This window comes from Cedecea selenatireducens (genome assembly GCF_042138895.1).
Taxonomy (GTDB): domain Bacteria; phylum Pseudomonadota; class Gammaproteobacteria; order Enterobacterales; family Enterobacteriaceae; genus Cedecea; species Cedecea selenatireducens.
The window spans coordinates 1-57,539 of sequence record NZ_JBHIKW010000005.1; the positions used below are offsets into that span (position 1 = coordinate 1).

The 57,539-nt window shown below is 54.9% G+C and carries 51 protein-coding genes, 1 tRNA gene and 1 rRNA gene (1 of these 53 running past the window's edge); 28 read left to right on the forward strand and 25 right to left on the reverse strand.

Features of this window, described 5'->3' with window-relative positions:
* Positions 1 to 112: 112 nt before the first annotated feature.
* A tRNA-Thr gene (locus tag ACE38U_RS09625) sits at positions 113 to 188 on the forward strand.
* Between the two features lie 38 nt (positions 189 to 226).
* Positions 227 to 342 (forward strand): 5S ribosomal RNA (rrf, locus tag ACE38U_RS09630).
* A 100-nt stretch (positions 343 to 442) separates the two neighbouring features.
* Here the strand turns inward: rrf and ACE38U_RS09635 are convergent.
* The 5 genes from ACE38U_RS09635 to ACE38U_RS09655 all read right to left on the reverse strand — a co-directional run bounded on the left by ACE38U_RS09635 (position 443) and on the right by ACE38U_RS09655 (position 5,119).
* The gene (locus tag ACE38U_RS09635; RefSeq protein ID WP_038478283.1) at positions 443 to 1,201 is read right to left on the reverse strand and encodes an amino acid ABC transporter ATP-binding protein; all 759 of its coding nucleotides are present in this window, start codon (positions 1,199 to 1,201) and stop codon (positions 443 to 445) included.
* A gap of 8 nt (positions 1,202 to 1,209) precedes the next feature.
* Positions 1,210 to 2,313, reverse strand: coding sequence for an amino acid ABC transporter permease (locus ACE38U_RS09640; RefSeq protein ID WP_375529652.1), 1,104 nt, complete (start codon positions 2,311 to 2,313; stop codon positions 1,210 to 1,212).
* A gap of 9 nt (positions 2,314 to 2,322) precedes the next feature.
* The gene (locus ACE38U_RS09645) at positions 2,323 to 3,504 is read right to left on the reverse strand and encodes an amino acid ABC transporter permease (protein WP_375529653.1); all 1,182 of its coding nucleotides are present in this window, start codon (positions 3,502 to 3,504) and stop codon (positions 2,323 to 2,325) included.
* A gap of 71 nt (positions 3,505 to 3,575) precedes the next feature.
* Positions 3,576 to 4,601 (reverse strand): amino acid ABC transporter substrate-binding protein, encoded by a 1,026-nt coding sequence (locus tag ACE38U_RS09650; RefSeq protein ID WP_038478292.1) that lies wholly within the window; start codon positions 4,599 to 4,601, stop codon positions 3,576 to 3,578.
* Positions 4,602 to 4,897: 296 nt separating this feature from the next.
* Positions 4,898 to 5,119, reverse strand: coding sequence for a putative periplasmic lipoprotein (locus tag ACE38U_RS09655; RefSeq protein WP_038478295.1), 222 nt, complete (start codon positions 5,117 to 5,119; stop codon positions 4,898 to 4,900).
* Between the two features lie 96 nt (positions 5,120 to 5,215).
* Between ACE38U_RS09655 and ACE38U_RS09660 the strand changes: the two genes are divergently transcribed.
* A complete protein-coding gene (locus ACE38U_RS09660) occupies positions 5,216 to 5,350 on the forward strand; it encodes a hypothetical protein (RefSeq protein WP_255483344.1) in 135 nt (44 codons plus the stop codon).
* Positions 5,351 to 5,410: 60 nt separating this feature from the next.
* On the opposite strand, the gene fis is transcribed toward ACE38U_RS09660, so the two are convergent.
* From fis to acuI, 11 genes are all read right to left on the reverse strand, one after another.
* Entirely contained in the window at positions 5,411 to 5,707 is a 297-nt protein-coding gene (fis, locus tag ACE38U_RS09665; RefSeq protein ID WP_000462905.1) for a DNA-binding transcriptional regulator Fis, read from the reverse strand.
* Between the two features lie 25 nt (positions 5,708 to 5,732).
* On the reverse strand, positions 5,733 to 6,698 hold the full coding sequence (dusB, locus tag ACE38U_RS09670; protein WP_038478305.1) for a tRNA dihydrouridine synthase DusB: 966 nt from the start codon (positions 6,696 to 6,698) through the stop codon (positions 5,733 to 5,735).
* A 371-nt stretch (positions 6,699 to 7,069) separates the two neighbouring features.
* A complete protein-coding gene (gene prmA / locus ACE38U_RS09675) occupies positions 7,070 to 7,954 on the reverse strand; it encodes a 50S ribosomal protein L11 methyltransferase (RefSeq protein WP_375529654.1) in 885 nt (294 codons plus the stop codon).
* An 11-nt stretch (positions 7,955 to 7,965) separates the two neighbouring features.
* Complete coding sequence (gene panF, locus ACE38U_RS09680) at positions 7,966 to 9,420, reverse strand: sodium/pantothenate symporter (protein WP_176981489.1); 1,455 nt, start codon at positions 9,418 to 9,420, stop codon at positions 7,966 to 7,968.
* Positions 9,410 to 9,652 (reverse strand): YhdT family protein, encoded by a 243-nt coding sequence (locus tag ACE38U_RS09685; RefSeq protein WP_038478314.1) that lies wholly within the window; start codon positions 9,650 to 9,652, stop codon positions 9,410 to 9,412. Before ACE38U_RS09685 ends, panF begins: the two co-directional genes overlap by 11 nt.
* A gap of 112 nt (positions 9,653 to 9,764) precedes the next feature.
* On the reverse strand, positions 9,765 to 11,111 hold the full coding sequence (accC, locus tag ACE38U_RS09690) for an acetyl-CoA carboxylase biotin carboxylase subunit (RefSeq protein ID WP_038478317.1): 1,347 nt from the start codon (positions 11,109 to 11,111) through the stop codon (positions 9,765 to 9,767).
* Positions 11,112 to 11,121: 10 nt separating this feature from the next.
* Entirely contained in the window at positions 11,122 to 11,601 is a 480-nt protein-coding gene (accB, locus tag ACE38U_RS09695; RefSeq protein WP_008454913.1) for an acetyl-CoA carboxylase biotin carboxyl carrier protein, read from the reverse strand.
* Positions 11,602 to 11,623: 22 nt separating this feature from the next.
* On the reverse strand, positions 11,624 to 12,076 hold the full coding sequence (gene aroQ, locus ACE38U_RS09700) for a type II 3-dehydroquinate dehydratase (protein ID WP_038478320.1): 453 nt from the start codon (positions 12,074 to 12,076) through the stop codon (positions 11,624 to 11,626).
* Positions 12,077 to 12,307: 231 nt separating this feature from the next.
* Entirely contained in the window at positions 12,308 to 12,907 is a 600-nt protein-coding gene (gene msrQ / locus ACE38U_RS09705) for a protein-methionine-sulfoxide reductase heme-binding subunit MsrQ (protein WP_375529655.1), read from the reverse strand.
* On the reverse strand, positions 12,908 to 13,912 hold the full coding sequence (msrP, locus tag ACE38U_RS09710) for a protein-methionine-sulfoxide reductase catalytic subunit MsrP (protein ID WP_375529656.1): 1,005 nt from the start codon (positions 13,910 to 13,912) through the stop codon (positions 12,908 to 12,910).
* Positions 13,913 to 14,024: 112 nt separating this feature from the next.
* Complete coding sequence (gene acuI / locus ACE38U_RS09715; RefSeq protein WP_375529657.1) at positions 14,025 to 14,999, reverse strand: acrylyl-CoA reductase (NADPH); 975 nt, start codon at positions 14,997 to 14,999, stop codon at positions 14,025 to 14,027.
* A 207-nt stretch (positions 15,000 to 15,206) separates the two neighbouring features.
* Here acuI and csrD point away from each other — a divergent pair, with 207 nt between their 5' ends.
* From csrD to tldD, 8 genes are all read left to right on the forward strand, one after another.
* Entirely contained in the window at positions 15,207 to 17,147 is a 1,941-nt protein-coding gene (gene csrD / locus ACE38U_RS09720) for an RNase E specificity factor CsrD (protein WP_176981493.1), read from the forward strand.
* 306 nt (positions 17,148 to 17,453) lie between these two features.
* Positions 17,454 to 18,497 (forward strand): rod shape-determining protein MreB, encoded by a 1,044-nt coding sequence (gene mreB / locus ACE38U_RS09725; protein WP_000913396.1) that lies wholly within the window; start codon positions 17,454 to 17,456, stop codon positions 18,495 to 18,497.
* 64 nt (positions 18,498 to 18,561) lie between these two features.
* Positions 18,562 to 19,548: a rod shape-determining protein MreC gene (gene mreC, locus ACE38U_RS09730; protein ID WP_008454901.1), complete on the forward strand. Its 987-nt coding sequence runs from the start codon at positions 18,562 to 18,564 to the stop codon at positions 19,546 to 19,548.
* Positions 19,548 to 20,036, forward strand: coding sequence for a rod shape-determining protein MreD (gene mreD / locus ACE38U_RS09735; protein ID WP_016538424.1), 489 nt, complete (start codon positions 19,548 to 19,550; stop codon positions 20,034 to 20,036). Before mreC ends, mreD begins: the two co-directional genes overlap by 1 nt.
* A 9-nt stretch (positions 20,037 to 20,045) precedes the next feature.
* Entirely contained in the window at positions 20,046 to 20,639 is a 594-nt protein-coding gene (locus ACE38U_RS09740) for a Maf family protein (RefSeq protein ID WP_375529658.1), read from the forward strand.
* A complete protein-coding gene (gene rng, locus ACE38U_RS09745) occupies positions 20,629 to 22,098 on the forward strand; it encodes a ribonuclease G (protein ID WP_038478340.1) in 1,470 nt (489 codons plus the stop codon). Before ACE38U_RS09740 ends, rng begins: the two co-directional genes overlap by 11 nt.
* 46 nt (positions 22,099 to 22,144) lie before the next feature.
* Positions 22,145 to 25,957 carry an AsmA2 domain-containing protein YhdP gene (gene yhdP / locus ACE38U_RS09750; RefSeq protein ID WP_375529659.1) on the forward strand — a complete coding sequence of 1,271 codons (3,813 nt, stop codon included), beginning with the start codon at positions 22,145 to 22,147 and terminating at the stop codon, positions 25,955 to 25,957.
* A gap of 86 nt (positions 25,958 to 26,043) precedes the next feature.
* Positions 26,044 to 27,489 (forward strand): metalloprotease TldD, encoded by a 1,446-nt coding sequence (tldD, locus tag ACE38U_RS09755; protein ID WP_038478346.1) that lies wholly within the window; start codon positions 26,044 to 26,046, stop codon positions 27,487 to 27,489.
* Positions 27,490 to 27,507: 18 nt separating this feature from the next.
* Here tldD and aaeR read toward each other — a convergent pair whose 3' ends face one another.
* Complete coding sequence (aaeR, locus tag ACE38U_RS09760; RefSeq protein WP_038478349.1) at positions 27,508 to 28,443, reverse strand: HTH-type transcriptional activator AaeR; 936 nt, start codon at positions 28,441 to 28,443, stop codon at positions 27,508 to 27,510.
* Positions 28,444 to 28,620: 177 nt separating this feature from the next.
* Here aaeR and aaeX point away from each other — a divergent pair, with 177 nt between their 5' ends.
* The 5 genes from aaeX (at position 28,621) to ACE38U_RS09785 (ending at position 33,598) form a co-directional block, all read left to right on the forward strand.
* A complete protein-coding gene (gene aaeX, locus ACE38U_RS09765; protein ID WP_008454892.1) occupies positions 28,621 to 28,824 on the forward strand; it encodes a p-hydroxybenzoic acid efflux pump operon protein AaeX in 204 nt (67 codons plus the stop codon).
* 7 nt (positions 28,825 to 28,831) lie between these two features.
* Positions 28,832 to 29,764: a p-hydroxybenzoic acid efflux pump subunit AaeA gene (aaeA, locus tag ACE38U_RS09770; RefSeq protein WP_038478352.1), complete on the forward strand. Its 933-nt coding sequence runs from the start codon at positions 28,832 to 28,834 to the stop codon at positions 29,762 to 29,764.
* Positions 29,765 to 29,774: 10 nt separating this feature from the next.
* Complete coding sequence (gene aaeB, locus ACE38U_RS09775; RefSeq protein WP_176981495.1) at positions 29,775 to 31,736, forward strand: p-hydroxybenzoic acid efflux pump subunit AaeB; 1,962 nt, start codon at positions 29,775 to 29,777, stop codon at positions 31,734 to 31,736.
* Positions 31,737 to 31,834: 98 nt separating this feature from the next.
* A complete protein-coding gene (locus ACE38U_RS09780; protein WP_375529660.1) occupies positions 31,835 to 33,289 on the forward strand; it encodes an NAD-dependent succinate-semialdehyde dehydrogenase in 1,455 nt (484 codons plus the stop codon).
* Positions 33,290 to 33,325: 36 nt separating this feature from the next.
* Positions 33,326 to 33,598, forward strand: coding sequence for a barstar family protein (locus ACE38U_RS09785; protein ID WP_038478361.1), 273 nt, complete (start codon positions 33,326 to 33,328; stop codon positions 33,596 to 33,598).
* A 71-nt stretch (positions 33,599 to 33,669) separates the two neighbouring features.
* On the opposite strand, the gene yhcN (ACE38U_RS09790) is transcribed toward ACE38U_RS09785, so the two are convergent.
* The 3 genes from yhcN (ACE38U_RS09790) to argR all read right to left on the reverse strand — a co-directional run bounded on the left by yhcN (ACE38U_RS09790) (position 33,670) and on the right by argR (position 35,169).
* The gene (gene yhcN / locus ACE38U_RS09790) at positions 33,670 to 33,936 is read right to left on the reverse strand and encodes a peroxide/acid stress response protein YhcN (RefSeq protein WP_038478364.1); all 267 of its coding nucleotides are present in this window, start codon (positions 33,934 to 33,936) and stop codon (positions 33,670 to 33,672) included.
* Between the two features lie 124 nt (positions 33,937 to 34,060).
* Positions 34,061 to 34,324, reverse strand: coding sequence for a peroxide/acid stress response protein YhcN (yhcN, locus tag ACE38U_RS09795; RefSeq protein WP_176981497.1), 264 nt, complete (start codon positions 34,322 to 34,324; stop codon positions 34,061 to 34,063).
* Positions 34,325 to 34,698: 374 nt separating this feature from the next.
* Entirely contained in the window at positions 34,699 to 35,169 is a 471-nt protein-coding gene (gene argR / locus ACE38U_RS09800) for a transcriptional regulator ArgR (RefSeq protein ID WP_038478370.1), read from the reverse strand.
* A gap of 484 nt (positions 35,170 to 35,653) precedes the next feature.
* Here argR and mdh point away from each other — a divergent pair, with 484 nt between their 5' ends.
* Positions 35,654 to 36,589, forward strand: a complete 936-nt coding sequence (gene mdh, locus ACE38U_RS09805; RefSeq protein ID WP_008454883.1) for a malate dehydrogenase — start codon at positions 35,654 to 35,656, stop codon at positions 36,587 to 36,589.
* Positions 36,590 to 36,645: 56 nt separating this feature from the next.
* On the opposite strand, the gene degS is transcribed toward mdh, so the two are convergent.
* The 3 genes from degS to zapG all read right to left on the reverse strand — a co-directional run bounded on the left by degS (position 36,646) and on the right by zapG (position 39,749).
* Positions 36,646 to 37,713, reverse strand: coding sequence for an outer membrane-stress sensor serine endopeptidase DegS (gene degS, locus ACE38U_RS09810; RefSeq protein WP_038478373.1), 1,068 nt, complete (start codon positions 37,711 to 37,713; stop codon positions 36,646 to 36,648).
* An 88-nt stretch (positions 37,714 to 37,801) separates the two neighbouring features.
* Positions 37,802 to 39,172: a serine endoprotease DegQ gene (degQ, locus tag ACE38U_RS09815; protein WP_375529661.1), complete on the reverse strand. Its 1,371-nt coding sequence runs from the start codon at positions 39,170 to 39,172 to the stop codon at positions 37,802 to 37,804.
* Positions 39,173 to 39,350: 178 nt separating this feature from the next.
* On the reverse strand, positions 39,351 to 39,749 hold the full coding sequence (gene zapG / locus ACE38U_RS09820) for a Z-ring associated protein ZapG (protein WP_008454880.1): 399 nt from the start codon (positions 39,747 to 39,749) through the stop codon (positions 39,351 to 39,353).
* 175 nt (positions 39,750 to 39,924) lie between these two features.
* Here zapG and zapE point away from each other — a divergent pair, with 175 nt between their 5' ends.
* From zapE to sspB, 5 genes are all read left to right on the forward strand, one after another.
* The gene (gene zapE, locus ACE38U_RS09825) at positions 39,925 to 41,049 is read left to right on the forward strand and encodes a cell division protein ZapE (protein WP_375529662.1); all 1,125 of its coding nucleotides are present in this window, start codon (positions 39,925 to 39,927) and stop codon (positions 41,047 to 41,049) included.
* Between the two features lie 227 nt (positions 41,050 to 41,276).
* Complete coding sequence (rplM, locus tag ACE38U_RS09830) at positions 41,277 to 41,705, forward strand: 50S ribosomal protein L13 (RefSeq protein WP_038478381.1); 429 nt, start codon at positions 41,277 to 41,279, stop codon at positions 41,703 to 41,705.
* Positions 41,706 to 41,720: 15 nt separating this feature from the next.
* Positions 41,721 to 42,113, forward strand: a complete 393-nt coding sequence (gene rpsI, locus ACE38U_RS09835; RefSeq protein WP_000829818.1) for a 30S ribosomal protein S9 — start codon at positions 41,721 to 41,723, stop codon at positions 42,111 to 42,113.
* A gap of 321 nt (positions 42,114 to 42,434) precedes the next feature.
* On the forward strand, positions 42,435 to 43,076 hold the full coding sequence (gene sspA / locus ACE38U_RS09840; RefSeq protein ID WP_038478394.1) for a stringent starvation protein SspA: 642 nt from the start codon (positions 42,435 to 42,437) through the stop codon (positions 43,074 to 43,076).
* A gap of 3 nt (positions 43,077 to 43,079) precedes the next feature.
* Positions 43,080 to 43,583 carry a ClpXP protease specificity-enhancing factor gene (sspB, locus tag ACE38U_RS09845; RefSeq protein ID WP_038478396.1) on the forward strand — a complete coding sequence of 168 codons (504 nt, stop codon included), beginning with the start codon at positions 43,080 to 43,082 and terminating at the stop codon, positions 43,581 to 43,583.
* An 82-nt stretch (positions 43,584 to 43,665) separates the two neighbouring features.
* Here sspB and ACE38U_RS09850 read toward each other — a convergent pair whose 3' ends face one another.
* Together ACE38U_RS09850 and gltB are read right to left on the reverse strand one after the other, a co-directional pair.
* Entirely contained in the window at positions 43,666 to 45,084 is a 1,419-nt protein-coding gene (locus ACE38U_RS09850; protein ID WP_038478399.1) for a glutamate synthase small subunit, read from the reverse strand.
* Between the two features lie 9 nt (positions 45,085 to 45,093).
* Positions 45,094 to 49,554, reverse strand: coding sequence for a glutamate synthase large subunit (gene gltB / locus ACE38U_RS09855; RefSeq protein WP_176981501.1), 4,461 nt, complete (start codon positions 49,552 to 49,554; stop codon positions 45,094 to 45,096).
* 679 nt (positions 49,555 to 50,233) lie between these two features.
* Here gltB and mnmL point away from each other — a divergent pair.
* The 6 genes from mnmL to ACE38U_RS09885 form a co-directional block, all read left to right on the forward strand.
* Positions 50,234 to 51,166 (forward strand): tRNA modification radical SAM protein MnmL/YtqA, encoded by a 933-nt coding sequence (gene mnmL / locus ACE38U_RS09860; protein WP_176981502.1) that lies wholly within the window; start codon positions 50,234 to 50,236, stop codon positions 51,164 to 51,166.
* 61 nt (positions 51,167 to 51,227) lie between these two features.
* Positions 51,228 to 53,570 (forward strand): aerobic respiration two-component sensor histidine kinase ArcB, encoded by a 2,343-nt coding sequence (arcB, locus tag ACE38U_RS09865; RefSeq protein ID WP_038478407.1) that lies wholly within the window; start codon positions 51,228 to 51,230, stop codon positions 53,568 to 53,570.
* Between the two features lie 232 nt (positions 53,571 to 53,802).
* On the forward strand, positions 53,803 to 54,456 hold the full coding sequence (gene elbB, locus ACE38U_RS09870) for an isoprenoid biosynthesis glyoxalase ElbB (protein WP_038478410.1): 654 nt from the start codon (positions 53,803 to 53,805) through the stop codon (positions 54,454 to 54,456).
* Positions 54,453 to 55,181 carry a monofunctional biosynthetic peptidoglycan transglycosylase gene (mtgA, locus tag ACE38U_RS09875; RefSeq protein WP_038478413.1) on the forward strand — a complete coding sequence of 243 codons (729 nt, stop codon included), beginning with the start codon at positions 54,453 to 54,455 and terminating at the stop codon, positions 55,179 to 55,181. Before elbB ends, mtgA begins: the two co-directional genes overlap by 4 nt.
* Before the next feature lie 73 nt (positions 55,182 to 55,254).
* A complete protein-coding gene (locus tag ACE38U_RS09880) occupies positions 55,255 to 56,382 on the forward strand; it encodes a sugar diacid recognition domain-containing protein (protein WP_038483137.1) in 1,128 nt (375 codons plus the stop codon).
* 139 nt (positions 56,383 to 56,521) lie between these two features.
* Positions 56,522 to 57,539, forward strand: partial view of a GntP family permease gene (locus ACE38U_RS09885; protein WP_038478416.1) — the 5' portion only. Its footprint extends 251 nt past the window's final position; 1,018 of the gene's 1,269 nt are visible here — the first part of the coding sequence; its start codon is at positions 56,522 to 56,524; its stop codon lies off the right edge, out of view.

Below are 57,539 nucleotides of genomic sequence, written 5' to 3' on the forward strand. Positions count from 1 at the left end.
ACTACTCTCAGAGAGTAGGACTGACGAACCGAAAGGTGAGTCTGAACGCTGCGAAGCAGCGGCCCGTAGGGTGAACGCAAGTTCATCAACTGCCAGGCATCAAATTAAGCGTGCTGATATGGCTCAGTTGGTAGAGCGCACCCTTGGTAAGGGTGAGGTCCCCAGTTCGACTCTGGGTATCAGCACCAGTTTTTAGGTTTAAGTTCGGCACGTAGAAAAGAATTTGCCTGACGGCCGTAGCGCGGTGGTCCCACCTGACCCCATGCCGAACTCAGAAGTGAAACGCCGTAGCGCCGATGGTAGTGTGGGGTCTCCCCATGCGAGAGTAGGGAACTGTCAGGCATCAAATAAAACAAAAAACCTCAGCTTATTAGCTGGGGTTTTTTGTTTTCTGAATTCGGGAAAACACCATAAAAAAGGCCGCATCAGCGGCCTTTGTCGTTTAATGGATAACCTGAGACAAGAAAGCTCGCGTTCTTTCTGATTTCGGATGGGCAAAAAACTCTTCAGGCGGGGCCTGTTCTACGATCTCTCCGCGATCCATAAAGATAACCCGGTCAGCGACGGTGCGGGCAAAACCCATTTCGTGCGTGACGCAGAGCATTGTCATGCCGGATTCTGCCAGCCCTATCATGGTGTCCAACACTTCTTTCACCATTTCCGGGTCGAGTGCCGAAGTTGGCTCGTCAAAAAGCATGATTTTGGGTTTCATACACAGCGAGCGGGCAATGGCCACACGTTGCTGCTGGCCTCCCGATATCTGCCCTGGGAATTTATGCGCGTGTTCGGCGATTCTCACTCGCTCGAGATAATGCATCGCCAGCGCCTCGGCCTCTTTCTTAGGCATCTTACGAACCCAGACAGGGGCCAGAGTGCAGTTCTGCAGGACGGTTAAATGCGGGAACAGGTTAAAGTGCTGGAAGACCATGCCGACTTCGGTACGGACTTTTTCTATATTCCGCAGATCGTCATTCAGCTCTGTTCCATCGACGACAATACGCCCCTGCTGATGCTCTTCAAGATGGTTGATGCAGCGAATCGTGGTGGATTTTCCGGAGCCCGATGGCCCGCACAATACGATACGCTCACCCTGCTTCACATTGAGATTAATGTCTTTTAAAACATGGAATTGACCATACCACTTATTCACGTTTTCCAGCGTGATCATCGTGTCGGCAGCCTGCGGTGTCATTTTACTCATGATAATCCTTAGTGCGGCGTACGGCCGGTGTGGAAGCGCTTTTCCAGATGCTGGCTATAGCGCGACATGCTGAAACAGAAAATCCAATAGACGATGGCGGCAAAGACGTAGCCTTCTGTCGACATCCCCAGCCAGGCCGGATCAACCGTTGCCTGCTGGACGCTACTGAACAGATCGAACAGGCCGATGATGATCACCAGACTGGTATCTTTGAACAGCGCAATAATCGTGTTTACCAGACCCGGGATCACCAGCTTTAGCGCCTGCGGTAATATCACTAATCCTTGCGTCTTCCAGTAGCCGAGAGCCAGTGACTCCGCTGCCTCATATTGCCCTTTCGGCAAAGCCTGCAGCCCGCCGCGAACCACCTCTGCGACATAGGCAGACTGGAACAAAATCACCCCGACCAGCGCCCGAATCAGTTTATCGATGGTGGTGCCTTCCGGGAGAAATAGCGGCAGCATCACCGAAGACATAAAGAGCACCGTAATCAGCGGTACACCACGCCAAAATTCGATAAACATTATCGAGAGCACTCTCACTACCGGCATGCGTGAACGCCTGCCCAGCGCCAGCAAAATACCCAGAGGTAATGCTCCGGCAATGCCGACCGATGCCACGATCAGGGTGAGCGTTAAGCCGCCCCAGAGACGTGTTTCAACACGTTCCAGACCTAAAAAGCCACCGTACATCAGCCACCAGACGACGACCGGATAAGCTACTGCCCAGCAGGCAATATAGCGGCCGCGATGAGGGAGCGATTTCCAGAACATGACTGCAACGGAAAGCAGCCCAATAATAAGCGCAAGGTTGATTCGCCAGCGCAACTCGTGAGGGTAAAGCCCGTACATGAACTGGCCGAAACGTTCGTGGATAAACACCCAGCATGCCCCGCCTTTAGTGCAGTCGGCTCTGGTCTCGCCTACCCAGTTCGCCTGGAAAACTGCCCAGTTCAGCAGCGGAGGGATAAGCACCCACATCAAGCTGAAACACAGCAGCGTAAGCAGGGTATTCAACCAGCTGGAGAAGAGGTTTTTACGCATCCATCGCCAGACTCGCTCTGCAGAGTTGCCTGTCGGGCGGGCACTGTGCGCCTTCAGAACTTTAATCATCGACATTCCTTAGCGCTCAACCAGGGCAATACGGCGGTTATAGACGTTCATCAGCAGTGAGATAACGAGGCTGATAACCAGATAAACGGACATTGTGATAGCGATGGTTTCGATTGCCTGTCCCGTCTGGTTCAGTACGCTACCGGCAAACAGAGAGACCATATCCGGATAACCAATCGCCGCCGCCAGAGAGGAGTTTTTGACGATGTTCAGATACTGGCTGGTCAATGGCGGGATAATGACTCTCAGCGCCTGAGGCACGATCACCTGCCGCAGCGTCACCTGCTTAGGTAAACCGAGGGACAGGGCGGCTTCATGCTGGCCATAAGGGACCGATTGAATACCCGAGCGAATGATTTCGGCAATAAAGACCGAGGTATAGACCGAAAGCGCCAGCGTTAAAGCCGCGAGTTCAGGGATAAGCACAATCCCGCCGCGGAAGTTAAAGCCGTGCAGAGCGGGAATATCCCAATGTAACGCCGCGCCGAAGATCAAATGTGCAATGAGGGGCAGGGCAACGATCAGCGCGATCGTCACGGGCCAGGTACGACGAATTTGCCCGGTCTTCATCTGATGCATTTTGTTATAGCGATACAGTCCCGCAGAGACGAGAAGCGCAAGCAGCACGGCAGCAGAAAATGCCAGCAGGCCTTCCCCCATAACCGGGGCCGGAAGAGACAGCCCGCGATTGCTCAAATACATCAGGCTGAAAGCATCCAAAGCCTGGCGTGGGCCCGGCAGATTACGCAGAACGGCAAAGTACCAGAAGAAAATTTGCAGCAGCGGGGGGATGTTGCGAAACGTCTCTATATAAAAGGTAGAAAGCTTACGCACCAGCCAGTTATCAGAGAGCCGTGCCAGGCCCACAAAGAAGCCAATAAACGTGGCAAACACGATACAGAGTACGGAGACCAGCAGGGTATTCAGGAGCCCCACAACGAAGACTTTTCCGTAGGTGTCCCCCTGATCGTAGTCAATCAGATGCTGGACGATGCCAAATCCGGCGGCGCGATCGAGAAAGGCAAAGCCGGAGGTAATACCGCGGCTATCCAGGTTGGTGATAGTGTTGTGAATCAGATAAACGGCCACGCCAATCACAAAACTAATGGCGACTATCTGATACAGCCAGGCGCGAACCGAAGGGTTAGAAAAAGATAAGTCGGCCTTCACGGCTGGGCGGTGATGACGCATAAGCAAGCCTCAGTAACAGGAACATAGATCCTGGGCACCGCACCGAGCAGTGCCCTGTTCTGGTATTTCGCTTAGCGAACCGGCGGGGCGTACTGAATACCGCCGTTGTTCCACAGGTTGTTCTGGCCACGTTTGATTTTCAGCGGACTTTGGGCCCCGACGTTGCTCTCGAAGATCTCTGCGTAGTTACCTACCTGCTTCACGATGTTGTAGGCCCACTTGTTATCCAGCTTCAGGTCTTTGCCGAAATCGCCTTCTTTCCCTAGCAGGTGAGCCATATCGGGCGTGGTTGGGTTAGCGGCCATCTGGTCAACGTTTTTAGAGCTGATGCCCATCTCTTCGGCATTCAACATGGCAAACAGCGTCCAGCGCACAATAGAGAACCAGTCATCGTCGCCGCGGCGGACAACAGGCCCGAGAGGCTCTTTAGAGATAACTTCTGGCAGGACGAGCCATTCGGCCGGGTTGCTGAGCTTGATGCGCAGGGCATACAGCTGGGACTGATCTGAGGCCAGGGTATCGCAGCGCCCGGACTCCAGTGCTTTTGCCGACTCATCTGAGCGGTCAAATGTCACCGGCGTGTACTTCATGTTATTGGCTTTGAAGTAGTCGGCGACGTTCAGCTCGGTATCCGTTCCTGCCTGAATGCATACGGTTGCGCCGTCGAGCTCTTTAGCACTCTTCAGGCCGGCTTTATTGTGGGTCAGGAAGCCGATGCCGTCGTAATATGTGACGCCGGTAAAGACCATCCCCATGCCTGCGTCACGAGAGGAAGTCCAGGTGGTGTTACGGGAAAGAATATCGACCTCGCCGGACTGCAGCGCAGTAAAACGTTCTTTCGCCGTCAGCGGGGTGTATTTGACTTTAGAAGCATCGCCGAACACGGCCGCCGCCACGCCGCGGCAAACATCTACGTCGATACCGGTAAATTTGCCGCTGCCGTCAGCGTAAGAAAAGCCCGGCAGGCCGTCACTGATCCCGCATTGCACGAAGCCCTTCTTTTTTACGGCATCCAGCGTGGTGCCTGCATGAGCCTGATTAGCCATCGCGAACAGCGTACCGGTAGCGACCAGAGTGGCGATCATCATCTTCTTCATAAATGCATCCTGTGTGGCGAAATTATCGTTATTGGCGTAATGGCGTCCGGGAGACGCCGTATCCCTGTTCGTAGCAAATGCCCGAGTCATATTCGGTAAAGCAAAGGGGATGCCAGGTTTACGCGGAGTGTCGGATGCAGGAGACGGCTGAAATAAATGAAGAGAGCGAACGGTGAACGCTCCGAAAGAGTGCAATACTGCAACTAACGGCGCATTTCAGAGCAAAATGATTCAGATGTTGCAGGAAGAATAAACAAAAAAGCGCGAGAGGCTCGCGCTTTGATATGAAGAAAGGCTTATTTGGTTAACGCCACGATACCCAGGGCAACGCCTGCCACGGCGGCAGTGCCGGCGGCAATTGCGCCTGCGGTTTCCCAGTTATCCTGGGTGGTGCCTTTCATACAGGTATTGGTGTGCACCAGGCGTCCCTGGTCATCATAGACCGGTACGCAAGGAGACTCGGTCGCGCAGCCTGCCAGAAACGTGGTGAGCAACGCAGCGGCGATGAATTTAGTCATTTTGAACCTCGTTTGAACCAAACGCCGGAACAGGGATCGCTCTCGTAGGTGCCCATAAAGGTACGAAGCTTTCTCGGATGCTGTGCCGGAGTGAATGTGGCTATTTTACCACTGCGTATCAGACCACAGGATTGGGGAATAATTGCAAAGCGTGTGCAGTGTAAACAAAGTGAAGGAAATAGCTCAGCAGCGGCAAATGATGATGAAAAACGTCAGGTCTCAGGTGAATAAAAGAAAAAAGGCGCTTCCCCATGCCGGTTCGCGCCTTTTCACAACACTCGCTGATTAGTATCAGTTCATGCCGTATTTTTTCAATTTCTTACGCAGCGTACCGCGGTTGATGCCCATCATCAGGGCAGCACGGGTCTGGTTGCCACGGGTGTATTGCATCACCATGTCCAACAATGGCTGTTCTACTTCAGCCAGTACCAGCTCATACAGGTCGTTCACATCCTGACCGTTCAGTTGAGCAAAATAGTTCTTCAGTGCCTGTTTCACGGAATCACGCAGGGGTTTTTGGGTTACCTGATCCTGAGAGTTAACGGTAGAAACGGTCAGTACGTCAGAATTTACGCGTTGTTCGAACATAGTTCTGTCAGCTCTTTATTTCTGTTTACGCAAAATTTTCGAAGTATGCCTCCAACGCCTCCAGCTGTACGCTGGCATCCTCAATGGCGTTGAATGTGCGCCGAAACTGGTCATTTGGAGCGTGCTCCTGGAGATACCAGGAGACGTGTTTACGTGCAATTCGGTAACCTTTTACATCGCCATAAAAGCTATGCAGTTCCCGAATGTGCGAGCAAAGTAAGCGCTTCACCTCTGCCAGAGGCAAGGGCGGTAGCAGCTCTCCAGTGTCCAGATAATGCTGGATTTCCCGAAAGATCCAGGGTCTTCCCTGAGCCGCACGGCCTATCATCAGGGCATCAGCCCCCGTATAGTCAAGTACAGCTCTGGCTTTAAGCGGGTCAGTAATGTCACCATTCGCGATAATCGGAATGGAAACTTTCTGCTTAACTGCCCGAATGCTGTCGTATTCAGCATCGCCCTGGAATAAACAGGCGCGTGTGCGTCCATGAATTGTCAGAGCCTGAATCCCACAGTCTTCAGCCAGTTGGGCAATCTCTACACAGTTACGGTGCGCGGGCTCCCAGCCGGTACGAATTTTCAACGTCACAGGAACATCCACTGCCTTCACTACCGTCGTCACGATGTCCTTTACCAGACTCGGGTACTGCAGAAGGGCTGAACCTGCCAGCTTACGATTCACCTTTTTTGCCGGACAACCCATATTGATATCAATAATCTGGGCGCCATTAGCCACGTTTATACGCGCGGCTTCTGCCATCTCTTCAGGTACGCTACCGGCAATTTGCACGGTGCGAATACCCGGTTCATCCACATGTACCATCCGTAAACGGGACTTATCGCTCGCCCAAACTTCTGGGTTAGAGGACATCATCTCGGAAACGGTTAACCCTGCTCCCATCTCGTAGCACAGCGTCCTGAATGGTCTGTCAGTAATGCCAGCCATAGGTGCTGCGATCAGGCGATTTCTGAGCTGGTGGTGTCCGATGCGCATGAGTTAAGAAATGACCATACTGTGCCTGCAAGGCGGCGTATATTACGCATTTTTTGCACGAGATGAAAGGCCAAACTTTGAACAATCCTCTGTCACAGATCAATGAAGCGGCAACAAGCGCGGCCTGAATCAGTAATTAATTCAATTAATCAGTGGGTTAGGATTTTTCGTTTATTTCGTGTTGTTTTAAATTTTCCTGAAAGTTAGCAGAAATATGCTGTCTGACAGAGTGTTTTTACCATATAAACCGCTGTTTTTATGGTCGGTTTTGGGTTTTTTATGCGAACAAGCTCTCATTTTTGGATGCTGATTGCCCACTAAAACTGGCTAAAAACGACACACGGCAGCAGCGCCGTATGTCGTTATTTTCATCAGCTGTGCTTACGACCGGTGATGCGGCACCACTCTTCTTTTTCCGCGACAGGGTCGAGGGTGAATTTATCAGCGTAAGCTTCGCAAACGCCTTCGGCCTGGCTGGCCAGTACGCCAGAAAGGCCCAGGAAACCGCCCTCAACCGGCAGCACGCTGATTAACGGCGCTAACTCACGTAAAGGGCCTGCGAGAATGTTGGCGACCACCACGTCGGCGCTCATGGCTTCTGGCTGGTCTTTTGGCAGGTAAAGCTCAAGACGCTCTGAAACGCCGTTGCGTTCGGCGTTGTCACGGCTGGCCTGAATCGCCTGTGGGTCGATATCAATGCCGATGGCTTTTGCGGCACCCAATTTCAGGGCGGCAATGGCCAGGATCCCGGAGCCGCAGCCGAAGTCGATAATGGTTTTGCCGGCCAGGTCCAGGCCGTCGAGCCACTCGAGGCACAGCGAGGTCGTTGGGTGAGTTCCGGTGCCAAACGCCAGGCCCGGGTCGAGCATCACGTTGACGGCGTTTTCGTCCGGCACATCACGCCAGCTTGGGCAAATCCACAGACGGTCGCCAAAGCGCATCGGGTGGAAGTTGTCCATCCATTCGCGCTCCCAGTCTTTGTCTTCCAGCTGCTCCACTTTGTGGTGGAAGCCCTGGCCCAGCAAAGGACAGTTCTCCAGCATAGCCACGACTTCTTTCATGTCGGTTTCTGCGTCATACAGGCCGATAACGTCGGTGTCGCCCCAAAGGCGGGTTTCGCCAGGCAGCGGCTCAAAGACCGGCGTGTCGTGGGTGTCCTGGAAGGTGACGGAAACCGCTCCGCTTTCAATCAGCGCATCGCCCAGGCTTTCAGCGTTGCCGCCGGTGGTGTTAATTTTCAGTTGGATCCATGGCATGGCGAAACTCTTTATTTATCAGTAGTGGAAACAAGAAGGGGTTCCGGAACGGTATGACCAAATCGGTTACCTATCAGGAACGCCAGCAAGCTTAATAGCAGCGACGGCACAATCGGGTGGAAGCCGAAGAGCTGGAGGCTGAAGCTGGCGAGCACCGCGTACAGCACGCCGCCGACAATCATGCCGCTTAGCGCGCCTGCGGCGTTGGCTTTCTCCCAGTAGAGGCCCAGCACCAGCGGCCACAGGAAAACGGCCTCAAGGCCGCCGAAGGCCAGCAGGTTGAGCCAGATAATCATCTCCGGCGGGCGCCAGGCTGCCAGCATCATCAGCAGGCCCAGCACCAGCGTCGTGGTAGTGGAGATGCGCTTCAGGCGGCTTTCATGACGAATTTTAGCCGGACTTGCACTGAGCCACAGATCTTTCACGATTGTTGCCGACGCCTGCAGCAGGTGCGCGTTAACGTTGGACATAATGGCGGCCATTGGGGCGGCCAGGAATAACCCAGCAGCCCACGGCGGAAGAACCTGCATCATCAGGGTTGGGATCACCAGGTCTGGCACCGTCAGCCCCGGAATAACCGCTCTGCCCAGCGCGCCGGCAAGGTGCATGCCCAGCATCAGAATGGCGACCACAATGGTGCCGATAATAATTCCGCGGTGTACGGCCTTACTGTCCTTATAGGAGATACAGCGCACCGCCGTGTGCGGCAGGCCGATAACGCCGAAACAGACCAGCACCCAGAAGGACGTCATAAAGGTTGGCGTCAGAATATCGCCCGCGCCCTGCGGGCTCACCAGTTTCGGATCGATATGCTCTAACGTCTGTACCGCGTTCCCTAATCCGCCCGCGGCGTGAACAACGCCAACCAGCAGAACGATGGTGCCTATCAGCATCACCATGCCCTGCATGGTGTCGTTGAGTACGCTGGCGCGGAAGCCGCCGAAGGCGGTATACAGGGCGATGGTTATCCCGAAAATCAGCAGGCCGGTTTCGTATTTTATGCCCGCTGCCGTTTCCAGCAGCCTTGCGCCACCGATGAACTGCACGGCAATTGCGCCCACAAAGGCGACCAGCAGGCTGACGCTGGCAATCCAGACGACGGCCCGATTCTGATAGCGAGCCTGCAGCATGTCGTTGAGGGTAATGGCGTTATAGCGGCGCGCCAGGATGGCGAACTTTTTCCCCAGGATCCCCAGAGAAAGCCAGATCGTCGGGATCTGAATCATCGCCAGTAGCACCCAGCCGAGGCCGTATTTATAGGCGGCGCCAGGCCCGCCAATAAACGAACTGGCGCTGATATAGGTGGCGGTGAGCGTCATTGCCAGCACAAAACCGCCCATCGAACGGCTCCCGAGGAAATACTCGCTCAGGAAAGTGCCGGAGCTGCGTTGGCGCATGGCGTAGAAGGAGAGACCAAAGACCGCTATCAGGTAGACAACCAGCACGGCAATGACTTCATTTTGCATGGTCATCTCCCAGAGGAATATCGCGGAAAATGGTTTTCACCATCAGCCAGCAAAGCAGGATAAACAGCAGCGGCACCAGCAGGCAGGCCATCTCGAACCAGTGCGGTAACCCGGTGATGCCCTGGGCATTATCAGGTAAGTAAGCAGCCACTAACCACGCGGCAAGATACAGCAGGGTCAGCCAGAGCGCCCAGCGCGCTTCTTTATGGGCCTGAACAAAACGCTTGTCCATTTTTGTCCCTTGAGTTCGCGGAAAGCGGGGATTGTAACGCATCCATCCAGCGGGGGAATACAAAAAGAAAAGGCCGGAGATCCGGCCTTTTGTCGACATGTTCAACGGAAACTTAGTGCTGAAGACCGAGTTTCTTCTCCAGATAGTGGATGTTAGTTCCACCGTGCTGGAAGTTTTCGTCGTTCATGATTTTGGTCTGCAGCTCGATGTTGGTTTTGATGCCATCGATAATCAGTTCCGCCAGGGCGTTTTTCATGCGGGCAATAGCCACTTCACGCGTTTCGCCGTAGCAGATGAGCTTCCCAATCATTGAATCGTAGTACGGCGGTACGGTGTAGCCGGCGTAGATATGCGATTCCCAACGCACGCCAAAACCACCAGGCGCATGGAAGCGCGTGATTTTGCCCGGGCTTGGCAGGAAGGTGTTCGGGTCTTCGGCGTTGATACGGCATTCCACCGCATGGCCGGTAACGTGAACGTCTTCCTGTTTGATGGACAGCGGCTGACCGGCAGCAATGCGCAGCTGCTCTTTGATCAGGTCCACGCCGGTGATCATTTCGGTAACCGGGTGTTCTACCTGAATACGGGTGTTCATTTCGATGAAATAGAACTCGCCGTTTTCGAACAGGAACTCGAAGGTCCCTGCGCCGCGGTAGTTAATGTCGATACAGGCTTTTGCACAGCGGTCGCCGATGAATTTACGCAGCTCAGGCGTGATGCCCGGCGCTGGCGCTTCTTCAACAACTTTCTGGTGGCGGCGCTGCATGGAGCAGTCACGCTCGGCCAGATAGATAGCATGACCCTGGCCGTCGGCCAGCACCTGAATCTCGATATGGCGTGGGTTCTCGAGGTATTTCTCCATGTAAACCATGTCGTTGTTGAAAGCCGCTTTGGCTTCCGCACGGGTCATGTTGATGGATTGCTCGAGTTCCGCGTCGCCGCGCACTACGCGCATGCCACGACCGCCGCCGCCGCCGGACGCTTTGATAATAACCGGGTAGCCGATGCGTTTCGCATGGGCACGGTTTTTATCCATGTCGCCGTCCAGTGGGCCGTCAGAGCCTGGTACCGTCGGTACGCCAGCCTGTTTCATCGCGGTGATCGCGGAAACTTTGTCGCCCATCAGGCGGATAGTTTCAGCTTTCGGACCGATGAAGATAAAGCCGGAGCGCTCAACCTGCTCGGCAAAGTTGGCGTTTTCAGACAGGAAGCCATAGCCCGGGTGAATCGCTACCGCGCCGGTGATTTCCGCCGCGGAGATGATGGCCGGGATGTTCAGATAGCTTTTTACGGACGGAGCCGGGCCGATACAGACCGTCTCATCCGCCAGTAATACGTGTTTCAGATCGCGATCCGCGCTTGAGTGCACGGCGACGGTCTTGATGCCCAGTTCTTTACAGGCACGAAGAATACGCAGGGCAATCTCGCCGCGGTTGGCGATGACAATTTTATCCAGCATGTTCGCCTCGTTACTCGATGACGACCAGCGGCTCGTCAAATTCTACCGGCTGACCATTTTCAATCAGAATCGCTTTCACCACACCGGCTTTATCAGATTCGATCTGGTTCATCATTTTCATTGCTTCAACGATGCACAGGGTATCGCCAACGTTAACTTTCTGGCCCACTTCCACGAACGCTTTTGCGTCAGGGCTTGGGGTACGGTAGAAGGTACCGACCATTGGGGAACGTACGATGTGACCACTGACTTCAGCAGCTGCAGGGGCTTCCATGGCTGGGGTTGCGGCTGGCGCAACGGCCTGGGCCAGACCCGGTTGTGGCTGAGGCTGGTACATTGGCGCAGCGTAGGCCTGTTGCATCATTGGGAAACCAGCGTTTGCCGGTGAGCGGCTGATACGTACAGACTCTTCGCCTTCAGAAATTTCCAGTTCAGCGATGCCTGATTCTTCAACCAGCTCGATCAGTTTTTTAATCTTACGAATATCCATGAGTGGGTTCCGTACTCTTTGTTTAGATGGATTTTGACAGGCGTTTTACCGCCGTCTGTAGTGCATATGAATAGCCATCAGCGCCTAATCCGCAGATCACGCCGACGGCCTTATCTGAAAGATATGAATGATGGCGAAACGGTTCACGTGCGTGCACATTGCTGAGGTGAATCTCGATAAACGGGATATCCACCGCCAGTAACGCATCGCGCAGCGCAACGCTGGTATGCGTGAACGCGGCCGGATTAATCAGGATAAAGTCGACAGTGTCTTTGGCCTGATGAATTCGGTCAATCAACGCATACTCCGCGTTAGATTGCAGGTGGCTGAGCGTTACGCCAAGGTTTGTTGCCTCTGCCTCAAGCGTGTTAACAATTTCTGCTAACGTTTGGTGGCCGTACTTGTCCGGCTCCCGCGTGCCCAGCATGTTCAGATTAGGGCCATTCAAAAGCAAAATGTGAAATTCACCCGACATCGTGCTGCCATCTCCCGCAATTAGTAGGCAATTTACAAAATATACCTAAGTTTTCCGGTTGTCACCTTTTCGAGCCGAAAATGGGCGTCAGAAAAAACCGAAGTCGCACATTATAACGATTTCGTAGCATTTGGCAGCTAAATACTGGTCTTATCAGGGAAGATGATCAACCGGTATCCGGAGAACGATACCGATTGATGTTTTTTCTGCGGAGAAGCACACGCTCTGTGGCTAGCGCCACCACTGGCGAAACTTCTTGTAGCGAAGTGCAAGAAGGATGATAGCCCCCAGCGCATAAAGCAAGGGCTGAGGGGACAAAATCTTAACCGACCAGAGGAAATGAATCGGCGCGAGGATCGACACCAGATAGACGAAGTTATGCAGTTTCTGCCAACGGGCGCCTAAAAAACGCTGTGCCCGCTGGGTGGACGTGACGGCCAGCGCCAGCAGGATAATCCAGCAGATGATGCCCAGCGTCAGGTAAGGGCGGCTCACTAACTCCTGGCCAAGCAGGCCAAGATTGCTTATTCCCAGCTCCAGCAGCGAATAGCTGGTGAGATGCAGCGTCGCCCAGACAAAGCACCAGACGCCCAGCAGGCGTCGGGTACGAATCAATAGCGGCTGCCTGGCGTAGCGTGCCAGCGGCGTAATCAGCAGCGTTGCCAGCAGCAGTTTCAGCGCCATTCTGCCGGTAAAATGCTGGATATCTTTCGCCGGATCGGCGCTGAAAAGTCCCTGGCTTGCCGCGTAAAACAGCCAGACGAAGGGCAGGAAAGCGGCGAGATGAAGCGCCACTTTGAGCCAGGTTATCTGTTTTACCGTCAGTCTCACTCAGAAGTTCTCCTTCAGATTAAGACCGCGATAAAGCGAAGCTACCTGGTCAGCATAGCCGTTAAACAGCAGCGTCGGCTGGCGCTTAACGTCCAGTACACCACCCGAGCCGATAAAGCGCTCCGAGGCCTGAGACCAGCGAGGATGATCGACGTGAGGATTCACGTTCGCGTAGAAACCATATTCATTCGGTGCGGCAAGGTTCCAGGTCGTCGGCGGCAGTTCGCTGACCAGCTTGATGCTGACGATAGATTTAATGCCCTTAAAGCCGTACTTCCACGGCACAGTGAGGCGAATCGGCGCGCCGTTTTGCGGCGGCAATGCCTTACCGTAAACGCCTACCGTTAACAGCGTGAGCGGATGCATCGCTTCATCCAGCCGCAATCCTTCTACATAAGGATATTGCAGGCCACCGCCGATGAACCGGTCTTTCTGCCCGGGCATTTGTTCCGGGTCATTAAGCGTTTCAAAGGCAACGTACTTTGCGTTGCTGGTGGGCTTAACCATCGCCAGCAGCTTATGGAGCGGGAAGCCAATCCACGGCACGACCATCGACCAGGCCTCAACGCAGCGCATGCGGTAAATGCGTTCTTCGAGCGGGAAGCGTTTATACAGATCGTCGTGATCCAGCGTCATGGGTTTAGCCACCTCGCCGCTGATTTTGATCTGCCACGGATCGGTTTTCAGCCCGCCGGCGTTAGCGGCAGGATCGGCCTTATCCGGCCCAAATTCGTAGAAGTTGTTGTAGCCGGTAACCTTGTCTTCCGGGGTCAACGCCAGCTTTGCCTGATACTCTTCTGGTTTACTGAACGTCAGGGGTTTGCCGGAAGGTGCCGCCGGGCGATCGTTACCTTTGAACCACGAAAGAATATCGGCGTTTGCGGTTTGGGGGAGCGACAGGGCGGCAGCGCTGATGCCCAAAGCCTTCAGCACCTGGCGGCGCTTCATCATAAACACGGATTCTGGCGTAACGTCGGCTTCGGTGAGCCGGGTGACCTTTTTCATGACGTTCTCCTCGTAGCGATAGCCTAAGCATGACCGAGAGAAAGCGTTCCGGCGAATATGTCACGAAAAATTGAAATTTGAGGAGCGACAGAATGTCACTCCTCAGGCGGTATCAGCGTACTTTTACCAGGGTTCTTCCCTGAATGGCGTTGTTAATGATGTCGCTGGCGTACTTTGGTGCGTCTGCAAGGCTAATTTCGGTGGTCGCCTGCTGATAGAAAGACTCCGGCAGGTCGCGTACCAGGCGTGCCCAGGCGGCGGCACGGCGTTCCGGCGGCGTCATCACCGAATCCACGCCCTGCAGGCGAACGTTACGCAGGATAAACGGCATCACGGTGGTTGGCAGCGCGAAGCCACCGGCTAAACCACAAGCTGCCACGCAACCGCCGTAGTTCATCTGCGCCAGGACTTTCGCCAGCACTTTATCGCCCACGGTATCCACGGCACCGGCCCACAGCTGTTTTTCCAGTGGGCGTGTTTCGGCAAACTCGTCGCGGCCCAGAATGCGGTCAGCGCCAAGGCTCTTGAGGTAATCGTGTGTGCTCTCGCGGCCGGACACGGCGGCCACTTTATATCCCAGCTTGTGCAGCAGGGCGACCGCGGTGCTGCCCACTCCGCCGCTTGCGCCGGTCACGACTATTTCACCGCTTTCTGGCGTCACGCCCGCGTCTTCCAGCGCCATAACGCAAAGCATGGCGGTAAAACCGGCGGTACCGATGATCATCGCTTTACGCGCGTCTAAACCTTCCGGTGTAGCAACCAGCCAGTCACCGTTGACACGGGCGGCCTGTGCGAGACCACCCCAATGGTTTTCCCCTACGCCCCAGCCGGTAAGTAATACCGCCTGACCAGGCTGGAAGCGAGCGTCTTCGCTGGCGTGGACTTTGCCTGCAAAGTCGATACCCGGCACCATCGGGAAATTACGGATAATTTTGCCTTTGCCGGTGATGGCCAGCGCGTCTTTATAGTTCAGGCTGGAGTAATCAATTTCCACCGTAACGTTGCCTTCAGGCAGCGTGGCGAGCTCAATAGTTTTTACCGCGGCCACGGTTTGGCCTTCGGACTGTTCCAGGATTAATGCCTGCATGGGCGCTCCTCGGTCGGTAGCAATGGGAAAAAAATCTTAGCAGACTATACTCCGATACTGATGTGAAGAGCCGACTTACCGCAATAAATGCTCAGAAATTCCCGAGGGGTTTCGTTTGCCTGGGGTCGACCTTTGCTATTTAATGCTTCCTCCTTTGGGGCCCATGATGAGTGTGGTTAATTTTCACTAACCGGAGTTAACACAAGGATGCGATTAACGACGAAACTCTCAGCTTTTATCACCCTTCTCACCGGGCTTGCGATTATCGTAACGCTGGTGGGGTGCCTGTTAAGCTTCTATAACTCGGTCCATGATAAAACTCAGCAGCGTATCCTGACCGTTGCCACCATTATTGATAATCAGCTGGTTTCACATTCACCCCAGCAGCTCGCGGATCGCTTCAGCGAACTGATGATGCCGGTTGATATTACGGAAATTCGCCTGCTGGCGGATAAAAGCTACCTTTTCCTGCACGCTTTACCCGAGGGCTATCGCCCGACGGGCACGCAATACACCTACCGCACCCTCAATGTTGCCCTGATGAAGCACCCAGGGATGACCCTGAATTTGACCTATCGTGACCCGATTTCCGTCTACTACCACGCGATGTTTACCACTACGCCATTGACTGCGGCGGTCGCTTTTATGCTGGGGGTTCTGTTCATTGCAGGGCGCTGGCTCAAGCGTCAGCTTTCAGGGCAGGAGCTTTTAGAAATAAGGGCCGGGAAAATCATTAGCGGGGAACGTGGGGCGGAGGTTCGCGGCACCGTGCATGAGTGGCCGCCGCTGGTGAGCAGCGCGCTGGATACCTTACTTTCAGATTTGCAAAGCGCCGGCGAGCAGCGCAGCCGTGTGGATACCCTGATCAGGGCCTTTGCCGCTCAGGACATTAAAACCGGGCTGAATAATCGCCTGTTCTTTGATAACCAGCTGGCAACGCTGCTGGAAGGCCAGGAGCAGGTCGGCGCCCACGGCGTGGTGATGATTATTCGCCTGCCGGATTTCGAGCTGTTAAAAGAGACCTGGGGCAACGGCCCGGTAGAAGAATATTTATTCACTTTGGTTAATCTGCTCTCAACCTTTGTGATGCGCTATCCCGGCGCTCTGCTGGCTCGCTATTTCCGCAGTGATTTTGCGGTTCTGCTGCCGCACCGTACCCTAAAAGAGGCCGACGGTATCGCCAGCCAGCTGCTGAATTCCGTCGATGCGCTGCCGCCCACCCGAATGGTCGACCGGAGCGATATGCTGCACATCGGCATTTGCGCCTGGCGCAGTGGGCAGACAAAAGAACAGGTGATGGAACATGCGGAAATCGCCACCCGCAATGCCGCTTTCCAGGGGGCAAACAGCTGGTCGGTCTACGACGACAAGCTGCCGGAGCAGGGGCGAGGCAACGTGAAGTGGCGCACCTTGCTTGAGCAAATCCTGAAGCAAGGCGGCCCACGTTTTTACCAGAAACCTGCGGTCGATCGCGACGGTGCCGTTCTTCACCGTGAAATCATGTGCCGTATTTTTGACGGCGAGCAGGAAGTCTTGTCGGCAGAGTATATGCCGATGGTCAGGCAGTTCGGTTTGTCAGAGCAATATGATCGGCAGGTGGTGTCCCGGCTTTTGCCGCTGCTGAACTTCTGGCCGGAAGAAACCCTTGCGATTCAAATCACCGTCGACTCGCTGATCCGTGCGCCATTCCAGCGCTGGCTGCGTGATTCTCTGATGCAGTGCGAAAAATCGAAGCGCTCACGGATTCTTTTTGAACTTGCTGAGGCAGATGTATGTCAACACATCAGCCGTTTACAACATGTTGTTCGCTTAATCACCGCATTAGGGGCAAGGGTGGTGGTTATCCAGGCGGGGTTAACGGTGGTCAGCACAACCTATATTAAAGAGCTGGATGTGGAGTTGATCAAGCTGCATCCTGGTCTGGTCAGAAACATCGGCAAGCGTACCGAAAACCAGCTCTTTGTTAAGAGCCTGGTTGAGGCCTGTAACGGCACGCGAACCCGTGTTTTTGCTACGGGAGTGAGGACCCGAGGCGAATGGCAGACGCTGATTGATAACGGGGTGGCAGGGGCACAAGGTGATTTTATCGCCGCATCTCAGCCGCTTGACAGTAATGTGAAAAAATATTCACAAAGATACTCGGTTTAACCTGCCGTTTGCCATTATTTCACGTAGAATAACGCGCGCTGCATCTCAAGGGGGCTAGTCAGCCTGCCGGCCAGATTGTCGCAGCCGTTATGAACCGGTTTGCTGCTGTTAGCTGTTCGTTTATTCTACCGCGTTTGCTGCATTTCTGAACGCCACGTAGGAAGACGTTTCAAAAGTGTAACAGCCGTAGTGAACTGCACTATTTTTCACCGTTGCAGAACATTTTTGCGCCTTGTCGCTGTAGCGTGTGGTTGGTAAAGTAAGCGGATTTTGTATCCGCCCCAGCTTTCAGGATTATCCCTTAGTATGTTGAAAAAATTTCGTGGCATGTTTTCCAATGACCTGTCCATTGACCTGGGTACTGCGAATACCCTGATTTATGTGAAAGGACAAGGCATCGTACTGAATGAGCCCTCCGTCGTGGCCATTCGCCAGGACCGTGCCGGCTCGCCGAAAAGCGTTGCGGCCGTGGGCCATGATGCTAAACAGATGCTGGGCCGTACGCCGGGCAATATCGCGGCTATTCGTCCGATGAAAGACGGCGTTATCGCTGACTTCTTCGTGACCGAGAAAATGCTGCAGCACTTTATCAAACAGGTTCACAGCAACAGCTTCATGCGCCCAAGCCCGCGCGTGCTGGTGTGCGTGCCGGTAGGGGCTACCCAGGTTGAACGTCGTGCTATCCGTGAGTCCGCTCAGGGCGCCGGTGCACGTGAAGTATTCCTGATTGAAGAACCAATGGCTGCGGCAATTGGCGCAGGCCTGCCGGTTTCTGAAGCAACCGGCTCGATGGTTGTGGATATCGGTGGTGGTACCACCGAAGTGGCCGTTATCTCCCTGAACGGCGTGGTTTACTCCTCTTCCGTGCGCATCGGCGGCGACCGCTTTGATGAAGCCATTATTAATTATGTGCGCCGTAACTACGGTTCTCTGATTGGTGAAGCTACCGCTGAACGCATCAAGCACGAAATCGGTTCTGCCTACCCAGGCGACGAAGTGCGTGAAATCGAAGTTCGCGGTCGTAACCTGGCTGAAGGTGTTCCACGCGGCTTTACCCTGAACTCTAACGAAATCCTCGAAGCACTGCAGGAGCCACTGACCGGTATTGTTAGCGCGGTTATGGTTGCGCTGGAACAGTGTCCGCCAGAGCTGGCTTCCGATATCTCCGAGCGCGGTATGGTACTGACCGGCGGTGGCGCATTGCTGCGTAACCTCGATCGCCTGCTGATGGAAGAGACGGGTATCCCGGTAGTAGTTGCAGAAGATCCACTGACCTGTGTTGCCCGCGGCGGCGGCAAGGCACTGGAAATGATCGACATGCACGGCGGCGACTTGTTTAGCGAAGAGTAACAGCCACAGGACAGGGGGAGCTTTCGGCTGCCCCTGCTTGCTGGTTTGGGAATACGCATAGCCTATGAAGCCAATTTTTAGCCGTGGCCCGTCGCTACAGATTCGCCTTATCCTGGCGGTGCTGGTGGCGCTTGGTGTCATTATCGCCGACAGCCGCCTCGGTATGTTCAGCCAGATTCGAACATACATGGATACTGCCGTCAGTCCTTTCTATTTTGTCTCTAATGGTCCCCGTGAATTACTCGACAGCGTGTCTCAGACGCTGGCCTCGCGCGACCAGCTTGAACTTGAAAATCGGGTTCTGCGTCAGGAGCTAATCCTGAAAAACAGTGAACTGCTGATGCTGGGTCAATACCGGCAGGAAAACGCGCGCCTGCGCGAGCTGCTGGGTTCTCCACTGCGTCAGGATGAGCAGAAAATGGTCACCCAGGTTATCTCTACCGTTAACGACCCTTACAGCGATCAGGTCGTTATCGATAAAGGCAGCGTCAACGGTGTTTACGAAGGCCAGCCGGTCATCAGCGATAAAGGCGTTGTCGGCCAGGTTGTCGCGGTCGCAAAACTGACCAGCCGGGTGCTGCTGATTTGTGATGCAACCCACGCGCTGCCAATTCAGGTGCTGCGTAACGATATTCGCGTGATTGCCGCGGGTAACGGCTGTACTGACGATCTCCAGCTCGAGCATCTGCCGGCCAATACCGACATTCGCGTCGGGGACGTGCTGGTGACTTCCGGGCTCGGTGGCCGCTTCCCTGAAGGTTACCCGGTTGGGGTTGTATCATCGGTTAAGCTGGATACTCAGCGTGCCTATACCGTGATCCAGGCTCGTCCAACCGCCGGTCTGCAGCGTTTGCGTTACCTGCTGCTGCTGTGGGGTGCGGACAAAAACGGGTCGTCGCCAATGCCGCCTGAGGAAGTCCACCGCGTGGCCAATGAGCGCCTGATGCAGATGATGCCTCAGGTTCTGCCGCCGCCGGGTTCAATGGGCCCGCCAGCGCCGGTCCCTGCACCTGCCACCGGCATTACCCAGCCTGCTACGGGAGCACAGTAGTGGGAAGTTATCGTAGCCAGGGCCGTTGGGTTGTCTGGCTTTCATTTTTGATTGCCCTCCTGTTGCAGGTAATGCCCTGGCCGGATGACCTAAAGTTTTACCGGCCGGATTGGGTATTGTTGATTCTGCTTTACTGGATTTTAGCCCTGCCGCACCGCGTTAATGTTGGGACGGGTTTTGTTGTGGGTGCCATACTGGATTTGATCAGCGGCTCCACGCTTGGCGTACGCGCTCTATCATTAAGTATTGTGGCTTACCTGGTGGCGCTGAAATACCAGCTTTTCCGTAACCTCGCCCTTTGGCAGCAGGCGCTGGTCGTCATGCTGCTCTCGTTAGTCACCGACATCATTGTTTTCTGGTCAGAATTTTTAGTGATCAACGTCTCTTTCAGACCGGAAGTGTTCTGGAGTAGTGTAGTTAACGGTATCCTGTGGCCCTGGATTTTCCTGTTAATGCGCAAAGTTCGCCAGCAATTCGCTGTGCAATAAAAGGTAAACATGACTACGTTGTATCTGGCATCCGGTTCGCCTCGCCGTCAGGAGCTTCTGACCCTGATGGGTGTCTCTTTCGAACGCCTGGTTCCAGGCATTGAAGAACAGCGGCAGCCGCACGAAAGCGCGGAGCAGTACGTCCGTCGCCTGGCGCGTGAAAAAGCGCAGGCTGGCGTGGCGTTGGCCGTCAAGGATTTGCCGGTACTGGGTGCAGATACGGTAGTTATCTTTAACGGCGAAGTGCTCGAAAAACCGCGGGATACTGAGCATGCCGCTCAGATGCTGCGCCTGCTTTCAGGAAACCAGCATCAGGTGATGACGGCGGTGGCTATCGCCGACGCGAATCAGGTGCTGGAAGCGTTAGTGATAACCGAAGTGACGTTTCGCAGCTTATCCGAACAGGATATTGCCGGCTATATTGCCAGCGGTGAGCCTATGGACAAAGCCGGTGCCTATGGCATTCAAGGGCTTGGTGGCTGTTTCGTTAAAAGGATTAATGGCAGTTATCATGCAGTGGTGGGATTACCGCTGGTGGAAACTGGTGAGTTGCTGAGCAATTTTCACGCGCTGCGTGACGGACGAGGAAAAGATGACGGCTGAATTATTAGTCAACGTTACCCCATCAGAGACGCGGGTAGCCTATATTGACGGTGGCATACTGCAAGAGATTCATATCGAGCGCGAAGCGCGCCGCGGAATAGTAGGGAATATCTACAAAGGTCGCGTTAGCCGGGTGCTGCCTGGAATGCAGGCGGCATTTGTAGATATTGGCCTGGACAAGGCGGCTTTCCTTCATGCTTCTGACATTATGCCGCACACCGAGTGCGTAGCCGGTGAGGAGCAAAAGAACTTTAGCGTGCGCGATATCGCCGAACTGGTTCGCCAGGGGCAAGATTTAATGGTGCAGGTGGTGAAAGATCCGCTGGGCACCAAAGGCGCACGCCTGACCACCGACATTACGCTTCCTTCCCGCTATCTTGTCTTTATGCCGGGCGCATCGCACGTTGGCGTTTCCCAGCGCATTGAAAGCGAAGCCGAACGTGACCGCCTGAAGCGCATCGTGAATGAATATTGCGATGAGCATGGGGGCTTTATTATTCGTACGGCCGCGGAAGGCGTCTGCGAAGAAGATTTAGCCTCTGATGCGGCTTACCTGAAGCGAGTCTGGACCAAGGTCAGCGAGCGCAAAAAGCGTAATCAAACCCGCTATCAAATGTACGGCGAGCTGGCCCTGGCGCAGCGAGTACTGCGTGACTTTGCCGATGCGGCATTGGATCGTATCCGCGTTGATTCCCGCCTGACTTATGAAATGCTGCTGGAATTTACCGCCGAGTACATGCCGGAGATGACCGGTAAAATCGAGCATTACAGCGGCCGGCAGCCCATTTTCGACCTCTATGACGTTGAGAACGAAATCCAGCGTGCCCTTGAGCGCAAGGTGGAGCTGAAGTCCGGCGGTTATCTGGTCATCGATCAGACCGAAGCGATGACCACGGTAGACATCAATACCGGCGCGTTCGTTGGCCACCGCAATCTCGACGACACGATTTTCAATACCAATATCGAAGCCACTCAGGCCATCGCGCGCCAGCTTCGGTTACGTAATCTGGGCGGCATTATCATCATCGATTTTATCGACATGAGTAATGAAGATCACCGCCGTCGCGTGCTGCATTCTCTCGAGCAGGCGTTGAGTAAAGATCGCGTGAAAACCAGCATTAACGGCTTCTCCCAGCTTGGCCTGGTCGAGATGACCCGTAAGCGCACGCGCGAAAGCGTAGAGCATGTGCTCTGCAACGAATGTCCGACCTGCCACGGCCGCGGCACGGTAAAGACGGTCGAAACGGTCTGCTATGAAATTATGCGTGAAATCGTTCGCGTGCATCATGCCTACGATTCTGACCGTTTCCTGGTCTATGCTTCTCCTGCGGTAGGTGAAGCGTTGAAAAGCGAAGAGTCTCACGCGCTGGCCGAAGTAGAAATCTTTGTAGGTAAACAGGTCAAAGTCCAGATTGAGCCGCTCTACAATCAGGAGCAGTTCGACGTCGTTATGATGTAAATGTGCGGATGCGCATTTTGCCCGTAAGGCTGACAAGGAGAGAAAGGTGAGGCGACTGCCCGGCATTCTGCTGCTCACAGGCGTAACGCTGGTTGTTATCGTCGCGCTGCTGGTGAGTGGCCTGCGGCTCGTTTTGCCGCACCTGGATGCCTGGCGGCCTGCGCTGCTGGACAAGATTGAGGCGGCTACCGGCGTGCCGGTTGAGGTCAGCAATTTACGGGCAAGCTGGGAGAATTTCGGCCCTACGCTTGACGTGCGTGATGTTAAAGCCGGGCTCAAAGACGGCGGTACGTTGAGCATCAAACGCGTGACTCTGGCGCTGGATGTCTGGCAGAGCCTGCTTAACTTCCGCTGGCAGTTTCGCGATCTGACCTTCTACCAGCTGCAAATGCGCACCAATACGCCGCTCAGCCAGAACGGCGGTGATAGTACGCTGGAAGCGGATAAAATCAGCGATCTCTTCCTGCGTCAGTTCGATCACTTCGATCTCCGCGACAGCTCCCTTAGCTTTTTGACGCTCTCCGGCCAGCGTGCCGAACTCTCGATTCCTCAGCTAACCTGGCTCAACGGTAAAAACCGGCATCGGGCGGAAGGTCAGGTGAGCTTATCCAGCTTCAACGGCCAGCACGGCGTAGCCAACGTCCGCATGGATCTGCGGGATGAAAACGGCATTCTGAACAACGGCAAGGTCTGGCTGCAGGCTGACGACGTGGACGTGAAGCCCTGGCTGGGCCGCTGGATGGAAGACAATGTTGACCTGAAAAGCGCCCGTTTTAGCCTCGAAGCCTGGATGGACGTGAAGGAAGGCGATATCAGCGGCGGCAGCGTCTGGCTGAAAAAAGGCGGGGCAAGCTGGCCGGGAACCGACAGCGTGACGCATACGCTTTCGGTCGATAATCTTACCGCGCAGGTCAGCCGCGAGAAATCCAGCTGGCAGCTTTCTATTCCTTCCACCAACATTACTCTGGATGACCAGACCTGGCCAAAAGGCTCGCTCTCCGTGGCCTGGATAGCGCCGCAGGACGTGGGGGGTAAACAAAGCCAGCGCAGCGACGAACTCCGGGTGCGTGCCAGCAATATGGAACTGGCTCGCTTCAACGGCCTGTTGCCGATCGCCGCTAAAATCTCGCCTCAGTTTGGTGACATCTGGACTTCGCTTCAGCCCCAGGGCCACATCGACGTGCTGGCGCTGGATATTCCGCTCCAGCAAACCGAGCAGACCCGCATGCAGGCGCGATGGAATGACGTGAGCTGGAAGCAATGGAAGCTGTTGCCTGGGGCGGAACATTTCTCTGGCTCGGTGACCGGCAGCGTCGCAAACGGGCAGCTTAACGGCGTAATGACCGACGCTAAAATGCCGTACGAAACCGTCTTCCGTGCGCCGCTTGAAATTGAAAAAGGGGCAGCCACACTCGCCTGGCAGAAAAACGCCGAGGGCTTTCAGTTAGACGGCAAGAACATTGACGTTAGGGCTCGCTCCGTTTGGGCTCGCGGCGATTTCCGCTACTTCCAGCCAGCCAGCGGCGATCCGTGGCTGGGAATTTTAGCCGGGATCAGCACCGATAACGGCGCGGACGCCTGGCGTTATTTCCCGGAAAACCTGATGGGTAAAGAGCTGACGGATTACCTCAGCTCGGCGATTCAGGGCGGCCAGGCGGACAACGCCACGCTGGTCTACGGCGGCAACCCACATCTGTTCCCCTACGAGCATAACGAAGGCCAGTTTGAGGTTTACGTTCCGCTCCGCAACGCCAAATTTGCCTTCCAGCCGGACTGGCCGGCGCTGGAAAATCTCGATATCACGCTCGACTTCATCAATAACGGGCTGTGGATGAACAGCAACGAGGTCAAGCTGGGTGGCGTAACGGCCACTAACCTGACGGCGAACATTCCTGATTACGCCAAAGAAAAGCTGCTGATTGATGCCGACATCAACGGGCCTGGCAGCGCGGTAGGCCCTTATTTCAAAGAGACGCCGTTGGAGGATTCACTTGCCGCCGCGCTCGATGAACTCCAGATTGGCGGCGATGTGAATGCTCGCTTACATCTCGATATCCCGCTGACCGGCGAAATGACGACGGCGAAAGGCGACGTTCGACTGAACAACAACACGCTGCTTATCAAACCGCTGGACAGTACGCTGCATAATCTGAGCGGTAAATTCAGCTTTACCAACGGTGACCTGCAGAGTGAGGCGATGAGCGCCAGCTGGTTTAATCAGCCGGTAAGCCTGAACTTCAACACCAAAACCGGTGATAAAGACTACCAGATTGGCGTTAACCTGAGCGGCGACTGGCAGCCCAATAAAACCGGCGTTCTGCCGAAGCAGGTCAACGACGCGGTTAGCGGCAACGTGATGTGGAAAGGCGATGTGGGAATTACGCTGCCTTATCACGGCAGCGCCAGCTACAAGGTCAATCTGGCGGGTGATCTGAAGAATGTGAGCAGTCACTTACCTGCTCCTGTCGATAAAAAAGCCGGGACAGCTCTGCCGCTGAGTATTGCCGTTAAGGGTGACCTGAAGAGCTTTAATCTCACCGGTAATGCGGGCGCGCTAAATCACTTCTCCAGCCGCTGGCTGCTGAATAAAAAACTGACCCTGGACCGGGCCATTTGGGCTACCGACAGTAAAACCGTGCCTCCGCTTCCGGAGCAGCCGGGCGTTGAGCTGGATCTGCCCGCGATGGATGGCGCCCAGTGGCTGGCGCTCTTCAGCGAAGGGGCTGCAGACAGCGTAGGCGGTTCGGCGGCATTCCCGTCGGCCGTTACTCTGCGCACGCCAGCCTTAACCCTGGGGGGCCAGCAGTGGCATAACCTGAGCCTGGTTTCTCGTCCGGTGCTGAACGGCACTCAGGTGGAGGCTCAGGGGCGTGAAATTAATGCCTCACTGAGCATGAAAAACAACGCGCCGTGGCTCGCCACCATCAAATACCTTTACTTCAACCCGAACTGGAGCGTAATCCCTGGTGGTGCTAACGGCACGGCCCCGCTTCAGGTGCCGGAAAACGGCGATGCAATTAGCTTCCGGGGCTGGCCAGACATGCAGCTGCGCTGCGCTGAGTGCTGGCTGTGGGGGCAAAAATATGGCCGCATCGAAGGGGATGTGAAGATCAACGGCGATACGCTGCAGCTGGCTAACGGGCTGGTGGATACCGGGTTTGCCCGCCTGACCGCCGACGGCGAGTGGGTGAATAAGCCGGGCACCGAGCGCACCTCGCTTAAGGGCAAGCTTAAGGGTGACAAGCTGGACGCTGCGGCCAACTTCTTTGGCGTGAAAACGCCGCTGCAGGGCTCTTCTTTCGACGTTGATTACGACCTGCACTGGCGAGCGGTGCCGTGGAAACCTGATGAGGCTTCGCTTAACGGCATTCTGCATACCAGGCTGGGTAAAGGAGAGATCACCGACGTCAGCACCGGCCATGCGGGCCAGCTCCTGCGCCTGGTCAGTTTTGACGCCCTGCTTCGCAAGCTGCGCTTCGACTTTAGCGACACCTTTGGCAGCGGCTTCTATTACGACTCGATTCGCAGCACGGCCTGGATAAAAGACGGCGTATTGCATACTGACGATACGCTGGTGGATGGGTTAGAGGCGGATATCGCCATGAAAGGCTCGGTGGATTTAGTCCGCCGCGAGCTGAATATGGAGGCGGTAGTTGCGCCTGAAATCTCCGCCACCGTCGGGGTTGCCGCCGCCTTTGCCGTTAACCCTATAGTCGGTGCCGCCGTGTTTGCGGCCAGTAAAGTGCTTGGCCCGCTGTGGAGCAAAATTTCCGTCCTGCGCTACAGCATCACCGGCCCGGTCGACAAACCGCAAATTAATGAAGTGCTGCGCCAGCCACGTACCAGTGAAGCTCACTGATTTGACGTTAGCGGTTAATTGCCGCAAGCTCCATTAATAAACCATTCCTCGCCCAATGGGCGATAAGCAATAAGAGTAGCGAAACGATGAGTCTTAACCTGGTAAGTGAGCAGTTGCTGTCTGCGAATGGCCTAACCCATCAAGATCTGTTTTCCATCCTCGGCCAGCTGTCCGAGCGCCGCCTCGACTACGGCGATCTCTATTTCCAGTCCAGCTATCATGAATCCTGGGTGCTGGAAGACCGCATCATTAAAGACGGTTCATGGAATATCGATCAGGGCGTTGGCGTTCGTGCGGTTAGCGGCGAGAAAACCGGGTTTGCCTACGCGGATCAAATTACTTTGCTGGCGCTGGAGCAGAGCGCTCATGCGGCTCGCAGCATCGTACGCGAGCAGGGCGATGGGCGTGCCCGCACGCTGGGTAACGTGCCGCACAGCGCGCTTTATACCAGCGCCGATCCGCTGCTCAGCATGACGCGTGAAGAGAAGCTCGACATCCTGAGACGCGTGGACAGCGTCGCACGCGCGGCAGACGCTCGCGTGCAGGAAGTGAGCGCCAGCCTGACGGGCGTTTATGAGCTGATTCTGGTGGCGGCTACGGACGGAACGCTGGCGGCGGATGTTCGCCCGCTCGTGCGCCTGTCTGTTAGCGTTCAGGTTGAAGAAGACGGCAAGCGCGAGCGCGGCGCAAGCGGCGGCGGCGGTCGTTTTGGCTATGAATATTTCCTGGAAAGCGTGAACGGTGAAGTTCGCGCTGATGCCTGGGCTAAAGAAGCTGTACGCATGGCAATGGTTAACCTGTCGGCCGTGGCGGCTCCTGCCGGCATGCTGCCGGTGGTGCTGGGCGCAGGCTGGCCTGGCGTCCTGCTGCACGAAGCGGTCGGTCACGGCCTGGAAGGCGACTTTAACCGCCGTGGCACCTCGGTCTTCAGCGGCCAGATGGGCCAACTGGTGGCTTCAGAACTGTGTACCGTGGTGGATGACGGCACGATGGCTAATCGCCGTGGTTCCGTTTCCATTGATGACGAAGGCGTGCCGGGGCAGTACAACGTGCTGATCGAAAACGGCATTCTTAAAGGTTACATGCAGGACAAGCTGAACGCTCGGCTGATGGGCGTAGCGCCGACAGGCAACGGTCGCCGCGAGTCTTACGCACATCTGCCTATGCCGCGTATGACCAATACCTACATGCTGGCGGGTAAATCTACCCCGCAGGAGATTATCGAGTCCGTGGACTACGGTATTTTTGCGCCAAACTTCGGCGGCGGCCAGGTCGATATCACCTCCGGCAAGTTTGTGTTCTCCACCTCCGAAGCCTACCTGATTGAAAAAGGGAAGGTCACGAAGGCGGTGAAAGGCGCCACGCTGATTGGCTCCGGCATTGAAACCATGCAGCAGATCTCGATGGTCGGTAACGATCTGGCGCTGGATAACGGCGTCGGCGTCTGCGGTAAAGAAGGGCAAAGCCTGCCGGTTGGCGTCGGCCAGCCAACCCTGAAGGTCGATAACCTGACCGTGGGCGGTACCGCTTAAGTTCATCTGGCAGCCGGGCTAGCCCCGGCTGTTTTCATTTCTCGCCCGCACGCCCTGAAAAAGCTGCGTCACCCGCACGAAATAATCCGTCAGATAGTTAATGCAGACCTCCACCTTCAGCGGCAGTTTGTCCTTCTCGGTATACAGTGCGTAAACCGGGCGTGGATCGGACTGATAGCGAGGGAACAGGATCTCCAACTCTCCGCTGTTGATCTCGTCGATCACCCACATCAGCGGCGCAAACCCGACTCCGGCACCGGCCTTAAGCCAGCGGCTTAACGTCATCGGATCGTTGGTGACAAAGCGACCATGCGGGATAACCTTGGTGGAAATCCCTTCCGGCGCGATAAGCTCAAACTCATTGTGCGGACGTACGCTGTATTCGAGCCAGGAATGGTTCGCCAGATCGGCGGGCTTTTCCGGCGTACCGTGAAGCTGCAGATAGTTTTTCGAGGCGCAGACCACCATCGGCATCGAACCCAGTTTGCGTGAAAACAGGCTGGAATCCTGCAGAGCACCTACGCGAATCACCAGGTCCAGGCCGTCGGCAATCAGGTCGGGAAAGGGAATACCCGTCACCAGATTTACGGTCAGGCCCGGGTACTCTCTCAGCATTTCGGTCGTCATGTCGGCGAGGACATTCTGTGCCATAGTTGAAGAGCTACCGATGCGCAGCGTGCCAATTGGCGTGTTGTTAAAGGCGTAGAGCTGCTCGTGGACTTCCTGCGCCTCGTGCAGCATTTTGCGGCAGCCCTGATAATAGATTTTGCCCGCTTCGGTCAGGCCGATGCTTCGGGTGCTGCGGTTGAGCAGTTTCACCTGCAGCTCATCTTCCAGTTTGGACACGATCTGGCTGATGGAAGAGACGCTCATTTGTAGCTGCCTTGCGGCGGCGGTGTAGGAGCCAAGTTCAACCACTTTGGCAAACACCGACATGCGTTTAAGTCGTTCCATTGTTCACTCTGAGTGAAAAGTGATTTAGATCACATATTATAGATAACAGGGTAACAGTTACGTTAATATATTATTATTAACATAACTCATACCGCACGCTCGCCCGCCTTTTCTGGCCTTTCCGTCGCGGTTTGTCGTCGAGTTATGTATCGCCTGCATTATCTTATCAAGGTCAAAATGAGTCTATTTCCGGTAATCGTAATATTCGGTCTTTCGTTTCCGCCGATATTCTTCGAGTTAATTCTGTCGCTCGCCGCGTTCTGGCTGGCGCGTCGGCTGCTGACCCCAACCGGCATCTATGATTTTGTCTGGCACCCTGCATTATTCAATACAGCGCTCTATTGCTGCCTTTTTTATCTGATTTCGCGTTTGTTCGTTTGAGGTTGATGTGAAAATACTAACAAGAAACATAACCCGTACCGCTATCACGCTTCTGCTGGTGCTGCTGGCCTTCATCGCTATTTTCCGGGCGTGGGTGTTTTATACCGAATCCCCGTGGACGCGTGACGCGCGTTTCACCGCTGACGTCGTCGCAATCGCGCCGGACGTGTCCGGACTTATCACTACCGTTGACGTTCATGACAACCAATTGGTGAAAAAAGACCAGGTGCTGTTTACCATCGACCAGCCTCGCTATCAAAAAGCGCTCGAACAGGCCGAAGCCGATGTGGCCTATTATCAGGCGCTGGCATCAGAGAAACGCCGTGAAGCCGGCAGGCGTAATACGCTTGGTATTCAGGCGATGTCGCGCGAAGAGATTGACCAGTCGAACAACCTGCTGCAAACCGTGTTGCACCAGCTGGATAAAGCGCAGGCGACGCGTGACCTGGCCAAACTCGATCTGCAGCGCACGGTTATTCGTGCCCCGGCTGACGGCTGGGTGACTAACCTTAACGTGCATACCGGCGAGTTTATTAATCGTGGCGCGACGTCCGTGGCGCTGGTGAAACAGAATTCATTCTACATCCTTGCCTACATGGAAGAGACCAAGCTTGAGGGGATTCGCCCGGGCTATCGCGTGCAGATTACTCCGCTTGGCAGCAACCGCGTGCTGCGCGGCAGCGTTGACAGCATTTCTGCCGGGGTGACTAACGCCAGCAGTACCAGCGATGCAAAAGGCATGGCGACGGTTGATTCTAACCTCGAGTGGGTTCGTCTTGCTCAGCGCGTGCCGGTCAGGATTCGCCTCGATGAACAGATGGGGAATTTGTATCCTGCCGGGACTACCGCGACCGTTGTAGTCACCGGTGAAAAAGACCGTAAAGCGGAAAATGACTCGGCGTTTATCAAGCTGATGCATCGCCTGCGCGAGTTCGGTTAAGCAGGCCGCTATGTATAACATTTCCAGGCTTCACCTCCGCTTTGCGATAAAGCTCGCCTTTGCCATCGTGCTGGCGGTGTTTGTCGGCTTCCATTTTGAGCTGGAAACGCCGCGTTGGGCGGTGCTGACCGCCGCCATTGTTGCAGCCGGGCCCGCCTTTGCCGCCGGCGGGGAGCCCTATTCCGGGGCGATACGCTACCGCGGGATGCTGCGTATTATCGGGACGTTTATCGGCTGTGCTGCCGCGCTGGTTATCATCATTACCCTGATTCGTGCGCCGGTCGTTATGCTGCTGGTGTGCTGTATCTGGGCCGGATTCTGCACCTGGATCTCTTCGCTTGTTCGCGTCGAAAACTCTTACGCCTGGGGGCTCGCTGGCTACACCGCGCTGATTATCGTGGTCACTATCCAGGTTGCTCCGCTGACTACGCCGCAGTTTGCCGTTGAGCGCTGCAGCGAAATCGTCATCGGGATTGTCTGTGCCATCGTCGCTGACCTGCTGTTCTCGCCGCGCTCGATCAAGCAGGAGATAGACCGGGAGCTGGACAACCTGCTGGTGGATCAGTACCGCCTGATGCAGCTTTGTATTGCCCACGGAGAGAAAGAAGAGGTCGATAAAGCCTGGAGCGGGCTGGTGCGTAAGGTGACCGCGCTCAACGGAATGCGCGCCAACCTGAATATGGAGTCTGCCCGCTGGTCGAAGGCCAATCGCCGCCTGAAAGCGATTAATACGCTTTCGCTGACGATGATCACTCAGGCCTGTGAAACGTTCCTCATTCAGAACACCCGACCGGAATACGTCACGCCGGAATTTCGACAGCTTTTCGCCGCCGAAGTGGAAACCGCCGACGACGTTTATAAGCGCATGAAGGTGTTGCGCAGGGCGATTTCCGTGATGGGCGAAAAGGCCACGCCGGTTACCATTGGCTCCTGGGTTTCGGCCTCTACCCGTTTTCTGCTGCTGAAGCGAGGCTTTATCAGTAATACCCGGGTCAGCGCGATTGAAGAGGAAGTGCTGAACGGCGAGGCTGTGGTGAAGGTAGAATCCGCCGAAGGCCACCACGCGATGATTAACTTCTGGCGTACGACGATTTCGTGCGTGCTCGGAAGTCTGTTCTGGCTGTGGACCGGCTGGACGTCCGGCAGCGGTGCCATGGTGATGATTGCGGTGGTTACCGCGCTGGCGATGCGCCTGCCTAACCCGCGGATGGTTTCGCTCGACTTCCTTTACGGCATGCTGGTGGCGCTGCCGCTGGGGGCGTTTTACTTCCTGGTTATTCTGCCGTCGACTCAGCAAAGTATGCTGTTGCTGTGCGTCAGCCTTGCCCTGCTCGGCTTCTTCATGGGGATTGAGGTACAAAAACGGCGATTGGGTTCAATGGGGGCGTTGGCCGGGACGATCAACATCATCGTGCTGGATAACCCGATGACTTTCCATTTCAGCACATTCCTGGACAGCGCGCTGGGGCAGATCGTCGGCTGCTTCCTGGCGATGATGGTGATCCTGCTGATCCGCGATAATTCCAAAGAGCGAACCGGCCGTACGCTGCTGAATCAGTTTGTCTCTGCTGCCGTTTCGGCGCTGACGACCAATAACGCTCGCCGCAAAGAGAACCATCTGCCCGCGCTGTATCAGCAGCTGTTTTTACTGCTGAATATGTTCCCCGGCGACATCGATCGTTATCGCCTGGCGCTGACCCTGATAATCGCTCATCAGCGCCTGCGGGATGCGCCTATCCCGGTGAATGACGATCTTTCTGCCTTCCACCGACAGCTGCGTAAAACGGCTGATAAAGTTATTTCTGCTAACAGCGATGATAAGCGAGAGCTCTATTACCAAAGGCTTTTAGGCGAGCTTGAAATCTATCAAGAGAAGCTTCGTCTGTGGGAAGCTCCGCTGCAGGTCACCGAGCCGGTGAAGCGGCTGGCGGACATTTTGCACCGCTATCGGCACACGCTAATTAACGCCTGAGCCCAACCCTTGCACTGAGAGCCGACGCCTGCGTCGGCTTTTTTCTATCTATACTTAACTGCGGTTACTGGGATGAACACTTAACAACAGGAGAAATTATGACGAATGAACCCCTCCAGCAAAGTGAGCTCTTCAAAACCGGATATCTGGTAGACGGCAAGTGGCACACGCTCGGTGAAACCTTTGATGTGCTGAATCCTGCGACGGGAGAAGTGGTGGCTAAAGTGGCGAAGGCAGGCAAGCACGAAGCCGAAGCCGCGATTGCTGCCGCCAGTAAAGCGTTCCCCGCCTGGCGGGAGAAAACCGCCAAACAGCGCTCTGAAATCCTCTATCGCTGGTTTGAACTCATTCTGAAAAACAAAAGCTGGCTCGCCAGGCTGATGACTCTTGAGCAGGGAAAGCCGCTCAAAGAGGCCGAAGGTGAAGTCGACTATGCGGCAAGCTTCATTCAATGGTTTGCTGAACAGGCCAAACGTGCGAACGGTGAAGTTATTCCTCCGGCCAGGCCTGGCTCTCGCATCCTGGCCACGCGCGAACCTGTCGGCGTTGTGGCGGCGATCACGCCGTGGAATTTCCCCATGGCTATGCTGACCCGCAAGCTCGGACCCGCTCTGGCCGCGGGCTGTACCGGAGTGATAAAACCTGCCAATAACACGCCTCTTTCCGCCTTTGCGCTGCTGGAGCTGGCAACGCAGGCAGGCGTGCCGAAAGGTGTACTTAACGCGGTGGCAGGGAACACGCAGGAAATCAGCGATGCCATTATGGCCAGCCAGCAGGTGCGCAAAATCTCCTTTACAGGTTCAACGGCGGTGGGCAAAACGCTGATGCGTAACGCTGCGGAAACAATGAAGAAAGTGTCGATGGAGCTGGGGGGCAATGCGCCTTATATCGTGTTTGATGATGCCGATATCGACGCTGCGGTGAAGGGAGCCATTGCCAACAAGTTCCGCAATGCGGGCCAGGTCTGCGTCAGCGTTAACCGCTTCTTTATCCAGCAGGGCGTGTACGACAGCTTTGTGAATAAGCTTGCGGAAGAGGTCAAAAAACTGAAGGTGGGCAATGGCCTGGAAGACGGCGTTGTCGTGGGGCCGCTGATTGAGTCGTCCGCGGTAGATAAGGTGCGTGAACACGTGGAGGACGCGCTGGCAAAAGGCGGTAAGGCGCTTGTCGGTGGTAAACCTCACCAGCTCGGCGGCAACTTTTGGCAGCCTACGGTCATCATCGACGCTAATGACGAGATGAAGCTGGCTAAGGAAGAGACATTTGGCCCGCTGGCGGCCTGCTTTAGCTTTAAAACGGAAGAGGAAGTTATCGAGCGGGCGAACAATACGCCATTTGGGCTTGCGGCTTATTTCTACACCCAGAACTTACAGCGCGTATTCCGCGTCTCACAGGCGCTGGAAAGTGGCATGGTTGGGATAAATGAATGCGCTGTCTCAACGGAGCTTGGGCCATTCGGCGGGGTGAAAGAGTCCGGGTTAGGGCGTGAAGGTTCCGTGCTGGGGCTGGAAGAGTTCCTGGAAGTGAAAACGTTACACATTGGCGGGCTTTAGCCCCACCGCTTGCTTTAAAGGGTCAGGACGGCAGCGATGAAAAAATTTACTTTTGATTTTAGCCACATCGACGACAACCCTGCTTTCTATCGCCAGTTTGCGGAGCAGCTCGCTTTGCGTAAGGAGCAGGTCCATGACCTGGATAGCCTGTGGGAAGTGGTCACGGCGTCAATGCTGCCGCTTCCCGTCGAGATCGAGTTTGCGCATTTACCGGAGAGCAAACGGCGCAGATTCGGCGCACTCATCCTGCTGTTTGACGAGGCTGAAGAGGAGCTGGAGGGCCAGCTTCGCTTTAATATCCACGGCTAATGCGTAAGGCGCAGGCATAAAAAAGCCCCCAGCGATCGGGGGCAAGGTCGTAGGACAAGTACGACGAGGGTTTATTTGTACAGCTCTGCTGTTGCGTGCCAGGTATCGCCGGAACGAGCTTCGGTAATACGGTAAGCAGAGGCACCTTGTTCAGTGGCTTTCTGGGACAATTCTTGACGCATATCCATTGGCGCGCTGCCAACCTGGCTGACTGAAATAGAGCCCATGGACTGCATACCCTGAGCTTGTTCATTGTTGACCTGGTGAGCTGCGGCGTTAGCGCCTAAAGAGATAACGGACAACAGGCTCAGTGCGGCGATAGTTAATTTGGTTTTCATAGTCTTTACTCCTGAAGGTTTAACGTGGCGGCCGGAAGGGCTTACTGGCATTTATTCTACTTAGGGCCGCCGAGGCATAACGTTTCTAACGACATCTATTCAACTGGCTTATGGCTAAGAACGATTATTTGTACAGTTCAGCCGTTGCATGCCAGTGTCCGCCGGTGCGAGCTTCGATAACGCGGTAAGCAGTAGCGCCGTTTTGTTCAGCTTTCTGGTTCAGCATTTCGTGCATATCCATTGGAGAACTGCCGATGTCATCGACCGAAACGGTCCCCAGTGACTGGCGGTCTTGCGCCTGCTGAGCGTTGATAGAGTCAGCGGCGAAAACGCCGAATGACAGGGCGGAGAGCAGGCTGGCGGTAACTAAAGTTGCTTTCATGTTCATGATTTCTTTCCTCGTCGTATTCTTTTGGTTGGGCCATCGTTCTGTGACCCTCATCACGAAATTAAGTATACACTAGTTACGGAAAAAATTAATACCCTGCTAATTGTTGCCTATGCAACTTTAAATTAATGGGACGATTTTTTATTACTATGAGTTATAAAAAAGACGTTTTTATCACGCCGTTTTTGTTAAATATAAGTAAAATCATATATATGGGTGAATTTAACTATTTGTGCGGTAGCACACAGAACAATGCCCTATAGAATGTTATTGAAGCCATTCCATACGCTGGATTGAGGTTTGTTAGCGGAAGATTACCGAATTTGGGGGAGCGCACCCGCCATAAGGTATGACGGGTGAGAGAAGATGAGGAATTAAAGCTCTTGTTCGAACAGTACCAGAATGGCTTCGTAAAGCTCTTTAACGGTGAAGTCGCTGGCAGGAGTGGTGAAGATAGTGTCGTCCCCGGCGATGGTGCCAAGAATACCTTCTGCTTTACCCAGAGAGTCCAGCAGGCGAGCGATGAGCTGAGCCGCGCCTGGACTTGTGTGAATGACCACGACCGCATCATTGTAGTCGATGTCCAGTACCAGGTTTTTTAGCGGGCTGGAGGTGGTTGGCACGCCCAGCTCGGCCGGAAGGCAGTAGACCATTTCCATTTTTGCATTACGGGTTCTTACCGCGCCGAATTTGGTCAGCATGCGGGAAACCTTGGACTGGTTGATGTTTTCAAAGCCTTCGTTTTGTAACGCCTGGACTATCTCACCCTGTGAGCTGAATTTCTCTTCTTTAAGTAATGCTTTGAAAGCCTTTACTAATTCTTCTTGTTTTGAGGAGTTACGCATAAATAACCTATCCTGGGTAAAAGAGATAACATTATTATGCATTTAAATGAATTATTATGCAAATTGTTCATCTTCCTTCAAGGCCCGGATTTACGGTTGCCTGAAAAGGGTGGGAGAAGCATCTGGCGGAAAACAGCCTGAAATAATGTTATGAAAGCGGGCGATTTTATCAAATTTCGTTATCGGCGAACATGCTTGCGTCACGACTCGCAAATAAGCCTCAAAGTAAACTAAATGTTATCAAAATGATGTTGTTTTGGTGTGCGCAGAGGGGTAATGTAACCGCCGTTGATGTAACCACATCAGGTCGTGACCGGGCGCTATGGCGTCGTTCCTCCCGGCGAGTAAATGCAGCAACGCGGTCGAGTATTGCTTTATCTCGCAATCTGGCGGCGGGAAGATTGTAATTATCTCCTCTCTGGATTATGGTCGCCACCGCATGGAGTTACGGCACGATTTTGCTAACCATAATAAGGAGTTTAGGATGAAAGTTGCAGTCCTCGGCGCAGCTGGCGGTATCGGCCAGGCGCTTGCCCTTCTACTTAAGACCCAACTGCCTTCAGGCTCAGAACTCTCTCTGTATGACATTGCGCCAGTAACCCCAGGGGTTGCGGTGGATCTGAGTCATATCCCGACTGACGTGAAAATCAAAGGTTTCTCCGGCGAAGATGCAACCCCGGCGCTGGTTGGCGCAGACGTGGTGCTTATCTCCGCGGGCGTAGCGCGTAAACCAGGTATGGATCGCTCCGACCTGTTCAACGTGAATGCCGGCATCGTGAAGAACCTGATCGAGCAAGTTGCGAAAACCGCACCTAAAGCCTGCATCGGTATTATCACTAACCCGGTTAACACCACCGTTGCTATTGCAGCAGAAGTGCTGAAAAAAGCGGGTGTCTACGATAAGAACAAACTGTTCGGCGTCACGACGCTGGATATCATCCGCTCCAACACCTTTGTTGCCGAGCTGAAAGGCAAACAGCCTACGGATATCGAAGTGCCGGTTATTGGCGGCCACTCTGGCGTGACCATTCTGCCGCTGCTGTCCCAGATCCCTGGCGTGAGCTTCACCGAGCAGGAAGTTGCTGACCTGACTAAACGCATCCAGAATGCGGGTACCGAAGTGGTTGAAGCGAAAGCCGGCGGCGGGTCTGCAACGCTGTCTATGGGCCAGGCTGCGGCTCGTTTTGGCCTGTCTCTGGTTCGCGCTCTTAAGGGCGAAAGCAACGTTGTTGAATGCGCTTACGTTGAAGGTGACGGCGAGCACGCACGTTTCTTCTCTCAGCCGCTGCTGTTGGGTAAAAACGGTATCGTTGAGCGTAAAGCTATCGGCACCCTCAGCGCGTTTGAGAAAAACGCGATGGAAGGCATGCTGGATACCCTGAAGAAAGATATCCAACTGGGCGAAGAGTTCGTTAAGTAACTGCCCCTGGATAAAAAAAACCGGAACTCAGGTTCCGGTTTTTTTATGCCTGCCGTTTAGCCACCGGCGGGGTATTCCTGGACCGTGACCTGCAGCGTGAGCTTTTTATCTTCACGCATGACTTCTACCGGAATCACGGAGCCTGGACGAATTTCCGCCACCTGGTCCATCGTTTCCAGCGCGGAGACGGCAGGCTTGTGGTTTACCGAAATAATCACGTCATTCACCTGAATGCCCGCGAGTGCGGCCGGACCGTCCGGTGATACCGCATTGACGATAATCCCCTGCAGCTGATCGATGCCGGTTGATGGGCCGTGCAGCGGGGTAATTTCTCTGCCGCCAATACCGATGTAGCCACGAATCACCCGGCCATCGCGGATCAGCTTATCCATTATCTTGGTCGCTAACTGGGTCGGTATCGCAAAGCCAATCCCTTCCGGCGTCTCGCCGTCATTGCTCTTGTCAAACGACAGCGTGTTGATGCCCATCAGCTCGCCCAGAGAGTTCACCAGCGCCCCGCCAGAGTTACCGCGGTTAATGGAGGCATCGGTCTGTAAGAACGACTGGCGACCCGAAGGGCTCAGGCCAATGCGGCCGGTGGCGCTGATAATGCCCTGAGTCACCGTCTGCCCGAGGTTGTAGGGATTACCAATAGCCATCACGACATCGCCAATATGCGGCTGACGTTTGCCATTAATAGGAATAATCGGCAGGTTGGTGGCGTTGATTTTCAGCACCGCGAGGTCGGTCAGGCTATCGGAGCCAATGAGCAGTGCTTCAAATACCCGTCCATCCTGGAGAGCGACGATGATCTGCTCTGCATCATTAATGACGTGCTTGTTGGTGATGATGTAGCCCCGCCCATCCATGATAACGCCAGAGCCGAGTGTCTTGATTTGGAGCTGGTTCTGACCGTTATTGCCGACGCTGCGGTTGTACACGTTGACCACAGCCGGGGCAGCACGACGTACCGCCGGATTAAAGCTCATCGGCGTTTCGTCTGCGCTGTCATATTGCGCAGGCGCAAGCGGACCAATGGCTTTGCGTAATGACGGCATCGCGAGCAGCAGCAGCCCCGCAACAATCAGCCCAATGACCACCGAACGTAAGATCTTTAGAAACATGAGTTTGAGTTAATGAGTGAGAGATCGACCGCAGAATAGCATGAGTTGAACGGACATCGTACAGACGATGTCCGTTTCTCTGCTTCCGTTAACGCAACAGCAAATAGAGGCTCTGTTCGCCGCGAACAACATGCAGCGCAATGACCGCGGGTTTGGCTTCAAGCACTTTACGCATTTCGGCGATGGTATGGATACGCTCGCGGTTAATGCCGATAATTACATCGTCTTTATGCAGGCCAACCTGAGCGGCGGGCGTACCTTTATCCACGTTATCCAGATGAATGCCTTTGCCGCCGTCTTTCAGCTGCCCATCGCTAAGGGTGGCCCCTTGCAGCGCAGGCAGGATCATTTCAGCGCTGGCCGAAGAGGCGGTGCTCTTATCCAGCGTCACGCTAACTTCCAGCGGCTTGCCGTCTCGCAGCAGGCCCAGCTTAACAACGGTGCCAGGCTCAGTTGTGGCAATTTTAGCCCTCAGTTCGGCAAAACTGTTCAGCGGGTTACCGTTCAGGCTGGTGATGATATCCCCGGCTTTGACGCCAGCTTTTGCTGAACCTGACTGCGGGAGTACTTCACTGACAAACGCGCCGCGCTGGGTTGAAAGGTTAAAGGCTTTGGCGATGTCAGAGTTCATCTCCATGCCTTTAATGCCCAGTAGGCCGCGTTTGATTTCACCAAACTCCATCAGCTGTTTGGCGAGGGTTTGCGCCATATTGCTGGGGATGGCGAAACCAATCCCTACGCTGCCGCCGCTTGGGGCAAGAATAGCGGTGTTAATGCCAATCAGTTCACCGTTCAGGTTCAGCAGCGCGCCGCCGGAGTTTCCGCGGTTGATTGAGGCGTCGGTCTGAATAAAGTTCTCCAGGCCTTCGAGATTAAGCCCGCTGCGGCCCAGCGCAGAAACAATACCGGAGGTTGCTGTTTGGCCCAGGCCAAAGGGGTTTCCTACCGCAACGGCAAAGTCGCCCACTTTGAGCTTGTCAGAGTCGGCAACTTTGATTTCGGTCAGCCCTGAAGCATTCTGCAGCTGAATCAGAGCGATATCGCTCTGATCGTCTCCGCCGATAAGTTTGGCATCAAACTCACGCCCGTCGTTCAGCTGCACGCTAATTTTTTGGGCCTGGTTGATCACGTGGTTATTGGTCAGGACATAGCCTTTAGCGGCGTTAATGATGACGCCGGAACCTAAGCCTTCGAATTGCTGTGGCGTGTCGGAGGGCGCATCATCCCCGTAGAATTTCTTGAACTCTTCCGGCACCTTCTGGCCTGAGGCCGAAGCGGTACCTTCTACCCTTACGCTGACAACCGCCGGCAGCACTTTTTCCAGCATCGGCGCAAGGCTCGGCAACGCCGGCTGGCCTGGAACCTGGGAAGGCAGTGACGCGTTCGCCAGAGGGGATACGCCGAGCGTCAGACCGACGCTTAACGCTAATGCACTCCACAGCCGTGTTTGTTTCTTCATTGGATGCTGGCTCTCGTCACCTGGAAAAAGGAATACCCACTAACGCAATCGATGTTATTGAAATATCAATCGACTCACAATGGCGTAATAGGGAAGCAAAAGACAATTAAATGATAGCTGGGTCAGGGAAGGATGGGGGGCACATGAACCGTGCCCCGGAAAAAATCTGAAACAGGGATTAATCGCGTTTTGCACCGGCGCGCAGCAGACCAGAAGCACCGTCTGAATAGTCACGCGGCATCTGAACCGGAGCCTGATCGTTACCGGCTTCGGATTCGGCGAGACGGTTGCGGAACGGATTGGCTTCCGCCGTCATTTCCGGCAGCAGGCTGCTGGAGCTTTTTGCCATGTGCTGATAAAGCTGGCGATAATCGTGCGCCATGTTGTCCAGCAGCTCGGCGCTGCGGGCAAAGTGGCTGACTAACTCTTCGCGGTACTCTTCAAGCTCCGCTTTGTTCTTTTCCAGCTCATACTGCAGAGCTTGCTGCTGGCGCAGCTTACGGTTGCCGAAACGCATGGCTACGGCGCCGATAATAAGGCCCACCACTAACCCAATAAGCGCATATTCCCAAGTCATGAACTTCTCCCGTTATCTTGTGATTCCGTAGGGTAATGTAGCCACTATAACCGTTAACCGAAGAGAAGTGGAATCCTGACGCAGCATCGCTTAGGGTAGAACGGCCTTTTTTTCGACAACCTGCTCGAAAATGGCAGTGAACGGCTATCCGATTATAAAGGGAAGATAAAATACCATGCAAAATCTCTCTCCTGCATCGCGCTACCAGCAGGCCCTGGCAGAAGGCAGCTTCCAACCTGATGAAGTACAGCGCGAAGCGATTATGCGCCTGGACGCTATCTGGCATGCGTTGTCCGCTGCGCCAACGCCGGTGTCGTCAGGCGGTTTACTGAGTACATTTGGCAAGTTATTTGGTAAAAAAGAGGCCCAGGCTGAGCAGGAGCCCGCGCGTGGCCTGTATATGTGGGGAGGCGTGGGGCGTGGTAAAACCTGGCTGATGGATATGTTTTTTCAGAGCCTGCCGGGAGAACGTAAGCTTCGGCTGCACTTCCACCGTTTTATGCTTAGGGTTCATGAGGAGCTGGCGCAGCAGCAGGGACACACCGATCCGCTGGAAATTATTGCCGACGGTTTTAAAGCTGAGGCGGACGTGCTGTGCTTTGATGAGTTTTTTGTCTCCGACATCACCGATGCGATGCTGCTTGGCACATTAATGAAAGCGCTTTTTGCTCGCGGTATCACGCTGGTGGCAACGTCGAACATTCCGCCGGATGATTTGTATCGCAATGGGCTCCAGCGCGCACGTTTCTTACCGGCTATCGAAGCGATTAAACGCTATTGCGATGTGATGAACGTCGATGCCGGGATTGACTATCGTCTGAGGACATTGACCCAGGCGCATCTCTGGCTTTCGCCGCTTAACGATGAGTCTGCTCAGCAGATGGAGAAGCTTTATACGGCGCTTGCGGGCGCTAAACGTGAGGGCGGCCCGGTGCTGGAGATTAATCACCGTCCTCTGGCGACGCTCGGCATGGCTAATCAGACGCTGGCGGCCGACTTTACCACGCTGTGCGTGGACGCCCGCAGCCAGCATGATTACATCGCGCTTTCTCGTCAGTTTCATACCGTCATGCTGTTCAATGTACCGGTGATGACCCCGCTGATGGAAAGTGAGGCACGCCGCTTTATCGCTCTGGTGGACGAATTCTACGAGCGCCACGTGAAGCTGGTTGTGTCTGCAGAGACTGAGCTATTCAATATTTATCAAGGGGAAAGGCTGAAATTTGAGTTCCAGCGCTGCCTTTCCAGGCTGCAGGAAATGCAAAGTGAAGAGTATTTGCGCCGCGCTCATCTGCCCTAAAGATGAATATGTGATATCAACGACAAATTGTGGTCGATCTTTGAGGGCGACTTCTCTATAATCTTGCGACCCCACGTTACAACCAAAGTTTTTTTCCCAAAACTTTTGTCGTGCCGGCATAGGCTATTCGAAGGGGTAGGTTTGCTGGACAATGTCGCGTGAACCTCAACTGATTTTAAACGTTTGGGTGTTCACCAACGTGTAACTATATATTGGGTAAGCTTTTAATGAAAACTTTTACAGCTAAACCAGAAACTGTACAGCGCGACTGGTATGTTGTTGATGCTGAAGGTAAGACCTTAGGTCGTCTGGCTTCTGAACTGGCTCGCCGTCTGCGCGGTAAGCACAAAGCGGAATACACTCCGCACGTTGATACTGGTGATTACATCATCGTTCTGAACGCTGACAAAGTTGCTGTAACCGGCAACAAGCGTACTGACAAAGTGTACTACCATCACACCGGCCACATCGGTGGTATCAAACAAGCGACCTTTGAAGAGATGATTGCCCGCCGTCCTGAGCGTGTGATTGAAATCGCGGTTAAAGGCATGCTGCCAAAGGGCCCGCTGGGTCGTGCAATGTTCCGTAAACTGAAAGTTTACGCGGGCACCGAGCACAACCACGCGGCACAGCAACCGCAAGTTCTGGACATTTAATCGGGATTATAGGCAATGGCTGAAAATCAATACTACGGCACTGGTCGCCGCAAAAGTTCCGCAGCTCGCGTGTTTATCAAACCGGGCAACGGCAAAATCGTTATCAACCAACGTTCTCTGGAACAGTACTTCGGTCGTGAAACTGCCCGCATGGTAGTTCGTCAGCCGCTGGAACTGGTCGACATGGTTGAGAAACTGGATCTGTACATCACCGTTAAAGGTGGTGGTATCTCTGGTCAGGCTGGTGCGATCCGTCACGGTATCACCCGCGCTCTGATGGAGTATGATGAGTCCCTGCGTTCCGAGCTGCGTAAAGCTGGCTTCGTTACCCGTGATGCTCGTCAGGTTGAACGTAAGAAAGTCGGTCTGCGTAAAGCACGTCGTCGTCCTCAGTTCTCCAAACGTTAATTGTTCTCTGCTTACGCAGAAAGGCAATTGGCAAAAACCCGGTCTTCGTACCGGGTTTTTTTATGCCCGTAATTTATATTATTGCTTCTAACTTTTTGAAATGCTTTGCCTTTTAGGCAAATTCAATCTGTGACCACCACAAAACCGGTAAAATCTGGTAAACTATCAACCAATTTTCTGCCCAAATGTCGGCATCAGGTTGTTTTCGCCACGCTTTAAGGCGTAAGCGGTGCTCCGGCGAAGCATTGGGTAATAAACGGTCAGGTTAGTCGCCGCTTGCGGCTATTAGCAGTAATTTTCTGGATAAACTTGGAGGTTTTCATGGCTGTCGCTGCCAACAAACGTTCGGTGATGACGCTGTTTTCCGGTCCTACTGACATCTACAGCCATCAGGTGCGCATCGTACTGGCTGAGAAAGGTGTTAGCGTTGAAATTGAGCATGTGGAAACGGATAACCTGCCTCAGGATCTGATTGACCTCAACCCAAATCACAGCGTACCGACCCTGGTTGACCGCGAGCTGACGCTGTGGGAATCCCGCATCATCATGGAATACCTTGATGAGCGTTTCCCGCATCCACCTTTGATGCCGGTTTACCCGGTAGCACGTGGTGAAAGCCGTCTGTACATGCATCGCATTGAGAAAGACTGGTACACCCTGATGAACGTGGTGATGAAAGGCTCCGCGCAGGAAGCGGACGCGGCGCGTAAGCAGCTGCGTGAAGAGCTGTTGAGCATCGCACCGGTGTTCACCCAGAAGCCTTTCTTCCTGAGCGACGAGTTCAGCCTGGTAGACTGCTACCTGGCTCCGCTGCTGTGGCGTCTGCCGCAGATGGGCATTGAGCTGACAGGCGCAGGTTCTAAAGAGATGAAAGGGTATATGACCCGCGTCTTCGAACGTGATTCCTTCCTCGCCTCTTTGACCGAACCTGAGCGCGAAATGCGTCTGCAGACTCGAGGCTAAGTGATGGATATGTCGCAGCTGTCGCCGCGCCGTCCTTACCTGTTGCGCGCCTTCTATGAGTGGCTGCTGGATAACCAGCTCACTCCGCATCTGGTGGTAGATATTACGCTGCCGGATGTACAGGTGCCGATGGAGTATGCGCGAGACGGGCAAATTGTGCTGAACATCGCGCCGCGCGCCGTGGGCAACCTGGAGTTGGCCAATGACGAAGTGCGCTTTAACGCGCGTTTCGGCGGTGTACCGCGCCAGGTGAACGTCCCAATGGCTGCCGTTCTGGCTATCTATGCGCGTGAGAACGGTGCAGGCACGATGTTTGAGCCAGAAGCGGGCTATGATGAAGACGCTGAAAGCCACAACGACGATCGCTCTGATGCAGGCGAACCGGAAACGGTGATGCAGGTTATTGATGGCGATCGCCCGGATCACGGCGATGACGACAATAACCCGGATGACGATCCGCCGCCGCCGCCTCGCGGTGGTCGCCCCGCACTGCGCGTGGTGAAATAACAAAAAGCCAGTCGAAAGACTGGCTTTTTTTATGGTGCGATGGCGGCTAAATCTGGCGACCAAAGCCGCCAGGTTTTAACGCTTATACCTCGAGGAAGTTCAGGATCCCGTCGGCGGCTTTGCGCCCTTCAGCAATGGCCGTCACCACCAGATCGGAACCGCGAACGGCATCGCCACCGGCGAAGATTTTCGGGTTGCTGGTCTGGAAAGCGTTCTCACTGCCTTCAGGCGCGATGATGCGACCCTGGCTGTCCAACTCAACGCTATGCTGTTCCAGCCACGTCATGCTGTGAGGGCGGAAGCCAAACGCCATAACGACCGCATCGGCAGCCAGAACGTGTTCAGAGCCGGCTACGATTTCCGGACGACGGCGGCCTTGAGCATCTGGCGCGCTTAGTTCGGTACGCGCAACCTTCACGCCACAAACGCGGCCGTTAGCGTTAATTTCAACGCCCAGTGGCTGCAGGTTGAACTGGAACTCCACGCCTTCTTCACGCGCGTTTTTCACTTCGCGTTTGGAGCCCGGCATGTTCTCTTCGTCACGGCGGTAGGCACAAATTACGTGGCCTGCGCCCTGGCGGATGGAAGTGCGTACACAGTCCATGGCGGTATCACCGCCGCCCAGCACAACGACACGTTTGCCTTCCATGCTGATGTACGGCTCTTCAGCCGTTTCAGCAAAGCCCATAATCTGCTTAGTGTTAGCGATGAGGAACGGCAGGGCGTCATAAACGCCAGGCGCGTCTTCATTCTCTAAACCACCACGCATTGACTGATAGGTGCCGACGCCCAGGAACACTGAGTCATATTCGCTGAGCAGCTCGTCCATCTGTACGTCACGGCCAACTTCGGTATTGAGTTTGAATTCAATCCCCATCCCGCTGAAGATTTCGCGGCGTTTGGTCATCACCTCTTTTTCCAGCTTGAACGCCGGAATACCGAAGGTCAGCAGGCCGCCGATTTCTGGATGCCTGTCGTAAACCACCGCCTTCACGCCGTTACGCGCCAGCACGTCCGCACAGGCAAGCCCCGCAGGGCCTGCGCCGATAATAGCCACGCGCTTACCTGTTTGCTTCACGCCGGTCAGATCCGGTTTCCAGCCCATCTCAATCGCTTTATCGTTGATATAGCGCTCGATGTTGCCGATGGTTACCGCCCCGAACTCGTCGTTTAGCGTACAGGAGCCTTCGCAAAGGCGGTCCTGAGGACAGACGCGGCCGCATACTTCCGGCAGGCTGTTGGTCTGGTGAGACAGCTCGGCTGCCTCAATGATGCGACCCTCATTGGCCAGTTTCAGCCAGTTTGGAATGTAGTTGTGAACCGGACACTTCCACTCACAGTACGGGTTGCCGCAGGAGAGACAGCGGTCGGCCTGCGCCTTGGCCTGCCCTTCAGAGAATGGCTCGTAAATTTCCACAAATTCAATTTTGCGGATCTTCAGCGGCTTCTTCGGCGGATCAACGCGCTGCAAGTCGATAAATTGATAAACGTTTTGACTCATCGTGACCTCTTACTGCGCCTGCACCCGCAGCTCGGCTGCGGAACGACTGCGGTGACCCAACAATGCTTTGACATCACTGGACTTCGGTTTAACCAGGGTGAATTTGGAGGCGAACGTCGGCCAGTTAGCCAGAATCTCCTCGCCGCGCTGGGAGCCGGTCAGCTGAACGTGTTCGGTTATCATGCCGCGCAGATGCTCTTCATGAATCGCCAGCTCTTCCACATCCAGTAATTCAACCAGTTCAGGGTTCACGCGTTTACGGAACTCACCGTCTTCATCCAGCACGTAGGCGAAGCCGCCCGTCATGCCGGCCCCGAAGTTAACCCCGGTTTTGCCAAGAATACAGACGATACCGCCGGTCATGTATTCACAGCCGTTATCGCCAATGCCTTCAACTACGGTGATGGCACCGGAGTTACGCACCGCGAAACGCTCACCTGCGCGGCCTGCGGCATAGAGTTTGCCACCGGTAGCGCCATACAGGCAGGTGTTGCCGATAATCGTCGCTTCATGGCTACGGAAGGCTGAGCCTACCGGAGGGCGCAGAGAAATCAGGCCGCCCGCCATGCCTTTGCCTACATAGTCGTTAGCATCGCCGGTCAGGTGAAGCTCCACGCCGCCTGCGTTCCAGACGCCGAAGCTCTGGCCCGCGGTGCCGCTAAAGTGCGCCTTGATTGGGTCAGACGCCAGCCCCTGGTCGCCATGCTGCTGGGCGATGTAGCCGGAGAGGGAAGCCCCAACGGAACGATCGGTGTTGCGGATATCAAACCAGAAGGTTTTGCTCTGTTTGTCATCCACGTACGCCTGCGCCTGGTTCAGCAGCTGTGCGTTAAGGTCGCCCTTATCGAACGGCGGGTTATGCTCGGTGCAGTACACCGCTTTGCCCGGCATAGGTTCAGCCGTTTTTAGCAGGGCGGAGAGATCCAGCTTCTGCTGCTTAGCGGTAAACCCGTCCAGCTCTTTCAGCAGGTCGGTACGACCAATCAGGTCGACCAGACGCTTCACGCCGAGCAGCGCCATCAGTTCGCGGGTTTCGCGAGCGATGAACTCAAAGTAGTTGGTCACTTTGAACGGCAGGCCGTGGTAGTGGTTCTTACGCAGCTTGTCATCCTGAGTTGCCACGCCGGTTGCGCAGTTGTTCAGGTGGCAGATTCGCAGGTATTTACAGCCCAGCGCAACCATTGGCCCGGTGCCGAAGCCGAAGCTTTCTGCGCCAAGGATGGCCGCTTTAATGATGTCGAGGCCGGTTTTCAGGCCGCCGTCCACCTGCAGGCGAATTTTATGACGCAGGCCGTTAGCCACCAGAGCCTGCTGGGTTTCCACCAGGCCAAGCTCCCACGGGCAGCCCGCGTATTTCACGGACGATAGCGGGCTTGCGCCGGTGCCGCCGTCGTAGCCGGCAATAGTGATCAGGTCGGCATAGGCTTTGGCTACGCCCGTCGCGATGGTGCCGACGCCCGGTTCGGAAACCAGCTTCACGGAGATCATCGCCTTCGGGTTAACCTGTTTCAGGTCGAAAATCAGCTGCGCCAGATCCTCGATAGAGTAGATATCGTGGTGAGGCGGAGGTGAAATCAGCGTCACGCCCGGTACGGAGTAGCGCAGCTTAGCGATATAAGGCGTGACCTTATCACCCGGCAGCTGGCCGCCTTCGCCCGGTTTCGCGCCCTGCGCGACTTTAATCTGGATAACGTCGGCGTTGACCAAATAAGCTGGCGTGACGCCGAAGCGGCCGGAAGCCACCTGCTTGATACGGGACACTTTATTGGTGCCGTAGCGAGCCGGATCTTCACCGCCTTCGCCGGAGTTAGAGTTCCCGCCGATGCTGTTCATCGCTTCAGCCAGGGATTCGTGCGCTTCCGGGCTCAGGGCACCGATGGACATCGCCGCGGTATCGAAGCGCTTGAACAGATCGGTTGCTGGCTCAACGTCTTCAATTTTGACGGATTCGTCCTGCGGGTTCAGCGCAAGCATATCGCGCAGCGTAGCGACCGGACGCTCGTTAACCAGCTTCGCATACTGCTGATAGTCGGCGTATTCGCCGCTCTGCACCGCTTTTTGCAGCGTCTGCACAACGTCCGGGTTGTAGGCGTGGTATTCCCCACCGTGAACGAACTTAAGCTGACCGCCCTGATCCAATGGTTTACGCACCAGCCAGGCACGTTTGGACAGGTTCAGCAGGTCCTGCTGGAAGTCGCCAAAGCCTGCGCCGCCGATGCGGCTGACCGCACCCTGGAAGCAAAGCTCTGAAACTTCTTTGTGCAGGCCAACGGCTTCGAACAGCTTAGAGCAACGGTAAGAGGCGATAGTCGAGATGCCCATTTTGGACATGATCTTGTACAGGCCTTTGTTGATTCCGTTACGGTAGTTCTGCATCACGACGCGATAGTTTTTGTCGATAGCGCCGTTGTCGACCAGCTTCGCCAACGTTTCATAGGCGAGGTACGGATAGATGGCGGTCGCACCGAAGCCCAGCAGCACGGCAAAGTGGTGCGGGTCGCGGGCGCTGGCGGTTTCAACGATGATGTTGGCGTCACAGCGCAGGCTCTTCTCAACAAGACGAGTCTGGATGGCGCCCACGGCCATCGGGGCCGGAACCGGCAGGCGATTTTTCGCAATGTTGCGGTCGGACAGCACCAGCAACACGGTGCCATTGCGTACCATGCGTTCAGCTTCGTCGCAGAGCGCCATCACCGTTTCGTGCAGTGATTTCTCGGTCACGTCATAAGTGATGTCGAGCGTATCGGCGCGATAGTGTTCTTCTTCAAGCGTGGTGAGCTGCTGGAAATCAGACCACAGCAGAATCGGCGATTTGAAGCTCAGGCGGTGCGCCTGGCCTTCTGCTTCACAGAAGACGTTCATCTCGCGACCAATGCTGGTGGCCAGGGACATCACGTGTGCTTCACGCAGCGGATCGATTGGCGGGTTGGTGACCTGCGCGAACTGCTGGCGGAAGTAATCGTAAATAATGCGTGGCTGGCTGGAAAGCACGGCAAACGGCGTGTCATCGCCCATTGACCCCACCGCTTCCTGGCCGTTTTCGCCCAGAACGCGAATCACTGAATCCAGCTCTTCGCTGCTGTAGTTAAACTGCTTCTGGTAGCTGGCGAGCGTGTCGTCGTCCAGCTCTCTCGCGCCCACTTTTTCGTCCGGCAGATCTTCAAACGGCACCAGACGACGCACGTTGTTCTCCATCCACTCTTTATACGGATGGCGGCTTTTCAGCTCGGCATCGGTTTCAGCGGAATGCAGAATACGGCCAATACGGGTGTCGATAACCATCAGCTCGCCCGGGCCAACGCGGCCTTTTTCAACCACTTCGTCCGGCTGGTAGTCCCAGATCCCGACTTCAGAGGCACAGGTGATGAGCTTGTCTTTGGTGATGACGTAGCGCGCCGGGCGCAGGCCGTTACGGTCCAGGTTACAGGCAGCGAAGCGCCCGTCTGACATCACGATACCGGCCGGGCCGTCCCACGGCTCCATGTGCATGGAGTTAAAGTCGAAGAAGGCACGCAGCTCAGGATCCATGTTCGGGTTGTTCTGCCATGCAGGCGGAACAAGCAGACGCATGGCGCGTACGATATCCATCCCGCCCGCCAGCAGCAGCTCAAGCATGTTGTCCATGGAGCTGGAGTCGGAGCCGGTTTCGTTCACGAACGGCGCGGCGTCGTGCAGATCGGGGATCAGCGGCGTCTGGAATTTATAGGTACGAGCGCGGGCCCACTGGCGGTTACCGGTAATGGTGTTGATTTCGCCGTTATGCGCCAGATAGCGGAACGGCTGAGCCAGCGGCCAGCGCGGCACGGTGTTGGTGGAGAAACGCTGGTGGAACAGGCAAATGGCCGATTCCAGGCGCAGGTCCGCCAGGTCCAGGTAGAAGCGCGGCAGGTCAGCCGGCATACACAGACCTTTATAGATGTTCACCAGGTTAGACAGGCTACAGATATAGAAGTCTTTATCTTCCTGGATGCGTTTTTCGATACGGCGACGGGCGATAAACAGGCGGCGTTCCATATCACGAGGGCGCCAGCCCGCCGGGGCGTTAACGAAAATTTGTTCAATACGTGGCAGAGAGGAGAGGGCGATTTCACCGAGCACGTCTTTGTTCAGCGGCACTTCACGCCAGCCAACAATAGACAGAGTTTCGTTTTGCAGCTCTTCTTCAACAATGCGGCGGCTGGCGCGAGCAAGCGCGTCATCCTGGCTTAAGAAAATCATGCCAACGGCATAGTTCTTGGCCAAACGCCAATTGCGTTCTTCTGCAACAATGCGGAAGAAACGATCTGGTTTTTGCAGCAGCAGGCCACAACCGTCGCCGGTTTTACCGTCGGCCAGGATGGCCCCACGGTGCTGCATACGGGCTAGCGCGTGAATAGCGGTACGCACTACCTTGTGGCTAGGTTCGCCTTCTATGTGGGCGATCAGGCCGAAACCACAGTTATCCTTCTCAAGGGATTTATCGTACAACATATCAGTGAACCTCCCCAGGCTCTACGTTACTCCCAACCGTTTGCGCGTGGACGCAGCAAGGGCATGGCGACGGGGTTTGCGCATCATACGCTTGCCTCGCGTGTCGCCCTCTTAATGTCCAACGCATCCGGTGTCACAAGTGTTGAGGACTTGCTTTAGAGGGAATCTCAATTACTGCATAAATATGATGGGCACAGAACCCATCCAGAAAGCTTCCAGCGGATTTCCAAGTTATCGGGAAAGAGCACACAGGTCAAATGGCATTCTTATTTATACATAATTGTGCTAAGAGCGTCCTAAGGATATGAATACAATGATATTTTGCGCTTTTTTGCCTGTGGCGGCAGCGCGGCAAACGCCGGGGGTTATGTGATCGTCCTCACTATACTGAAGCCCAGGGAACTCCAGACCATGCTGGCATCAGTGGTATTGCTAGCACGATATGCTACTTAACCCCCATGGAGTGCAGCATGACACTGTTTTTCACCGCTCGTCATATTCTTTAAATAAAGGGCAGCATCATAAGGAAAAGTAATTAAGCCTTATTTGAATAGGGTTGCACTTATTTTGAGTTTATATGCAATAGATAAGGCTGCGCCGAAGCGATTGATCCAGGTCATCGCCGCTGCGAGAAGAAAATGGCAGGCTAGGCCCCTTTTTCGGGACGGCCCATCAGATTATGCAGTTACAGAAATTAGTCAATATGTTTGGCGGCGATCTCTCTCGTCGCTATGGGCAAAAGGTCCATAAACTCACGCTGCATGGCGGGTTTAGCTGTCCTAATCGCGACGGCACTATCGGGCGAGGCGGCTGCACCTTTTGCAACGTGGCCTCTTTTGCCGACGAAGCCCAGCAGCACAGCTCCATTGCAGAACAGCTCGCGCATCAGGCCAGTCGGGTGAATCGCGCCCAGCGTTATCTGGCCTATTTCCAGGCTTACACCAGCACCTGGGCTGAAGTGCAGGTTCTGCGTGCTATGTATCAGCAGGCGGTAAGCCAGACCAGCATTGTTGGGCTGTGTGTGGGCACCCGGCCCGACTGCGTGCCAGACGGCGTGCTCGATCTGCTGAGCGACTACCATGAGCAAGGCTATGAAGTGTGGCTGGAGCTGGGTTTGCAGACGGCGAATGACAAAACGCTGCACCGCATCAACCGTGGGCATGATTTTGCCTGCTATCAGGAGACAACGAGGCGGGCTCGGGCGCGTGGTTTAAAGGTTTGCAGTCATCTTATCGTTGGCCTGCCCGGTGAAGGTCAGCAGCAATGCATGGACACGCTGGAAAAAGTGGTTGAAACCGGCGTGGATGGCCTGAAGCTGCATCCTCTGCATATTGTGGAAGGCAGTATTATGGCCAAAAGCTGGCGGGCAGGACGTCTGGAGGGGATTGCGCTGGATGAGTATGTGGTTACCGCCGGAGAAATGATTCGCCACACGCCGCTTGATGTCGTATTTCATCGTATTTCGGCTAACGCCAGGCGCCCCACGCTGCTGGCACCTTTGTGGTGTGAAAACCGCTGGGCTGCGATGGTGGATATCGACCGCTATTTGCTGGCTCATGGGGCGCAGGGTTCAGCGCTGGGAACGCCGTGGGATCTCTCAGTTCTTTCGTAAATCCTGAGTACGAGTCCTTTTTGCGGTATATTTAGCGCATCCACGGCGAAGGAATCGTTCCATGAAGCAAATCCGGTTATTGGCGCAGTATTACGTTGATCTTATGGTGAAGCTGGGGTTAGTCCGCTTCTCCCTGCTGCTGGCCTCCGCGCTGGTCGTGCTGGCGATGGTGGTGCAAATGGCCGTCACCATGCTGCTGCGCGGGCAGGTCGAAAGTATTGACGTTGTTCGTTCTATCTTCTTTGGCTTGTTGATTACGCCCTGGGCGGTTTACTTCCTGTCTGTTGTTGTCGAGCAGCTCGAGGAGTCCAGGCAGCGGCTGTCGAAGCTGGTGGAAAAGCTGGAAGAGATGCGCGAGCGGGATCTTATCCTTAACGTCCAGCTTAAGGACAATATTGCCCAGCTAAACCAGGAGATAGCCGACCGCGTGAAAGCGGAAGCCGAACGCCAGACCATGCTTGAGCAGCTTAAAGTCGAGATGCAGGAGCGTGAAGAGACGCAAATCCGCCTCGAACAGCAATCCTCTTTCCTGCGTTCTTTCCTTGATGCTTCTCCTGACCTGGTCTTCTATCGCAATGAAGACCGAGAGTTTTCCGGCTGTAACAGGGCCATGGAGCTGCTGACCGGCAAGAGTGAGAAACAGCTGGTTCATCTTAAACCGCAGGACGTGTACACGTCTGAAGCGGCAGAGAAAGTGCTGGAAACGGACGAAAAGGTATTCCGCCACAACGTTTCTCTGACCTATGAGCAGTGGCTTGATTATCCGGATGGGCGAAAAGCCTGTTTCGAAATCCGAAAAGTGCCTTATTACGACCGCGTCGGTAAACGCCACGGGTTGATGGGGTTTGGCCGCGATATTACCGAGCGTAAACGCTACCAGGACGCGCTTGAGCGCGCGAGCCGGGACAAGACAACCTTCATCTCAACCATCAGCCACGAGCTGCGTACTCCGCTCAACGGCATTGTCGGCCTGAGTCGTATTCTGCTGGATACCGATCTCACCGCCGAACAAACCAATTACCTGAAAACGATCCACGTTTCCGCCATCACGCTTGGCAACATCTTCAACGATATTATCGATATGGATAAGCTCGAGCGCCGCAAAGTCCAGCTCGATAACCAGCCGGTTGATTTCACCAGCTTCATCGCCGACCTTGAAAACCTTTCTGGCCTGCAGGCTCAGCAAAAAGGGCTGTCGTTTGTGATGGACCCTACTCTGCCGCTACCGCACAAGGTGGTGACGGACGGTACTCGCCTGCGTCAGATCCTTTGGAACCTGATCAGCAACGCCGTGAAATTTACCCCCAAAGGGGGGCTGGTGACGGTGCGCGTCCGCTATGAAGAGGAGAGCTGCCTGCGCTTTGAGGTTCAGGACTCCGGGATTGGTATTCCGGTGGATGAGCAGGACAAAATTTTTGCCATGTATTACCAGGTAAAAGACAGCCACGGCGGCAAGCCTGCGACCGGGACCGGCATTGGGCTGGCGGTTTCTCGCCGTCTGGCGAAAAGCATGGGCGGAGACATTACCGTTACCAGCAAGCCGGGTGAAGGATCGCTGTTCACGCTGACCGTTCAGGCGCCGAGCGTGGCGGAAGAAGTAGAGGACACGCTAGAAGATGACGATATGCCATTGCCGGCACTGCACGTGCTGCTGGTGGAGGATATCGAGCTGAACGTCATCGTAGCGCGTTCGGTTCTGGAAAAACTCGGCAATAGCGTAGATGTGGCGATGACCGGGAAAGACGCGCTGGAGATGTTTATTCCGGGCGAATATGACCTTGTGCTGCTTGATATCCAACTGCCGGATATGACCGGGCTGGATATCTCTCGCGAACTGAATAAGCGTTTTAGCAAAGATGAGCTGCCGCCGCTGGTGGCGCTGACCGCCAACGTGCTGAAAAACAAGCAAGAGTATCTTGAGGCCGGGATGGACGACGTGCTAAGCAAGCCGCTCGCCGTGCCGGCATTGATGTCGATGATCCAAAAATTCTGGGATAACCAGATAACGGACAAGGAGCCTGTGGTGACAAAAGTCGATAGTGAAAAACAGCAAGCGCTGCTCGATATTCCGATGCTCGAACAATATATCGAGCTGGTTGGGCCAAAACTTATTACCGACGGCCTGGCTATGTTTGAAAAAATGATGCCGGGTTATTTAGAGGTGCTCGATTCCAATATGACCGCGCGGGATAACAAAGGCGTGGTGGAAGAGGGGCATAAAATTAAAGGTGCTGCTGGCTCCATTGGTTTAAGGCATTTACAGCAGGTTGCCCAGCAAATTCAGTCTCCGGATCTTCCCGCCTGGTCAGATAACGTTGGTGAATGGATTGAGGAGCTGAAACAAGAGTGGCAGCATGATGTTAGCGTATTAAAAGCATGGGTTGCGGACGCTGGAAAAAAATGACCCCGGCCAGGCCGGGGTGCGCGAATACTGCGCCAACACCAGGGAAAACAGGGTTGCGCCTTTTTTAAGCGTTGAATTATTGAACGGCACAACCAGCAATTCGCAGGCTGTCAGCCATATAAGATAGCAAACCTTAAAATATTTGTTACGTGAATCAGTAAAATATGTGAAGCATAGCGATCAAATTAACGCGGCTGATACTGATTCACGCCTGACGAAAAGGAACAAGCGAATGAAAAAAATAGGCGTAGTGCTGAGCGGCTGTGGAGTTTATGACGGCAGCGAGATCCATGAGGCGGTGTTAACGTTGCTGGCGCTTTCTCGTGCCGGGGCAGAAGCCATCTGCTTTGCACCGGATAAAGCACAGTCCGACGTTATCGATCATTTAACCGGTGAGCCAGCCGCAGAAACGCGCAATGTTCTGCAGGAGGCGGCACGCATCACTCGGGGCAGAATTCATCCCTTGCGTGAGGCAGCATCAGAAACCCTGGATGGATTGATTGTACCGGGCGGTTTTGGCGCGGCTAAAAACCTGAGCACCTTTGCCTCGCAGGGCGTTGATTGCGAGGTTGATGCAGATTTACGCCGCCTTGCGAGGGAATGCCACGAGCAGGGGAAACCGCTGGGTTTCATGTGCATTGCTCCGGCGATGCTGCCGAAGATTCTGGATATGCCGCTGCGCCTGACCATTGGCACCGACATTGATACCGCTGAATTGCTGGAAGCGATGGGGGCGGAACATGTCCCCTGCCCGGTGGACGATATCGTTGTTGATGAAGAACAGAAAGTCGTGACGACCCCGGCCTACATGCTGGCGCAAAACATCGCTGAAGCCGCCGTGGGTATCGACAAGCTGGTGGCCCGCGTGCTGGAACTTAGCGCATGAGAAAAGGGCGTTTTGCGCCGTGGCAGTGGGTTAAGCGCTGGTTGTTTAAAGTTCTGCTGGCGGTTGCGTGCGTGTGGTTCATGGGGATCCTGGTTTTCCGCTTTATTCCCGTGCCTTTTTCTGCGGTGATGGTAGAGCGGCAGCTCAGCGCATGGTTTAGCGGTAATTTTAGCTACGTTGCTCATTCTGACTGGGTTTCAATGGATGAGATCTCGCCGTGGATGGGGCTGGCCGTGATTGCCTCTGAGGACCAAAAGTTTCCTGAACATTGGGGCTTTGATACGGACGCCATAGAAAAGGCGCTGGCGCATAACGAGCGCCATGAAAGAAGGGTGCGAGGCGCATCGACGCTCTCTCAGCAAACCGCGAAGAACCTGTTTTTATGGGATGGCCGAAGCTGGCTGCGTAAAGGTTTGGAAGCAGGCCTGACGGTGGGGATTGAGACGGCATGGAGCAAGCGGCGTATTCTGACCGTGTATCTCAACATTGCTGAATTTGGCGAAGGGGTTTTTGGCGTGGAAGAAGCCTCCCGGCGCTATTTCAACAAACCCGCTAGCCGCCTGACGCCGGCCGAAGCCGCACTGCTGGCAGCCGTCCTGCCTAACCCGATTCGTTTTAAAGCCAACGCGCCGTCAGGGTATATACGCCAGCGTCAGCAGTGGATTTTGCGGCAGATGCGCCAGCTGGGCGGGGAGTCTTTCCTCGGGCAGCACAATTTAAATTAGGCTACCGTGGACTCGTCGCGGTAGCTCTCAGCGTTCCCTCTCTGCCGTCTATCCGGCAAGGTAAACCGCCATGATGATGACCTCCTGCCTTAGAGAAGATACCGCCCGACAAATTGTCCAGCGCACGATGAACATCATCGACCATTCGGTGAATGTGATGAGCGAGCAGGGCGTAATTATTGCCTCCGGCGATCCTCGCCGTCTGCACCAGCGTCATGAAGGTGCGGTCCTGGCGCTCACGGAAAACAGGACGGTAATCATCGATGAAGCCTCCGCGCGCCGACTTAAAGGGGTGAAACCCGGTATTAATCTGCCCATTGTTTTTCGTCAGCAGATTGTGGGCGTGGTCGGTATTTCCGGTGAACCGGAGAAAGTACAGGCTTACGCGGAACTGGTGAAAATGGCCGCCGAGCTGATTCTGGAGCAGGCGGAAATGCTAGAGCAAAATCAGTGGGAAAAGCGCTATCGGGAGCAACTCGCCGCCCAGATTATTTCCGGACAGCAAAGTCTGGCGGAACTGCGCCCGATGGCCAGCGGCCTTGGGGTGGATCTTGAGCTGCCGCGCGTGGCTTTGATGATTCACTTTTCATCTCAGCAGACTCTGCGTCAGCGTGAACTGCTGGAACGCCTCAGCAACTACGACAGCCAGGTCCTGGTCACGCCATTCGGTTTTGAACAAATAGCGATGCTGCTGCCGTTGGGGGGAGGGCGCATCGAGGAACGCCAGGCATTGCTGAAAAAAATGCTGCGTAAGCTTCACTCTCAGCTGCTGGCGCATTTTGACGTCACTCTTTCTGTCGGTGGTTTATTCGACGGAAACGATGCCTTAAGGCGCTCCTGGCTTAGCGCTGTGGCGCTGCACAAGATGGCTTCACGCCAAAAAATAGGGCAGTCGACGCTGTACTATCAGGATCTTTTATTACCCGTACTGATTAACGGTCTCGCCGGAAGCTGGCAGGCGGACGAAATGGGGCGGGCGTGGCGGACGCTCTGCGAGGCTGACCCTAAAGGCGTTCTGCGCCGTACGCTGCGCTGCTATTTTGAACAGAATTGTGATCTGTCTCAAACGACGAAATTACTGCATATCCACGTGAATACCTTGCGCTATCGGCTAAGCAAAATAGAATCGATAACGGCATTAGATATTAATAAGTTAGATTCCATTCTTCAGCTATTTATCGGCATGCAGCTCAGCGACTGATTTGTAGCAATCTACAAAAAACCTCTTTTTCGGCGCTTATTTTCTGGCGCTTCGTCTCAAGCTATTCGCCGCCCGCCCAGGGTAATGTCCCGTCCGTACCCATTCAATCTCCCTAAAAAAATCAAAACAGGAGTGATATATGACCACGGTTTCGGCTCTGGGCGCCCTGGTGGCGCTGGTTGTCTCTATTGTGCTTATTTTACGCAAGGTGCCGCCTGCCTACGGCATGATTGCTGGCGCGCTGGCGGGCGGTTTGGTCGGCGGCGCGGACTTAGTCCAGACAATTTCATTGATGATTACCGGGGCGCAGGGCATCACCAACGCGGTACTGCGCATTCTGGGGGCTGGCATTCTGGCTGGCGTACTGATTGAGTCCGGCGCCGCCAACACCATCGCCGAAACTATCGTGCGCAGGGTTGGAGAGAAGCGTGCCCTGCTTGCCCTGGCGGTGGCCACCATGCTGCTGACCGCCGTCGGCGTGTTTATCGACGTGGCGGTCATAACCGTTTCACCTATTGCGCTGGCGATAGCCCATCGGGCGGATATTTCGAAAATGGCTATTCTGCTGGCGATGATTGGCGGCGGAAAGGCCGGTAACGTCATGTCGCCCAACCCCAATACTATCGCGGCGGCTGACGCTTTCCATGTGCCTCTTACCGATTTGATGATGGCCGGCGTGGTGCCGGGGTTATTTGGCCTGGTGCTGGCCTATTTTCTGGCAAAACGGCTGAAGCATCGTGGCTCCAAAGTGGGCATCAATGAGCTGGTTGCGGTGAAAACAGAGAAGGCTTTACCGGCCTTCGGGGCGGCAATAGCGGCCCCGCTGGTGGCTATCTTTCTGCTGGCGCTGCGTCCGATTGCCGGCATCGCCATTGATCCACTGGTCGCGCTGCCGATAGGCGGCCTGATCGGGTCTATAGTGATGGGGCAGTGGCGGCAGACGAACCATTATATGGTGTCGGGGCTGGCTCGAATGTCTCCGGTGGCGATTATGCTACTGGGAACAGGGACGCTGGCCGGGATTATCGCTAACTCAGGGCTGAAGGATGTTTTGATTAGCGGCTTAACGGCCTCCGGAATGCCGTCTTATCTGCTGGCACCTTTCTCCGGGGCGCTGATGTCGATGGCTACGGCCTCTACGACTGCCGGGACCGCGG

What these genes read in the sequence shown, in the direction of transcription:
- ACE38U_RS09635 (WP_038478283.1), bottom strand. Translation starts at nt 1,201, where the DNA reads ATGAGTAAAATGACACCGCAGGCTGCCGACACGATGATCACGCTGGAA.
- ACE38U_RS09640 (WP_375529652.1), bottom strand. Translation starts at nt 2,313, where the DNA reads ATGATTAAAGTTCTGAAGGCGCACAGTGCCCGCCCGACAGGCAACTCT.
- ACE38U_RS09645 (WP_375529653.1), bottom strand. Translation starts at nt 3,504, where the DNA reads ATGCGTCATCACCGCCCAGCCGTGAAGGCCGACTTATCTTTTTCTAAC.
- ACE38U_RS09650 (WP_038478292.1), bottom strand. Translation starts at nt 4,601, where the DNA reads ATGAAGAAGATGATGATCGCCACTCTGGTCGCTACCGGTACGCTGTTC.
- ACE38U_RS09655 (WP_038478295.1), bottom strand. Translation starts at nt 5,119, where the DNA reads ATGACTAAATTCATCGCCGCTGCGTTGCTCACCACGTTTCTGGCAGGC.
- fis (WP_000462905.1), bottom strand. Translation starts at nt 5,707, where the DNA reads ATGTTCGAACAACGCGTAAATTCTGACGTACTGACCGTTTCTACCGTT.
- dusB (WP_038478305.1), bottom strand. Translation starts at nt 6,698, where the DNA reads ATGCGCATCGGACACCACCAGCTCAGAAATCGCCTGATCGCAGCACCT.
- prmA (WP_375529654.1), bottom strand. Translation starts at nt 7,954, where the DNA reads ATGCCATGGATCCAACTGAAAATTAACACCACCGGCGGCAACGCTGAA.
- panF (WP_176981489.1), bottom strand. Translation starts at nt 9,420, where the DNA reads ATGCAAAATGAAGTCATTGCCGTGCTGGTTGTCTACCTGATAGCGGTC.
- ACE38U_RS09685 (WP_038478314.1), bottom strand. Translation starts at nt 9,652, where the DNA reads ATGGACAAGCGTTTTGTTCAGGCCCATAAAGAAGCGCGCTGGGCGCTC.
- accC (WP_038478317.1), bottom strand. Translation starts at nt 11,111, where the DNA reads ATGCTGGATAAAATTGTCATCGCCAACCGCGGCGAGATTGCCCTGCGT.
- accB (WP_008454913.1), bottom strand. Translation starts at nt 11,601, where the DNA reads ATGGATATTCGTAAGATTAAAAAACTGATCGAGCTGGTTGAAGAATCA.
- aroQ (WP_038478320.1), bottom strand. Translation starts at nt 12,076, where the DNA reads ATGTCGGGTGAATTTCACATTTTGCTTTTGAATGGCCCTAATCTGAAC.
- msrP (WP_375529656.1), bottom strand. Translation starts at nt 13,912, where the DNA reads ATGAAAAAGGTCACCCGGCTCACCGAAGCCGACGTTACGCCAGAATCC.
- acuI (WP_375529657.1), bottom strand. Translation starts at nt 14,999, where the DNA reads ATGCAGGCATTAATCCTGGAACAGTCCGAAGGCCAAACCGTGGCCGCG.
- csrD (WP_176981493.1), top strand. Translation starts at nt 15,207, where the DNA reads ATGCGATTAACGACGAAACTCTCAGCTTTTATCACCCTTCTCACCGGG.
- mreB (WP_000913396.1), top strand. Translation starts at nt 17,454, where the DNA reads ATGTTGAAAAAATTTCGTGGCATGTTTTCCAATGACCTGTCCATTGAC.
- mreC (WP_008454901.1), top strand. Translation starts at nt 18,562, where the DNA reads ATGAAGCCAATTTTTAGCCGTGGCCCGTCGCTACAGATTCGCCTTATC.
- ACE38U_RS09740 (WP_375529658.1), top strand. Translation starts at nt 20,046, where the DNA reads ATGACTACGTTGTATCTGGCATCCGGTTCGCCTCGCCGTCAGGAGCTT.
- rng (WP_038478340.1), top strand. Translation starts at nt 20,629, where the DNA reads ATGACGGCTGAATTATTAGTCAACGTTACCCCATCAGAGACGCGGGTA.
- tldD (WP_038478346.1), top strand. Translation starts at nt 26,044, where the DNA reads ATGAGTCTTAACCTGGTAAGTGAGCAGTTGCTGTCTGCGAATGGCCTA.
- aaeR (WP_038478349.1), bottom strand. Translation starts at nt 28,443, where the DNA reads ATGGAACGACTTAAACGCATGTCGGTGTTTGCCAAAGTGGTTGAACTT.
- aaeX (WP_008454892.1), top strand. Translation starts at nt 28,621, where the DNA reads ATGAGTCTATTTCCGGTAATCGTAATATTCGGTCTTTCGTTTCCGCCG.
- aaeB (WP_176981495.1), top strand. Translation starts at nt 29,775, where the DNA reads ATGTATAACATTTCCAGGCTTCACCTCCGCTTTGCGATAAAGCTCGCC.
- ACE38U_RS09780 (WP_375529660.1), top strand. Translation starts at nt 31,835, where the DNA reads ATGACGAATGAACCCCTCCAGCAAAGTGAGCTCTTCAAAACCGGATAT.
- ACE38U_RS09785 (WP_038478361.1), top strand. Translation starts at nt 33,326, where the DNA reads ATGAAAAAATTTACTTTTGATTTTAGCCACATCGACGACAACCCTGCT.
- yhcN (WP_038478364.1), bottom strand. Translation starts at nt 33,936, where the DNA reads ATGAAAACCAAATTAACTATCGCCGCACTGAGCCTGTTGTCCGTTATC.
- yhcN (WP_176981497.1), bottom strand. Translation starts at nt 34,324, where the DNA reads ATGAACATGAAAGCAACTTTAGTTACCGCCAGCCTGCTCTCCGCCCTG.
- argR (WP_038478370.1), bottom strand. Translation starts at nt 35,169, where the DNA reads ATGCGTAACTCCTCAAAACAAGAAGAATTAGTAAAGGCTTTCAAAGCA.
- mdh (WP_008454883.1), top strand. Translation starts at nt 35,654, where the DNA reads ATGAAAGTTGCAGTCCTCGGCGCAGCTGGCGGTATCGGCCAGGCGCTT.
- degS (WP_038478373.1), bottom strand. Translation starts at nt 37,713, where the DNA reads ATGTTTCTAAAGATCTTACGTTCGGTGGTCATTGGGCTGATTGTTGCG.
- degQ (WP_375529661.1), bottom strand. Translation starts at nt 39,172, where the DNA reads ATGAAGAAACAAACACGGCTGTGGAGTGCATTAGCGTTAAGCGTCGGT.
- zapG (WP_008454880.1), bottom strand. Translation starts at nt 39,749, where the DNA reads ATGACTTGGGAATATGCGCTTATTGGGTTAGTGGTGGGCCTTATTATC.
- zapE (WP_375529662.1), top strand. Translation starts at nt 39,925, where the DNA reads ATGCAAAATCTCTCTCCTGCATCGCGCTACCAGCAGGCCCTGGCAGAA.
- rplM (WP_038478381.1), top strand. Translation starts at nt 41,277, where the DNA reads ATGAAAACTTTTACAGCTAAACCAGAAACTGTACAGCGCGACTGGTAT.
- rpsI (WP_000829818.1), top strand. Translation starts at nt 41,721, where the DNA reads ATGGCTGAAAATCAATACTACGGCACTGGTCGCCGCAAAAGTTCCGCA.
- sspA (WP_038478394.1), top strand. Translation starts at nt 42,435, where the DNA reads ATGGCTGTCGCTGCCAACAAACGTTCGGTGATGACGCTGTTTTCCGGT.
- sspB (WP_038478396.1), top strand. Translation starts at nt 43,080, where the DNA reads ATGGATATGTCGCAGCTGTCGCCGCGCCGTCCTTACCTGTTGCGCGCC.
- ACE38U_RS09850 (WP_038478399.1), bottom strand. Translation starts at nt 45,084, where the DNA reads ATGAGTCAAAACGTTTATCAATTTATCGACTTGCAGCGCGTTGATCCG.
- gltB (WP_176981501.1), bottom strand. Translation starts at nt 49,554, where the DNA reads ATGTTGTACGATAAATCCCTTGAGAAGGATAACTGTGGTTTCGGCCTG.
- mnmL (WP_176981502.1), top strand. Translation starts at nt 50,234, where the DNA reads ATGCAGTTACAGAAATTAGTCAATATGTTTGGCGGCGATCTCTCTCGT.
- arcB (WP_038478407.1), top strand. Translation starts at nt 51,228, where the DNA reads ATGAAGCAAATCCGGTTATTGGCGCAGTATTACGTTGATCTTATGGTG.
- elbB (WP_038478410.1), top strand. Translation starts at nt 53,803, where the DNA reads ATGAAAAAAATAGGCGTAGTGCTGAGCGGCTGTGGAGTTTATGACGGC.
- mtgA (WP_038478413.1), top strand. Translation starts at nt 54,453, where the DNA reads ATGAGAAAAGGGCGTTTTGCGCCGTGGCAGTGGGTTAAGCGCTGGTTG.
- ACE38U_RS09880 (WP_038483137.1), top strand. Translation starts at nt 55,255, where the DNA reads ATGATGACCTCCTGCCTTAGAGAAGATACCGCCCGACAAATTGTCCAG.